This window comes from Mongoliibacter sp., from assembly GCF_007692705.1.
Taxonomy (GTDB): domain Bacteria; phylum Bacteroidota; class Bacteroidia; order Cytophagales; family Cyclobacteriaceae; genus Mongoliibacter.
In genome coordinates this window covers 1-47175 of record NZ_REBN01000118.1, presented here as the reverse complement: position 1 = coordinate 47175, position 47175 = coordinate 1, and the positions used below count along the sequence as shown (strand labels likewise).

The window sequence follows — 47175 nt, the reverse complement described above, 5'->3', positions numbered from 1 at the left end:
TTAAATAATATTATTGAAATTCATAATTTTTATGTAAAAAAACATCGATTAACAAAATATTATTCTGTTTAAACCTGTATATAATTAATATTTAACAATATTTATTAAAATAAAAAGTAGGATTCTACTGATATTATTCAAAAAATTAAAATTTACTATGTTAAGTGACTTTTTCTACCTAAGCCTTAGTTAGTTGCAGATTGTAATTGAATATTTTTATTATATGTATACCCGCAACTACACCACTATCCAATTAAAAATGGATCCAAGAACAACCCGATATTAATAGATATTGGCTTGAAATTATAAGTTAATTCTATTATAAAAATTATACTGGTAAGAAGGCGGATAATCATAATTAATTATTACAAGTTCTTTGCTACAAAACCTACTTACTTTATTTAATACTAATAGGCAGATATAAAAAAAGGCCACCCGATTTAGGCAGCCTTTTGTATTATATTGAATTATCTTATGGTTATGCTTCAGCAGAAACAACATTTACATAAGATTTTCCATCAAATTTCTTTCTGAATTTAACCTTGCCATCAGTGAGAGCAAATAGTGTATGGTCTTTGCCTACACCTACATTCTCTCCTGGATGATGCTTGGTACCTCTTTGTCTAACGATGATGTTACCGGCAATTACTGCCTCACCACCAAATTTTTTGATCCCAAGTCTTTTACTATGAGATTCTCTACCGTTTCTGGAACTACCGACACCTTTCTTGTGAGCCATAATATTATTAGTTTATGATTTCATCAGAAATCTTACAATGTGATATTTTCAATCAATACTTTAGTATAATTCTGTCTGTGACCATTCTTTTTCTTATAGCCTTTTCTTCTTTTCTTCTTGAAGACTATAATCTTGTCACCCTTTACATGATCAAGGATTTTCCCTGATACCTTGGCACCTTCTAGAATAGGTGCTCCAATTGACACAGTACCGTTATCGTCAGCTAACAATACTTGGTCAAACTCCACGGAAGCGCCAGCTTCGCCTTGCATTAATGGTGCATAGACAAACTGATCTTTTGTTACTTTGAACTGCTTTCCTGCGATGTTAACAATTGCGTACATATTATATTTTAAATATTGCTTTAGGAAATTGAGGTGCAAATATAGGGATCATCAACACAATAAAAAAACTATTATTAAAAATTAACCCTAAAATTCAGTAAATGAAACATTTGGGTAATGGTATCCTTTCATTTGCTTATTTTAAATTGGCAATAGAGAAGGCAAGGTTTTTTATATTAGAAATATAAGATGATAAACCAAAGGTAAACAGCATTTTGATGTGTGTAAGTAATTGATTGAGTTCGCAAGAAAATTTCGTTACACACTGATTTATAGTGACTTATATCCGAATATTGCCTTCATATGCAAATAATACAAAATTGAACCTCGGTCAAAATAGAGGTGTTTTTTTGGCTCAAAAATCTTTTTACAATTATTTAAAAAAAGTTTTATAGGCAGATAATCCCTTATTTAATTAATTTATAACTTTAATTGAATTAGTATATAATACTTATTTATAGTTATTTATATTGTTTTTGAACTATATTCAAAAAACTATCAAATTCGTAGGTTTTCGGGTTTTATTTTTGAAAATTGTTAATCATATTTGTTGGAAGGCTGTTTCCAAAAGACAGCCTTTTCTGTCCAGTCTGTGTAAGAAAAGTGATCAGGCTTTAGAAACTGATAATATTCTGAAACAAAAAAATTAAGAGCAATGCAACAAGTAGAACCCATACTCCAAGAAAACGGCGGTAGATTTGTATTATTCCCCATACAGCATGATGACATTTGGCAATACTATAAACAGGCTGAGGCAAGCTTTTGGACAGCTGAGGAGATTGATCTTAGTCAAGACTTAAAAGACTGGAAAAATCTCAATGATGGGGAAAGACACTTTATTTCACATGTACTGGCATTTTTTGCGGCAAGCGATGGTATAGTGAATGAAAATCTAGCAGAACACTTTGTTTCAGAAGTTCAATATACTGAAGCTAAGTTTTTTTATGGTTTTCAAATTGCCATGGAAAACATCCACTCCGAGACTTACAGTCTTTTGATTGATACCTATATCAAAGACGCAGTTGAAAGAGATAAATTATTGAATGCTATAGAACACATTGATTGCGTAAAAAAGAAAGCAGACTGGGCCTTGAGATGGATTGACAACGGCACATTTCAGGAGAGATTGATTGCTTTTGCAGCAGTAGAAGGCATATTCTTTTCTGGTTCATTTTGTTCCATTTTCTGGTTGAAAAAAAGAGGACTGATGCCTGGACTTACCTTCTCCAACGAACTCATCTCAAGAGATGAAGGACTTCATTGTGATTTCGCATGCCACCTTTACACCCAGCATGTTAACAATCCGCTTCCTAAAGAGACGGTAACCAGTATAATCCAAAACGCTGTTGAGATTGAAAAGGAATTTGTCACAGATGCATTGCCCGTTAAATTAATAGGCATGAACTCAGACCTGATGTGTCAATATATTGAGTTTGTAGCTGACAGACTCCTAATGGAACTAGGCTGTGATAAAGTATGGAACAGCACCAACCCATTTGACTTCATGGACATGATATCATTACAAGGGAAAACCAACTTCTTTGAAAAAAGAGTGGGGGATTACCAAAAAGCCGGTGTTATGAAATCTAAAGATGCTGTTGACTCTCCAAAATTCTCTATGGGAGAGGAATTCTAATATAACCCAATAACCTACCCACCACCAAAATTTTAAAAGCATGTTAGTAATAAAAAGAGACGGACGAAGAGAATCTGTAAGATTCGATAAGATTACTGCAAGGATTGAAAATCTTTGTTATAATCTTGATAGCCGATATATACAGCCTATAGAAGTTGCCAAAAAGGTGATTGATGGGCTTTATGATGGAGTGACCACCACCGAATTGGATAATTTGGCTGCTGAAGTTTGCGCTTCACTTACCATAAAGCATCCTGATTACGCTGTATTGGCTGCCAGAATCGCTATCTCCAATCTTCACAAAACCACAAGTCAGTCTTTTTCCAATACCATGAAAAGACTGTACACCTACATCAATCCCAAAACAGGTGAAAATGCAGCTTTAATTGCTCCGGATGTGTATGGTGTGGTCAAAAAACATGCTGCCCTTTTTGATGAGGCTATTGATTACAAAAGGGATTTTGATTACGACTATTTTGGATTCAAAACTTTAGAAAAAAGCTACTTAATAAAGTTGGATGGAAAGGTAGTGGAAAGGCCACAGCATATGCTGATGAGAGTTGCTGTTGGAATCCACAAAGAAGACATAGAATCTGCAATAGAGACGTACAATCTGTTGTCTGAAAAATGGTTCACACATGCTACTCCTACCCTTTTCAATGCAGGTACACCCAAGCCACAGTTGTCTTCGTGCTTTTTGCTGACAATGAAGGATGACAGCATCGATGGCATTTATGACACATTGAAGCAAACAGCAAAAATTTCTCAATCGGCTGGAGGAATAGGCTTGTCAATACACAATGTAAGGGCAAAGGGTAGCTATATCAGAGGTACAAACGGTGTTTCAAATGGTATCGTACCGATGTTGAGAAACTTCGACATGACTGCTAGGTATGTAGATCAAGGTGGTGGAAAAAGAAAAGGTAGTTTTGCTATTTATTTGGAGCCTTGGCATGCCGATGTCAAAGACTTTTTAGAGCTGAAAAGAAACCACGGAAAAGAAGAAATGCGTGCCAGGGATCTATTCTATGCGATGTGGATACCCGATCTATTTATGAAGCGGGTTGAGCAAAATGATGAATGGTCATTGTTTTGCCCAAATGAAGCTCCCGGATTAGGAGATTGCCATGGAGAGGAGTTTGAAAAATTATACGAAAAATACGAAAGAGAAGGCAGAGCTCGTGAAACTATAAAGGCCCAAGAGCTTTGGTTTGAGATCCTGGAATCCCAAATCGAGACAGGAACCCCTTACATGCTTTACAAGGATTCTGCAAATAAAAAGTCAAACCAGCAAAACTTGGGGACAATAAAGTCTTCCAACCTGTGTACCGAGATTATAGAATATACAGCACCTGATGAGGTAGCAGTATGTAACCTTGCATCTCTCGCTTTACCAAAATTTGTATTGACGGGCACTGATGGGAAAAAATATTTTGACCACAAAAAGCTCTATGAAATTACCAAAGTAGCTACCAGAAACCTCAACAAGGTAATTGATGTCAACTATTACCCTGTAGAAGAAGCTAAAAGATCTAATTTTAGACACAGACCTATAGGTCTAGGAGTACAGGGGCTGGCAGATACATTTATATCCTTAAGAATGCCTTTTGATTCAGAAGAGGCAAAGGGATTAAATAAAGATATATTCGAGACTATTTATTTTGCTGCCATGGAGACTTCCATGGAGTTGGCCAAAACTCAAGGTACCTACGAAACATATGAAGGCTCACCTACTTCCAAAGGACAATTTCAGTTTGATTTATGGGGAGTAACACCAGAGTCAGGAAGATGGGCCTGGGATGACCTTAAAGTCAAAGTTAAGAAGTATGGGGTAAGAAACTCCCTCTTAGTAGCACCTATGCCAACTGCATCTACTTCTCAGATTCTTGGTAATAATGAGTGTTTTGAGCCTTATACCTCAAACATTTATACAAGAAGGACGCTATCAGGTGAATTCATTATTGTCAATAAGCATTTGATGAAAGACCTCATCCGTCTAGGAATATGGAATGACAACATGAAGAATAGACTCATTGCTGCTAATGGATCAGTCCAGGCAATCCCAAATATTCCTCAAAATATCAAAGATATTTACAAGACAGTTTGGGAGATTTCTCAAAAAGTCATCATAGATATGTCTGCCGATAGAGGTGCATATATTTGTCAATCTCAAAGTATGAACGTTTTCATGCAAGACCCTAATTTCGGTAAACTAACTTCTATGCATTTCTATGCTTGGAAAAAGGGACTGAAAACAGGTATGTATTACTTGAGGTCCAAAGCAGCAGCAAGTGCCATTCAGTTTACAGTAGATAAGGCTGCACTGGAAGCAGACAAAATTGCTGATGCGGCTCTACTTGATAAAGCAAAATCCCAGAATCAAGATGCAATCGCTTGCTCACTCGATGATCCCGATGGTTGCGAAATGTGTGGCAGTTAATATTAAATTTTAGAGTTCGTTTGTTAGTAAAAAGCGTCTGATTTTTCAGGCGCTTTTTCTTTTTAAACCTTAATCAAAAATAGAATTGTGTAAAGAAAAGAAAGAAAGCAATTCTCCAATCTGATACCATGAAAAAACGAAGGCCGCACTAGGCCTTCGTTTTTTCATAGTGAATATCAATAGCAAATTTTAAACCCTCAATAAACTTAAGCTTTCTCTGATACAGATCTGATTTTATCCCAAACCCGAAAGAAATTCTTATGACATATTTTTTCAATATCATCTCTGGAATACCCCAACTTCATTAACTCCGCTATTAAGTTTGGGTACATGGAAGCATCCTTGAGTCCTTCAGGAAGTGTATCACCTACCCCATCAAAGTCAGAGCCTAATCCTACATAGTCGATGCCCACCAATTTGACGACATGATCAATATGTTCAGCGACTTTGGAAACATGTACTGTAGGCTTTTTATCTGCAGAATATTTCTTGATATAATCCTGTGCTTCTTCATCTCTATAAGTCAGGTTATTATACTCCAACCATTCCACGATGTGTGCCCTGATTTGGGAGTTGGCATCTGCATAGGCTTGATCGAGAAAACTGCCTCCAAAAGTTATCATCACCAGACCATCCTTTTCGGCAATTTTTTTAATGATCTCATCAGACACATTCCTTTCGAAACCAGGAGTAAAGTTCCTGACAGAACTATGAGTAGCCACTATTGGAGCTTCACTTATTTCAGCAACATCAAAGAATGTCTTATCGGTTATATGTGATACGTCTATAATCATCCCTAGACGATTCATTTCTTTGACCACTTCCTTTCCAAATTCACTCAATCCTCCATGGGTTTCCGAATCGTCATAAGAGGAATCTCCAACAAGGTTGTCCTTGCCATGTGTCAATGTCATGTACCTTATTCCTTTATTGAAAAAATATTCAATGTTAGATAGATCATCTTCAATAGCTGCTGCATTTTCTATTCCCATCGGCAGAGAAAGAAGACCCTTTTCAAAATTCGTCTTAATATCTTCTGGGGAATTGGCCATGGCTATTTTATCAGGCCAAGTACTTGCCAGTTTTTCAACCATCATGATCAAAGTATCAGCTAGACCTTTGGCTCCTCCCGTCTCTTGATAGGACGCAGGTATATAAATTGCCATAAAAGGAGCATCCATACCTCCTTCTCTTGCTCTCACATAATCAATATTCCCTTCTTCCTGCCGATTGATGAAGTCATAAGCCTTTTCCAGATCTCCATCGGTTTGGTTGTAAATTCTTAGAGGCAAATCCATGTGTCCATCTACAATAATAGTGCTTTGAGCAATCTCATGTGCAATTTCCAACCTTTCCTCATCGGACATTTGGGTATAATCGGCTTCATTTTGTTCAGTACTAGAGCTGCAGGCCCAGAAGCAGACGGCTGCAAAAGCCAAAATCATAATTTTCTTCATAATGTTAGTTTTGGTACAAAAATTAAATTAGGGTTTTCAGTCAATATTCTGAATTTAAGATTTACAAACGGTCAATTATAAATTTCAAATCATGAAATTTCCGCTCGTATAATAAGTCCATCCCAACAAATGCACTTTAAGAATTATAAGTAAATTGATGTATAACCAACCAAAAAGAAAATGAACAAATTGACTCTTGTTATTCTCTTATTTTTACTGTTTTCCTGTAAGGAAAGTAAATCTCCAAAAATCACAATATCCATTGCAGAAGAATTATCTGAAAATCTACAAGATGGCAGACTTCTTCTCCTATTTCACCACGATGAGGGAACGGAGCCAAGGTTTGCAGTAAGTGACGATGTACATTCCGCACAAGTTATTGGGATGGATTTCGATAATCATCAGATTGGAGAATCATTTGAATTTGATATTTCCGGATTCGGTTATCCCATCGAAAATTACAAAGACATCCCATCTGGCGAATATTGGGTACAAGCCTATGTAGTGAAATATGAGACTTTCAACAGGTCTGATGGCCATACGATCAAAATGCCCATGGACCAATGGGAAGGGAGACAATGGAACCGCACACCTGGCAATGTGTATAGCAAGCCCCTTAAAGTAAACTGGGATGGGAAATCAGACTTATCAATCGAAATAGATCAAATCAATCCACCTGTTGAGGAGCCTGAAGACACAGAATTCATCAAACACATTAAATTCCGATCCGACTTGCTTTCAGAATTTTGGGGTCGAGATATTTACCTAGGGGCACATATTCTGATCCCTAGAGATTTTGAACAAAATACAGATGAACACTATCCACTGATGATATTTCACGGACACTTTACTCCAAATTTTGGTGGATTTAGAACCTCTCCTCCTGACGAAGATTTAGAAGAAGAGTACAGTCCAAGGTTTGGAATATATGGTTACAATAAAATACAACAGCAAGAAGCTTATGACTTCTACCAAAAGTGGATTTCACCGGATTTCCCGAAATTCATTGCCATTGAGATACAGCACGCAAATCCTTTTTACGATGACAGTTACGCTGTCAACTCAGAAAACATTGGACCTTATGGAGATGCCATCACTTATGAATTGATACCTCATATAGAGAAAGAATTTAGAGGTATAGGAGAAGGATGGTCAAGGTTTACTTATGGAGGTTCGACAGGTGGCTGGGAAGCATTGGCTGTACAGGTCAAATATCCAGATGAATACAATGGATGCTTTGCTGCCTGTCCTGACCCTATAGACTTTCGAGCCTATACCACCGTCAATATTTATGAAGATGAAAATGCTTATTTTATCAGAGGACCCTTTAGGACCACAGAAAGGGTGGGGAAAAGAAATTACCTCGGCCATGTTTCGGCCATGCTTAAAGACATGAATTATAAAGAACTTGCCTTGGGTGGTAAAAAGAGCAGGTCTGGAGATCAGTGGGATATTTGGCAAGCGGTATACTCTCCAGTAGGTACAGATGGTTACCCAAAACCAATTTGGGATAAATATAGTGGTGAGATTGACAAGGAGGTCGCGGAATATTGGAAGGAGAATTTTGATCTTAGGTATATTATGGAAAGAGATTGGGAGCAATTAGGTGAAAAATTGGAAGGCAAAATTCATATCTATTGTGGGGATATGGATAACTATTATCTCAACAATGCTGTCTATTTGACAGAGGATTTTCTGGAAAGCACTGAAAACCCTTATTATGACGGAGAAGTATTGTACGGAGACAGAGCAGAGCATTGCTGGAACGGAGATCCAGACTTGCCGAATTATATTACAAGATTGAGGTACCATACCATGTATTTGGACAGGATTGCCAATCGCTTGAAAAAAACAGCTCCTCCCAATTTCAACCAACAAACTTGGGTCTTGAAAAAATAGGATTCAGTCGGAAACCTAATTCATAAATATAGTTTCCCTGAACTATAATCGATAATTTGTCCTTACCTTTATACCAGAGCCCACTGTAATTGAGCTTATAAATTCAAGAAGCCCATTATCAGGAAAATTTAAATATCATGAGTAAATCAGAAAATATCAATTACGAATTAGAAAAAAACATGGAAGTCATCAGCCAATTAGATGGCTATGTTAACCATGCGGTAGAGAATATTTTGGTAGATCCGGATGAATGCTGGCAGCCTTCAGATTTCTTGCCGGATATGGCAAAAGCGGATGCTTTTGATGAAGTAAGAAAACTTCAGGAAAGAGCTTCCGGAATTCCTGATACGATAATTACTTCTTTGGTAGGCAACATGATTACAGAAGAGGCTTTACCAAGCTATCAGACTTACTTCAATATGCTGGAAGGCATCAATGTGGAAGGAAACCTTCTAAGTAATTCAGGCTGGGTAAAGTGGTCTAAAGCCTGGACTGCTGAAGAAAACAGGCATGGTGACTTACTTAATAAATACCTCTATCTCTCTGGTAGATGTGATATGAAAAAAGTAGAACAGACAATTCACCGACTTATTTATAATGGTTTTGATCCTAGGTCGGAAAAAGACCCCTATCAAGCTATGATTTATACCTCTTTCCAAGAAAGAGCTACAAAAATCTCCCATGTAAATACAGGTAAATTGGCTGATAAAGCAGGTGATGACGTGCTTTCCAGAATTTGTAAAACTATTGCTGGAGACGAGGCCCGACATGAAAAAGCCTACAAAAGTTTCATGAGTCAGATTTTTGAAATTGACCCTAATGGGGCAATGCTGGCTTTTGAAAAAATGATGCGAAAGCAGATTGTGATGCCTGCGGTATTAATGGGACATGGAAGCAGTAACCCAACATTATTTGATCAGTTTTCTGCAATCACCCAAAAAATCGGTGTATATACTGGTTGGGATTATGCCAGAATTATTGACCACCTTGTCAAGCTTTGGGATATCGAATCCGTTACAGGGTTAGATGCTTTAGCCTCAAAAGCTCAGGATTACTTGTCGAACCTATCAGATAGATACATGAGACTTGCGGACAGAATGAAAGCTCCTGATGAGATTTCCCTCGCTTGGTTGAAATAAATAAATAAAGCCTGAAATGATTTCAGGCTTTTGTCTTATATACTTAAAATACATAAAGAAATGTTCCCTGTGGGGAACATTTCTTTATTAGAATCGATTACATGTATATACATTTAATGTGTCCAAAACAATATCTAAATGAAGACTATAAAAGAAATACATAGTGCAAGTTACCAACCAATTGCCGATTTGATCACATACAACCCTCTCCCCTCGTCAAAACTTAGGCAGATTGATCCATTTATTTTTCTCAACCATCACGGCCATCAAACTTATCCTAAAAACAATAACGGGCTTCCATTCGGTCCCCATCCTCATAGAGGTATGGAAACCGTAACCTTCATTGTGGAAGGAGACATCATGCATAAAGATTCAGGCGGCCATGAATCTGTTATCAATACTGGTGGTATACAATGGATGACTGCAGGAAGTGGTCTAATCCATGCCGAAGTTTCCTCCGACAAATTCAAGAAAGAAGGAGGCGACTTAGAAATCTTACAGCTTTGGTTAAATCTACCGGCTAGGTTAAAGATGACTAAACCAAGATACATAGGGCTACAAAAGGAAGAAATAAAGGAGTTTGAACTGGATGGAGGAAAAGGAACTGTACAGCTAATTGCTGGAGAATGGAATGATCACAAAGGCTCTTTTGAAACGCTTTGGCCTATTTTTCTCAGTACACTTCATCTAAAAGCAGGTGCAAAAGTCATTAAAGATATTCCACAAGAAGAGAATATATTTTTTTATATAGTAAGAGGAGAAGTGAAAATTCAAGGTGAACATATACCTTATAGAAAGTTGGTGGAATTTAACAATGATGGAACATCATTGGCATTTGAAGCAACGGAAAATGCCATAGTAATTCTTGGCCATGCGAAACCATTTAATGAACCGATGGTGGCTCAGGGTCCTTTTGTCATGAACACAAATCAGGAAATTATGCAGGCGTATCAGGATTATCAGGACGGTAAATTTGGAACATGGGAATAAAGTCCCCAATTCTGTATAAGGAAAGGCTTCATGTCATGAGGACTTTTCTTATACAGAATCAATGATATCCTGAGAAATCAACCGATAAATTTCAGCTATTTGCTCATTGTAATTTAAAAATTGATGATGAGCCTCCAACGTATTCAAATCCTCTCTTATGGCTGGACCTGTTTGGGCTCTTTTAGCCCCTAATTCCAGACTTTTGCTAATTGTTTCGATGATCAATGGTTTTAGCATTTCAAAATCCAAGCCTTGACGACGCATTATTTCTTCAGCAAGGCGGATCATATGGTTTGAGAAATTACTTGCAAAAACGGCTGCTACATGTAAAGCTTTTCTGTCCTTGCTTTTGACTACATATTGGAGATGAGAAAGTGACTTTGCCAACTTTTTCAGTTTCTGGAGTGTTTCTTGATCTTCACTTTCCAACAAGAAAGGTACTTCCTCAAAAGATAAATTTCTGTCTTTAGAAAAAGATTGCAAAGGATAAAAAATACCTGTAAAGGATGCCGAACTATATCCTAAAGCTTCAACTGACACTGATCCTGAAGTATGTACCAAAATACTATTCTCAGGAAGTATGATTTGATCTGAAATTTCAAAAATAGCATCATCATTCACTGCTAGAATAAAAATTTCTGCATCAGAGTCTGAAAAGTCTAAGTCCAATTTCTCTTCTGCTGTATAAAGCTTTTGGGTAATGTCACTTATTTTCTTAGTGCTTCGCCCATAAACCTCTGTAATGGTATGCCCCGCCTCTTCCAATGCTGGAGCCAGATGCCAGGCTACATTTCCAGTACCGATAATCGCAATCTTATATTTCATTTTTATATAAATTGTTTTCAATGGACATGACCCATATCATCAAGTATTTCTGTATAAAGTGCGACACCTGGTACCCTCTAGAGGCATATCAGATATTACTTGATGTATCACCATTTGTTACCTCATTTCTTGACAACAACAATATATATCATTTGTCATCAATAGGAAAAACAAAACCCCAAGCATTTATTACTTGGGGTTTTATTAAAACATATCTAAAAGCTATTCGAGACCCTTATCCCGCATCTTACTGAACTCATCATACCTTCTGTATATAGCTACACAGAAACCGATAAGCATAATGATGGTTCCAATCCATAGCACATTGATCTGAGGCTTCATGATGGCTTTGAGTACGACATAATCTTTCTGGTAACGATTTACCTTAAATGAAAACTTATTCGACTCCGGTACTATATTTTCTACTTCAACCTTAATACCAAGCTCATTGTCGATGGCGGGTATTTTCCCCAGCTGATTGTCACGGATAATGAATATAGGTGAAAGTCTTTTTTCAACTCCAAAATCCTGAATCACCAAATTGGCTTTGACGGCGACATCACCTTCCTTAAGATTTACACCTGGAAGATCAGTGATTACTTCACCTCCCTCAAAGGTGGTCACAAAATCTGCAATGTAAAAAGTCTCGCCAGGAGAAACTTCATAAAACTCATCTTCCCTCCACTCTGGATCATCAAAATCATTCAAGGCTGATACAAATGTGTATAAATCCCTATTCAAAAACCTTCTGGAGTCCGGTGAAGAAATCAGACCCATATTTTCATTGAATTGAGACATCGGGTTTAAGGTGAATTGATACTCATCATCTTTGAAATAATCAATTCTAAAATAATCATTCTCCTCAAGTACTATGGATACAAGATCTCCTTTTTTATGGTAAGTTCTCCCTCTTACTACAATATCATCCAAAGCAACTGCTTCATTGACACTGCCTGTGGCCTCTAGTAAATTCGCATTCACATGTCCCGGTACTCCCACAAGCTTCTTTTGCCTTCCTTTATAAACAGCAGTGTATTCTTTAATCTGTGTTGGCTTGTTGATCCAAAGTAATACATGTTCTTTATTCAATTCATCTTCCCAACTATTCGAATATGTCAAGCCTGACATATTATAAGAAATGATTTCAGAGTATCCTGATGAGAACATAACTCCTATCAGGATTAATCCCAGGCCAATGTGAGCCAATGATCCTCCCGTTAACTTAAAGCTTGACTTCCTTAGTAATTTGACAAGAATGGTAGAATTGGCTACAATGGTAAATGTCGCTGCAATGACCAAAACGATGTAGGTCAAGTCGAAAACTTTTCCCCAGATTATAATTACTGCCGAAAGTAGCAATGATATAATATATGGTGTTACCAATGTTTCCCTCAACTTTTTGGCATCCATTTTATTCCACCAAAAGTACTGCCCAACGGCTGTCAATAAAGCTAAAGCAACCGCAAACCAAAGTTGAAATTTGGTATAAAAGCCAACCTGATCAGCCGGAGGCGCCATGTTAGAAATCCCTCCAAAGCTCTCTACAATAGCATTCCAAACGGGAATAGATGTAGGCAGTATTACTTGAAAGGCCATAAGCCCCAAGGTCGTTGCCCCAATAAAAATCCAGAATTCCCTAGAATAGACCGAAGCCTCCTTTTCGGAAGTAGGAATGTGCTTCCAGTTTTTGGCTGCTAAAAACACCGCTACAAAAAGGAAGAATAACATATAAATCAACAACTGACCGGATAGTCCTAAGTCTGTAAAAGAGTGCACCGAGGAATCTCCCAAAACACCGCTTCTTACAAGAAATGTGGCATACAATACTAAAATAAATGACGCGATCACCAATACTATTGAAGATTTCAAAGCTGTACTGCTTTTCTTAAATGTAATCATGGTATGAATCGCAGCAACCATGATTAGCCAAGGCACATAAACTGCATTTTCTACTGGATCCCAATTCCAATATCCACCAAAGTTTAGCGTCACATAAGCCCAGTAAGCTCCCATTATAATCCCCATTCCAAGAATCATCGCTGAAAACTGTGCCCAAGGCAATGCAGGCCTCACCCATTCTGAATACCTCTTAGTCCATAGCCCACCCATTAAAAATGCAAATGGGACCAAGGTCGAGGCGTAACCTAAAAACAAGGTTGGCGGATGAATCACCATCCAGATATTTTGAAGTAGTGGATTAAGGCCAGTGCCATCTTCAGGTACAAAATCAGGATTTATAGAAAATATAGGAGCAGATACAGCATCTCTCAGAAGTATAAATGGTGAACTCCCTATTTTTAAATCGCCAATCACTACACCTAAAATCATTGAAACCAGAAATGCCTGTACCAGTGCAAAAACCAACATTACAGGGCCCTCCCAGAACTTGTTGGTATGAATCAAAACAAGCCCCAATACTACATTCCATACAATCCAAAGGATAAACGCACCTTCTTGACCCTCCCAAAAACTGGAAACCATATAATGAACAGGCAAGGCCATGCTTGAATGTGAATAGGCATAAAAATATTCAAAGCGGTGGTTATAAATAATCTCAAAAAGCGTAATGGCTATTGAAATACTTGCTGCGGCATGCACATAAAATGCGCCCCTGCTGAATCTTCTCCAATTGGGTTTTTCCAACTCGGAAACAACCGTGTAATTGTAATATGCATATGCGGCTACCAGAGCACTGACAAAGGCAAGAATTGTCGAGAAGTGCCCGAAATTACCGATAAAGGTATTGATCATGGATATATTGTATCAGTGGATTGAATTACATACCAGCATTGCTGACTTCCGTTTCTTGGTACTTAGATGGACATTTCATGAGGATTTTATCCGCTATAAATAAATCCTCTGTTTTATATGAACCAATAACAACTACCTGCTCTGCTCTCGCAAAATCAGCAGGTACAGGTTCATTATAAAAAACCCTTTGCGCAGTACCATCTGCATCTACCATTAAGAAATAAAAGGAAGTTTTATCGGGATTGACTTCAATGCCTTCCACTATTCCAGATACACTTTTTTTCAATTCACCTACAACGTGAATAGGTTTATCTTCTCCCCTCATTTTCATTGCTTTGGCAGTTTCAAAGCTTTCGTATGTACTGGCATCACCTATTGATGTGATAATAATCACTATCGCAATTGCGATGATGCCTAACCCTATAAGATGCCCTTTTTTCATATTTTTATAATTGATCTTCAATAATCATAACTTGTCTCTAATCGGCATGGAATCTTGCTTTATGTCAGTATAACTATCGAAAAAGCTTTTTCCTGTATGACACTTTTGTCATGCTGGATTCCAAAGTATTTTTATCTAATATCCCTTACGGGAAAAATTGAGTATCGTTAGCTAATATTTATCAAGATTCTTCCTTGATCAACTTCTCCAATTTGGCTACTTTACGGTCAGTATTGATGACGTAAGCAGTGATGCCTCCGAATATCAACACAATTACACCAACTAAAACATATATCTTACCTTCCGAACGCATGATATCAGCCATTTCTATCCGGGAATTGCTATAATCATCCTCTGTGATTACTATTTTTTCCTGTGCCGATACCTGAAGACTACATGTCATCAGGAATATAATTATCCATTTTTTCATCTATAAACTATATAGGTTAAGAAACCTGATTTATCAATTTGTCTTCTACCATTCTTTCCACTCTTTTCAATCTCACCCGTACTATTGCCAGCCAAGTACCTAAAAGGGTCCAACCAATTATCGCTGGGTAAAACACCAACCTTAGTTTGCTGTCAAGGTCATATGCATTGAATCCAGGGTTACCTCCATTACCAGGATGAAGGCTATCAGTCAGTCTTGGCAATACAAAAATCAATGGGATAAAGGCCGCAAATGCAAATATGTTGTAGACTGCTCCAATTCTTGCACGTTGATGCACATCAGTGAGTGAATTTCTCAAAATGAGATAAGCGAAATACATTAAAAGACCTATGGCAGATGCATTTTGCTTAGGGTCTCCACTCCAATAATCTCCCCATGTAAACTTGGCCCATAACATGCCGGTAACTATTCCCAATACCCCAAAAAGGATGGCTGCATTGGTGAACTCGATTGCCATATCATCATTTCGAATATTATTGCTGCGCAGGTATTTTATACTATAAATAACAGCCACTACCAGCATGATAATCATGCCAAACCACATGGTCACATGGAAATGTAAGGCACGGATAGTTTCATTGAGAATAGGTAATCTCGGTACGTCTAAGAGGAGTCCAGCAATGAGCGTATACAGCAAAAGCCCAATTGTCAGAATTTTCCACCAGCTTGCTCTCATCTTCAGTAATTTGCTAATTCAAGCGCAAAAATACGGCATAAGTTCCTGATTCCTGTGCTTTTTACAACATATGTTGACCAACTATATCAAGAATGATGGAAACAATGTTGAAAGCGACATTAACTGAATAGGTGAATTTTAACTATCTCACTTATAGACACAGATTTTCCTATTTCAAACCTCATCTTTTAAAAAATTTACTTTTGAATTATACAATTCTAAAAATAAGCGCTTAACCCGATATTTATTTTCCCAATACTGACATATTCAACCACTTTTATGCATGCACTACCTACTATATCACTTGGAATCCATGGACATAGGGGTCATCATCATCCATGATAATTGTATTGTATCCGTAGATTTTCGCCCAGCCTTCTATGCTTGGGATGATGGCGGGTTTACCTGATATCAAAGTAGTCTCCTCAATTCTTCCGGTAAATTTAGAGCCAATAAAGCTTTCATGTATAAATTCATCTCCGGGATTCAGTAATCCTTTTGCAAACCATTGCGCCATTCTTGCTGATGTCCCGGTACCACATGGAGAGCGATCTATGGCTTTTTCACCATAAAACACTGCATTTCGCGCAGTACTTGTTCGATCTAAAGTTTTTCCTGTCCAAAGCACATGTGACAACCCTTTGATTTGAGGGTGTTCGGGATGGATGAATTCATATTTCTCATTCATTTTCTGTCTGAGATTCCTCGCCATGGATATCAATTGCTCTGCTTTGAAATGCTCTAGTCCAGGAAAGTTTTCCTGTGGATCTACAATACAGTAAAAATTCCCCCCGTATGCGACATCTACTTTCAGTTTTCCAAGCTCTTCTATTTCTATTTCCAATTCTTCTTCCGCAAGAAAGCTTTTCACATTTGTTAATTTGACCGAAGTCACTTTGTTGCCTACCTGTTTGTATTCTACTGAAACCAAGCCTGCAGGTGCTTCCATTCTTAGGAATCCGGGGGTCTTTGGCTGAATTAGTCCTTCTTCTATTGCAATCGTGATGGTTCCAATTGTACCATGCCCACACATGGGTAGACATCCGGAAGTTTCTATAAAAAGTACTGCAAAATCATTTGCAGGATCATGGGGAGGAAAAAGCATAGAGCCTGACATCATATCATGCCCCCGTGGTTCAAACATCAATCCGGTACGGATCCAATCCAGATTCTCCAGAAAATACTGACGCTTTTCCAACATGTTATCGCCCTGTAAAAAGGGGACCCCACCAGTCACCAACCTGACTGGGTTGCCACAGGTGTGGGCATCAATGCATTGGAAGGTTTTTTTCATATTTAATTGATATAGGGTTGAAATATGTTAGAAATACGGTAGAAATACAATTGAAATAAGGTAGAAATATGATTGAAATACAATAGAAACCGGAGCAAAGCGAAGGTCCCGAGAGCGAAGCGACTCGGGATAAGTTGAAATAAAGTGGAAACCAGAGCAAAAGGAAGGGTCCTATAGCGAAGTGACTCGGGATATAATTGAAATAGGGTAAAAATATTTCTACCATATATCGCGAAGCGTATTTCTATCTATTTCATTTTGGCCATATTTCACGAAGTATATTTAAATTATTTAACCAATTCCCCATCCACTGTTCTCCAGATACCTAAAGGATTCCCTTCTTTCAGCGCATCAGGAAGTAAGTCCTGAGGCATATCCTGATAGGCAATTGGCCTCACGAACCGCTTAATAGCATGAACGCCAACAGATGTAAAGCGGCTATCGGTCGTCGAAGGGTAAGGACCTCCGTGCTGCATGGCATGACCGACCTCCACTCCCGTTGGAGCACCTTTGAAAAGAAGCCTTCCACATTTTTCTGACAATAGGTTGATCAAATCTTCCTTTTTTGCCAACTCTCCATTTTCTCCCCACAATGTAATGGTCAATTGTCCATGGAGTCTTTGGGCGATGGCAAAAAGCTCATTAAAGTTTTCATACACTACCATCAAGGCAAAGGAACCGAAAACTTCTTGTTGAAAATGATCATCTTCCAGCCAATCATTTGCCTTTATTTTGGCCAAAGCCGGGTAAGCTTTGATAAGGTCTTTTGCTGCAGCTACCTGCACCCATTTCAATTCCTTTCTTGATTCCAAAATGGATAGGGATTTATAATACGCTTCAGCTATGCCTTCATGCAGCATAGGTGCCGCGGCGATTTCCTGAAGCTCCTTCTTGACTGCTGATGCAAAGGCTTCTGCATGAATGGAAGGCACCATAATCAGCCCTGGATTGGTACAAAACTGACCTGCTCCCAGTGTCAGTGATCCCACGAAAGCTTTGGCTAGAGACTCTATATTAGCGCCTAGTTTTTCCTTAAAAGCGATAATTGGATTAACCGATCCCATTTCCGCAAAAACCGGTATAGGCTCGGATCTTTGATTGGCTAAATCAAAAAGGGATTTCCCTCCTGTAAATGAACCAGTGAAAGCTACAGCTTTGGCTAGTGGATGTTGAATCAGTTTTTGACCTGTTTCTATTCCGCCTTCCACATGCGTAAAGACCCCTAAAGGTAAATTGGAATCAATAACAGCCTTGGATATAACTTGTCCGACCAGTTTTGAAGTTTCAGGATGAGCAGGATGTGCTTTATAAATCACAGGACAACCTGATGCCAAAGCTGAAGCTGTATCTCCTCCCGCAGTTGAAAAAGCCAGTGGGAAGTTACTTGCACCAAATACTACCACGGGACCTAAAGGAGTAAGAAACCTTCGGAGATCTGGCTTGGGTGCCGGAGTTCTTTCAGGGTCCGCATGGTCGATCACTGCTTCTACCCAAGAACCTTCCTCCAATAATTTCGCAAAAAGTCTGATCTGCCCAGCTGTTCTTCCCAGTTCCCCTGTAATTCTACCTTCAGGAAGATTCGACTCTTCTGAGGCTAAAGGAATTAAAGTATGTTTTTCTGCCTCAAGCCCGTCCGCTATTCTTCTCAAAAATGTCGCCTTATCTTTTCCAGAAACATTTTTAAAATGTAAAAAAGCTTCTTGAGCTGATTGGAATATCTGGTCGTAGTTCATGGTTATTGTAGTTTATTTAGGTTTAATTGATTGAAATATTGTAGAAATATAGTCGAAATAAAATGGAAATAAGGTGGAAATACAATGGAAACCGGAGCAAGGCGAAGGTCCCGAGAGCGAAGCGACTCGGGATAAGTAGAAATAAAATTGATATAGGGTAGAAATATTTCTACTTTACATGGCGAATTTTCATCCATTTCATTTTAGCCATATTTCACAAAGTATATTTCTATCTATTTCGCGAAGCGTATTTCAACTCTATTTCACGAACTTGTCTACCGTAAGGTAGAGTATAACTTATCCGTGGCGGATTTCTAATTTATTTCAATGACTGCATTCATACGTTAACCGTACCTGAAGCACTTAAATTTTTGGTCTGTGCTCCAAACCCCTCTTGATGATATTTTCCACTTTCACTCGTTCTTCACCAACCAGGGTTAATCTCGGGGCCCTTACCCATTCAGTTCCTATACCTGCCATTTGTTCTGCAAGCTTGATGTACTGCACTAATTTGGGATGTATATCCAATTCAAGTAGCGGCAAAAACCAGCGGTAAATTTTCAGGGCCTCTTCATATCTCCCGGTTTTCACCAAATTAAATACAGCGACAGTTTCTTTCGGGAAAGCGCAAACCAATCCAGCGACCCAGCCATCGGCTCCCATCACCAATTCTTCCATAGCCAATGTATCCACACCACAAAGGAGTTTGAACCGGTCACCAAAACGGTTTCGCATTCGGGTTACATTGGAAATATCTCTTGTGGATTCTTTGATTGCCTGAATATTGTCGCAATCTGCAAGTTCCTCAAACATTGAGATGGTCACCAAGGTCTTGTAATCCACCGGATTATTATAAATCATAATGGGTAAATCTGTGCTGTTGGCTACAGCCTTGAAGTAAGTGACTACTTCTCTATGGTCGGCAGAGTATCTCATAGGAGGCAACAGCATTAGTCCCGACGCACCCATATCTTTGGCCTTTTTGGCCCAGAATATAGCATCCCGAGTGGCACCTTCTGCTATGTTAAGGATTACTGGCACTTTCCCATCGATATACTTGACGGTTTCTGATGTCAGTTTGATTTTTTCATCCAATGAAAGTACGGAAGACTCCCCTAAAGTACCACCGAGAATTATTCCATGTACACCTGCCTCAAGTTGTGCATCAATATTTTTGAAAAACATGTCCATATCCAAACTTCCATCTTGGTGAAATTTGGTGGTTACTGCGGGAAATACGCCTTGCCAATTCATATTATTTTCTTTTTAGTAAACTGTGTTTATGTGACGTTATTAGCCTTGAGCGGATCATCTCATCTGGCTGATTTTGGGTGAAAAATTCAATTTCCACCAGTACCATATATTTTTCAAAGCTACACACTATTAGGCCTCTATCTCTACACACAATTAGTCTATACTGATACGATATTGATACATAACAAATATTGTTGGGCTAATTTGATTAATATTATACCAAAATTTAATTGCCTATTTATTTGTCATATGCAGACCAAAAAAGTAATTTCCTTTCAAATTCCGAAATCCAGTAAGGAATTTGTCCGCTTCCAGGTTGATGCCGAAAAGCATTTTTATGATAAACTCCATCAACATCCCCAATGGCAGCTGACATGGATCAAAGAAGGCAAAGGACAATTGATGGTTGGGGATTACCTAGGGAGGTTTGAACCTGGAAACTTATTTCTATTTTCAGCTAATATGCCACACGTTTTCCGGTCAGACGCTGAATACTTTGACCCTGAAACTGAGAAGGAATCATTGGGATATACTTTGTTTTTTGATTTTGACGCTTTGGGTAAGGACTTACTGGAAGTAGAAGAATTTACAGGTCTGAATTATTGGCTTCAACAAACAAGAGGGAGTTTTAAAGTTGAAGGCCATGTAAAGCAATATATATTGAATTACCTCGATGGATTTCAGGAATGTCAGGGCTTGGAAAAGATTCTTGCAGCCCTGAAAATTCTACAAAGCCTTCAGGAAACATCTGTGTTGCAAGCTTTAAATAAGCTGGTTCCTCAAAAAGACTACAGTGAAACTGAAGGGAAGCGCATGGGAAAGGTGATGTCTTATATTCTTTCAAAAAGTCAAAATCCTATCAGCCTGAAGGAAGTAGCTGATGTAGCTAACCTAAGTAAGGAAGCATTTTGCCGTTTTTTCAAGGAAAGAACAGGAAAGACATTCACTGAGTTTTTAATCCAGGTTAGGATGCATCAAGCCTGCCAACTCCTTCAAGAGAGCGAGTGGTCTATTTCACAGATTGCTTATCACTGTGGTTTTCAAAATTTATCTTATTTCAACAGGGCTTTTAAGAAAACCCAGGGTGAGACCCCTAAAGAATTTAGACTGCGAAGGTTTAATTGAATCGTGCTTTGCCTGATTCTAATGAATTGATCACTTTGGAGTAAGTAGGCATTAAAGTCTTTTAAACTAAAATCTTATCCCTGCAATTTTAAAATTTATTTTTAGAATTGCAGGGATGGTTGCATTGTTCTTTAATAAAGATTACGAATTTAAACACCTGAAATAAAGATGTTTAAACGCATTGATTTTAATTACCAAGAAGAAAATTACCAAAAGGATTTTCTTCTTGTTCATTTAATTTCTTAAATCAAAAATGGTTACAGGACATTTCAAGAATTTTTTTTTGAACTCAAAAATAATCGGTAAAAATCACTGGATTTTTAACCATCCATCAATAGAGGCCAACCTTTTATCAACCCGCTATTAGTCTTTTCTGAAATTTTCAAGGATATTAAATTTCTAAAAACTACTAAAATGAAACAATTTCTACTTCTTTTCATCTTAAGCATTGCCATTCCCTGCTCCATATTGGCCTCCGAGCTTTATCCTGCTATCAGCAGCTACCAAGCAGACAGGAGCGCACTCGCGAGAAAGTACAACAATCCCCTGTCTGATGAATACTTCCAACGTTTCGAGAAACTATACAAAGACTGGCTGGTTGCTTTGGAAAAAATGCCCTATGACAGCTACACTTTGGACGGGAAAATGGACTATCAGCTTTTTAAAAATCACTTGGAAAAAGAGCTTTTTTTTCATGGTTTGGCCTTTGAAGAATTTAAGGGAGTTAGACAGGTTGTGGACTTCAAAGCAGCTTTGGAAACTTTTTATCAAACCCGAAGGATGGCAGTCAAACCCAATGCACAGGAATTGGCGGCTACATTTACCGAAACTGAAAAAGCCATCAAAGCCAAATGGCAGGCTATGAAAAACACAAAGCCCTTCGACTCCTGGCAAAAAGCCGAATTGGCTTCCAAAACCGTGGAGGCTTTGAGGAAGAGTACGGAGGAGGCCTACAATTTTTATTACGATTATGACCCGGACTTTACCTGGTGGATGACAAAGCCAATGGAAAGCATGAATAAAACGCTAGGGGACTACGCAGAATTTTTGAAAGACCATTTTGAAAATACCGTGGTAAAAGATGATGGATCAGGAATCATCGGCAAGCCTGTTGGGAAATTGGCCATTGAAAAGGAGCTGGCTTACAATATGATTCCCTACACAGCAGAAGAGCTGCTCAAAGAAGGTGAAAAGCAATATGCCTGGTGCGAAGCAGAATTGATCAAGGCTTCTGAAGAATTGGGTTTTGGAAAAGACTGGAAAGCCGCACTCGAGCATGTGAAAAATACCTATGTGCCTGCAGGAGAATGGCCACAAATGGTGGCAGAAATGTCAGAAGAAGCGATAGAGTTTTTGGAGTCCAGAGACCTGTTGACAATCCCGGATATGGCCAAGGAAACCTGGAGAACCACCATGATGTCCGCAGAAAGACAAAAAGTAAGTCCTTTTTTCCTGGGTGGAGAAACAATCATCATTTCATATCCTACCTCAACAATGACTCATGAAGAAAAAATGATGAGCATGAGGGGAAATAACCCGCATTTTTCCAGGGCCACAGTACAGCATGAACTGATTCCAGGCCATCACCTGCAGCAATTTATGAATCAAAGGCACTTCCCTCACAGAAGAGTATTCAACACACCCTTTTGGGTTGAAGGATGGACTTTGTATTGGGAATTCAACCTGTGGGATAAGGATTTCCCGAGAAATGCAGAAGATAAGATGGGTATGTTGTTTTGGAGAACACACCGGGCAGCCAGAATTGTATTCTCTTTAAATTACCATTTAGGAAAATGGACACCCCAACAATGTATTGACTTTTTGGTAGATGCGGTAGGCCACGAAAGAGCCAATGCAGAAGCAGAGGTTAGAAGATCTTTTGAAGGCAGTTATGGGCCGCTTTATCAACTTGCGTACATGATTGGAGGGTTACAGGTGTACAGCTTGAGAAATGAAATGGTAGAAGGAGGTAAAATGACTGAAAAGGAGTTTCATGATTTCTTCATCACTCAAAACTACACTCCAATAGAGCTGCTTAGGGCAAGAATGAAAGGCGATATTCCAAAAGACTTTAAGAGCACTTGGAGGTTTCTTGTTGATTAAATCCGATGTCGCAAACGCTGAACTTTAACAGCAAGGAAACAAAAACCTGATTCTGGGTTAATTCCGATATTTATAGATGTTTAAGATACCTGCCCTCCGGCAGGCGGGCTAAATAGATATTCTGTCCAGCTTCATCGGGATTGACTCAGAATAATATAAGATTTAGCAAGAGACTTTTATTGATAAAAAATGACAGGAGGAGTAGGTTTTTCCAAACAGGGAAAAGATTCATTTAAAGAAAACCGCAATCTCAGGATAGCCAGACCTAGTATGAAGGATAATCCTTATGCTGCTAAAAATGCTTCTTCCCATCAGGAGCTGGCAGAAAATTATGAGGAACTGAAAACTTGGAAGATTCAGAAAGAAAGCAATGATCAAAAAAGACGATTAATAATTTACATTTCATTGTTTGTCGTATTTTTAATAGGATTGCTTTTGGCGATCATATAAGCGCATTTATTTTTTCCCTAATAATTGACTGAATTAAATATCAAAAGGCTCCCTTCAGTGGAGCCTTTTGATTTATTATTGTTTTTTCAAATTGAAAACTTATGATCAATTATCTTAATATCTAGAACCGGAAGGTTGCACCTAGTAAGAGAATTTCATTCAAAAATCAGGATGATGAATATCCTAATATCAATTTAGTATCTATTAGATATCTACTTATTTAAACCAATGCTCACAATATTAATAATTTGCAAAAGGTATTGTTATACCTCCAACTGCCTTCTATACATCTGAATAGTATTTTCCAAACCATAATAAAGGGCGTCACAGACCAAGGCATGCCCTATGGAAACCTCTTCAAGAAATGGAATACTTTCTTTTAAAAACTTAAGGTTATGAAGATCCAGGTCGTGCCCTGCGTTCAATCCAAGTCCAAGTTCTTTTGCCAAAAGTGAAACTTCCACATATGGGGCTACAGCTGCGACTTTATCTTTGTGAAAATTGCTTGCATAAGGTTCCGTGTAAAGCTCTACCCGGTCAGTTCCCGTATCTTTAGCAGGTTCAAAATACTTGGTCTCAGGATTGATAAAAATGGATACTCTAGTACCATATTCATGCAATTCTGCTACAATATCTTTGAGCATTTCCCTGTGTTTGATGGTATCCCATCCTGTATTGGAAGTAATGGCATCCGGTGGATCAGGGACCAATGTAGCCTGTGCTGGTTTAACGGTTTTAATGATTTCCATGAATCTTTTATCCGGGTATCCTTCGATATTAAATTCTGTGCTGACTACACCTGCTAGATCCAATACATCCTGGAATCGAATATGTCTTTCATCAGGTCTGGGATGCACGGTGATTCCCTCAGCACCAAATCTCTCTGCATCCAAGGCTACCTTTACAACGTTTGGGTTATTGGCTCCCCTCGCATTCCTTAAGGTGGCGATTTTGTTAATATTTACACTTAGTTTGGTCATGTTCCTAAAATAAAAGATAATTTTGTGACAAATTTACACCTATAACACAAAGAATAAGAAAATGAGTTTAAAGGCAAGTGTAGAAAGTGAAATCAAAAAGGCGATGTTGGCCAAAGACAAAGACAGGCTCCGCGCATTAAGGGCCATTAAGTCTCTGATTTTGTTGGAAGAAACTAAAGGAGGAGCTACCGAGCAACTTTCTGAAGAAGATGAGTTGAAGCTTTTGACTAAAGCTGCCAAGCAGCGTAAAGATTCGGCAGATATTTACCAGCAACAAAATAGAGAAGATCTCTACGCAGTAGAGATGGCTGAATTGACCATTATCAATGAGTTTTTACCTAAGCAATTGACCGAAGAAGAACTTGAAGCAGAGTTAAAAACAATCATTGCATCAGTGGGAGCTTCAGGACCCAAAGACATGGGTAAGGTAATGGGAGCAGCGAGCAAAACTTTGGCGGGTAGGGCTGACGGGAAAGCAATTTCCACAAAAGTAAAAGCATTATTATCCTAACAAATACCTAATGGCGGCATTGGATTGGGTCATATTATTAATTTTGGTAGTTGGGGCTTACAGTGGCTACAAACAAGGGCTTTTCATAAGCATTTTGTCAATAGTTGCCTTTGTTATGGCCCTGATCCTAGCATTTCACCTCATGGACTGGGGAGCACAGTTGCTTGCAGCCAGAGTTGAGAATATGACCTTTGCACTTCCATTTGTAGCCTTTTTGATGATTTTTCTTGGTGTCATCCTAATCATTAGAGGTTTGGCATTTGTCGTCAAAAAAACATTAGACTTTACCATCCTTGGGTCTATGGACAGTATTGCTGGAGGAATATTGGGAGTAGTCAAAACAGCTTTTATTTTGAGCCTTTTTTTCTGGATTGCTGAGGCTTTCGAATTCGGATTTTCAGAATCTTGGACAGCCGAATCCCAATCCTACAGCTATGTACAGCCAATTGCACCTGCGATCATTATGGCAGTAGATGGCTACACTCCCATCATCCAAAACACCGTTGCACAGATACAGGAAATGGTCAAATCCTCCACAGATGGTTTTATTGATTGATAATTTTGATTCTTTTTCCCACATACTTGCAGATTATTTCAGACAATTGGGCCTTGAATTGAAAATTGAGAGGAATGATGTGCCTTTAAAAAACCTTTCCATTCAGGAATTTGAGGCTCTGATAATTTCGCCAGGACCAGGAACCCCAGCTCAATCCGGCAATTTGTTGGAGATAATAGATTACTTTGCTTCACGCATTCCTATTTTGGGGATTTGCCTTGGACATCAGGCTATAGGGGAATACTTTGGAGGAAAACTGGAAAAAGGCAAAAAACCTGAACATGGAAAGGTTCATACTGTTTATAAGATAGGTAATCATCCAATACTACATGGACTGGATTCCTTTTTCCCTGTGACCAGGTATCACTCCTTAGAGATTACAAACATTCCTGAGTCTTTGGAAGTAATTTTGGAAACAGACCATAAAGTAGTAATGGCTTTTGTGCACAAGTCACTTCCTATCATGGGGATTCAATACCACCCAGAAGCACACTTAACCAAGTTTGGGTTGGAGATCATCAGAAATTGGCTGCTCTTTTCAAAAATAAGCGTCAAAGAATCAGGAGTTCAGGAATATATTGGTTTTTGAATTTCTGAAAAACAAACCCTATATAGCTCTTTGGAGTTTTATATTTCAGAATCAATTTAATATATTTAGAACATGCAGGCCTACGAATTTATAAACAACCTTATTCCTCCTTTGAAAATAAACGACAAAGCTAAAATGGCTTTGTCATGGATGGAGGAAATAAGGACTAATATTTTGCCTGTAGTCAAAGATGGAATGTTTTTGGGGTTTTTATCAGATGACCTGATTTACACCATGAACAATCCAAATCTGAAAATAGGTGAATTTGAATTTGACTCACCTGCCTGTTTTGTCTACCTCGATAAACATATTTATGACGTCATAAAAGTTGCATCTGAAAATGGTGTAAATATGGTTGCAGTGGTCGATAGGGACAATCAATACTTGGGCGTGGTGACTATGGAAGACGCCATAGGTGCTTTTGCAGACACCCTTTCCATACAGTCACATGGTGCAGTAGTCGTATTGTCCATGTTCATGACCGATTACAGCTTGTTTGAGATTTCCAGGATTATCGAAACTGAAAATGCTAAAATCTTAAGCAGTTTCATTTCAAATGACCCCTTGGACGACAGTAAAATCAAATTGACACTTAAATTGGACCAGTCAGAATTGCGACATATAAAAGCTACACTGGAAAGGTTTGGCTATAAAATAATTGACCATTATCAAGAAGAGGCCGGTGTAAGTGAGGATAAAGATAGGATTGGTAACCTTCTTAGATTTTTGGATATCTAAACCACTTCACATAAAGTCGGGCATAAAGCTGTAGGTATGTAGGGTTAAACAAAGAAATGCCTATGAGTAGGTGTTTGCTAGGTTATAGATCCCAACATGTCAGATGCCACATGGCCTTTGAAAAGTAATTAAAATCATATGAAAATCTGTCTTCATGGAATCAACCTGCAAAAGGAGTTCATTCCATTTATAGAATTATTGTTAAAAACGCTTACTGACCGGAACGTCCGGATTTTTTATACAGAGAAGTTTGGTAAATCTATACAGAAACTAGGTTTGAAAAAAACCGATAATATTTCAGAAATCGGGAAAAACCAAATTCAGGAAATGGATTTTTTATTTTCTGTTGGGGGAGACGGAACCCTCTTGGATACCGTTACTTTGATTGGTAAATCGGAGGTACCCATTCTGGGAATCAATACTGGTAGATTAGGGTTTTTGGCTACTGTAGCCAAAGAGAATATAGAGACCTCACTGGATGATCTTTTTAGTAATGACTATACCATTGAATCCAGGGCTCTTTTGGAAATGATTGCTTCCAAACCTGTATTTAACGGTGCCAATTTTGCGCTCAATGAATTTACTATTCATAAGAGAGACACTTCATCCATGATTACTGTACATACCTATATTGACGGGCAATACCTCAACAGTTATTGGGCAGATGGGCTGATTGTCTCTACTCCTACAGGATCTACCGGATACTCGTTGAGTTGTGGTGGTCCTCTGATTACTCCTGGAGCAAGAAATTTTGCCATCACTCCTGTAAGTCCCCACAACCTGAATGTCCGTCCTATCATCGTATCAGATGAAAGTGAAATCAGCTTTCGTATTGAAGGCCGATCAGAGAAATTTCTGATCTCTTTAGATTCCCGTTCCACCGCTATAGATGCCAGCGTAGAGCTTGTCGTGAAGAAAGCGGCATTTGCAGCAAAACTTGTAAAGTTTTCCAAATACAACTATTTCGATACCCTGAGACAAAAATTAAATTGGGGTTTTGATATGAGGAATTGATAGAATTTTCTCTGATAATTAACTATGTTTGATGCGGTTTAATAGGTTTGGATTGAGAAAGCATCAAAGCTTGTTAAACTTAACAAAAATTAACCCTGAGAATACTAAGGACGGTTTTGATATCGTTTACTACTTCATAAATTGCAACGTCTTGAAAAAAGTCAATTTCCTGTTTGGTGTATTAGCTGCTCTCTTGATTCTATCCGGATCAATGGCAGGCAATGAAGCAAAAGCGCAACAGTATGATTTCGGAGGAGGGATAGGTGTCGCAGCCTATTCCGGCGAAATTGTAAGGAGGCTGGATCAGGGAAAAGTCGGACTTCAAGGAACGTTATTTGGCAGACGAAATTTTGACAATGTATGGTCATTAAGAGCTGGATTTTCATTTGGAAGGCTTACCGCCGCTGACAGTGTCACCCGCCTGGATCCTGCGGCCATCTACCGAGATGCCGGTTTCAAGGGAAACGTGTGGGAGGCTTCGGCTGTGATGGAATATCACTTTCTGGATTTCACCCATCCTCAGGCACAATACAGGTTTTCTCCTTATGGGTTTTTCGGACTTGGAGTGAGCTATTACAGTGCCGAAGGGCAGTCCTTTAGAGGTGATCCAGAAGCAGGGAGTTACTCTTTGACTACCCCCGTCATTCCTTTTGGGGCAGGCATAAAATATAGACTGACAGACAGGTGGACGCTTGCTGGAGAATTGGGATTCAGGGCTACATTTACTGATCTTTTGGATAAAATAGACGGCACACAGCCAAGTATTCCAAGATTCCAGGATGCCAATAACCCAAGCCAGCCATTTGGTAACAACACCGGAAATTACAGTGATAACGATTGGTATTATTTTTTGGGCGTTACGATCAGTTATTCCCTAAGTTCAGTGAAATGCTATGCCTATTAATTAATTGAGCAATAGGTTAGATTATTGAAAAAGAAATAGCATTTTTGTACCTCCAAAAAAGGAAATAAATCCTTAAATGAAGGAATGAAGGAATTATTAGACAGTAAAAACATCCCTCAACATATAGCGATTATCATGGATGGAAATGGGCGTTGGGCCCAGAAGAAGGGAGCGATGAGGATATTTGGGCATAGAAATGCACTCGCCGCTGTCCGCGAATCCATAGAAATGGCTACAGAGCTGGGAGTAAAACACCTCACACTTTACGCTTTTTCCACAGAAAATTGGGCCAGACCCAAGGAGGAGATCAATGCCTTGATGGAAATATTGGTGAACTCCATAATCAAGGAAGTTCCTACCATGATGGAAAACAACATTACACTTTCCTCAATAGGTGATATTTCAAGCCTTCCTTCCGGAGCACAGGAAAAACTCAATGAAGCTTACGAAAAAACAAAAAACAATACCGGCTTAACGGTGTACCTTGCCCTGAGTTATTCAGGCAGATGGGAAATTCAGCAAGCCGTGAAAAACATTGCCAAAAAAGTAGTCCATGGCCAATTGGACATTGAAGATATTACGCAAGCGCAGATAGCTGCGCATTTGAATACAAAAAATATTCCTGACCCGGAACTTCTGATCAGGACAAGTGGAGAGTTGAGAATCAGTAATTTTCTACTCTGGCAATTGGCCTATTCAGAGCTGTATTTTACAGAAGTACTGTGGCCGGACTTTAGAAAAGAACACCTGGTGGAAGCTATTTTGGATTACCAAAAAAGGGAAAGACGATTTGGCAAAACAGGTGCTCAAATTAAATCAAAAGGTTGATGAAAAGAAGTACGATTATCCTTTTTCTGTTGATGATGGCTGGAATTGCCGAAGCTCAAATCCGTTTGGGTCAAAGCAGATTCCAAAGCTCCAGACCAGTTGATATCTTGGAACTAAACTATTCCAAACCTCAGAAATTCAGGATTGCAGAAATCAAAGCAGTTGGACTATCAACTTTAGATGAAATTGCTGTTGTATCCCTTTCAGGACTAAGGGTTGATGATGAAATTTCAGTACCGGGGGACGCTATATCAGGCGCTCTTAAAAGACTTTGGGGACAAGGTATTATCGGAGATGTGAAGATTTTGGTCACCAAGATTGATGGTGATGATATATACCTGCTACTGGAATTGACTGAAAGACCAAGATTCAGCAGAGTTGAATTTACCGGTGTGAATAAGACTCAGGAGGGTGAACTGAAAGACAAAATCAAAATTCGTGGACGTGTTGTTCGCGATGATGTATTGGCTACTTCCCAAAGGAATATCAGGCAATATTTCGTCGATAAAGGATTTTTGAATACCGAAGTTAAAGTAGTACAGGAAAGAGATACCACATTACCGAATAGCGTCAAAATCAAGTTTGATGTGGATCGCAAATCCAAAGTGAAAATCAATGAGGTACTTGTCTATGGAAACGAAGAAATCCCGGATAAAAGAATAAAAGGAAAGCTCAAAAGCACAAAGGAGCATCCAAGACTTCACTTTTTCAGGGAAATGGCTTCTAGAATCACCAATACAACCCCTCAATCAGCCAAAGAGGCAATTGTATACAGAAATCCTGTGACAGAAGAAGAAATTAAGAACTATATCAATAAAAATTTCAAACTTAACTTCTTCAATGCATCCAAGTTTGTTGCCAAGGATTTTAGAGAAGACAAGGATAACCTGATCAGCTTTTATAATTCCAGGGGATTTAGAGATGCTGAAATTTTAGCTGATTCCACCTACAGACACTCAGACAATACCATAAATGTAGCTATCAGCCTGGAAGAAGGTAGGAAGTACTATTATAGGAATATCACTTTTGTAGGAAACTACCTACATGAGGATGCCATACTCCAGAATAGACTCCGCATTGAAAAAGGGGATGTCTACGATAAAGAAAAACTTCAAACAAGACTCAATTACGATCCCCAAAAAGGAGATGATGTCAGTTCCCTTTATCAAGATGATGGGTACCTCTTCTTCAATATAGAACCTGTAGAGATTATGGTACAGGGAGATTCCATTGATTTGGAAATGAGAATCTTTGAAGGTCCACAGGTAACTGTAAACTCTGTGAGTATCCAAGGTAATGAAAGGACTTCAGACCACGTAGTTATGCGTGAAATCAGGATTTTGCCTGGACAAAAATTCAATAGAAGTTTGTTGGTAAGGACTATCCGTGAACTTTCTCAATTGGGTTATTTTGATCCGGAGAATATTGAACCGGATATGAGGCCAAATTTTGAGGATGCTACAGTGGATATCACATTTATACTTGAAGAAAGGCCAAATGACCAGATAGAATTATCCGGTGGTTGGGGTGGATTCTTCGGGTTCGTCGGTACTGTCGGCCTAGTGTTCAATAACTTCTCAATCAAAAATATAGGAGACTTTTCCAAATGGAGACCTTTACCAGTAGGTGATGGACAAAAACTCTCTTTGCGAGTCCAGGCTAACGGTAGGACTTTCCAAAATTACAGTATCTCTCTAACTGAGCCATGGTTTGGGGGTAAGAAACCAAATGCCTTAAGCTTTAGCTTCAACCACTCTGTTCAGAGGTCTATAGATTTTAGAAATCCAGGTCAGGATTTAGGGGCATTTAGGATCACAGGGGCAACTTTAGGATTGTCTAAAAGGGTAACTTGGCCAGATGATTACTTTATGGTCAGCCATTCCCTGCAATACCAAGTTTATGACTTTGATAGATTCGGTACCACATTTGGATTGAGTTTCCCTACCGGTAGAGCCAATAGCTTTACTTTCAACAATACCATTTCCAGGAATAACATTGACAACCCTATATATCCAAGATTAGGATCAAATATATCCTTAGCTACTTCTTTCACTCCCCCTTATGCCACATTAAACCAGAATGTAGACAGGGAATCACCTGACGAGGAGAGATTCAAGTGGTTAGAATACCACAAATGGATGTTTGATGCAACCTTTTACACACCTGTATTTGGTTCTTCCAAATGGGTAATCAGTGCAAGAACGCACATGGGTTTCTTGGGTAGTTATGGAGATAGAATTGGAATGATACCATTGGAGCGATTTGTATTAGGTGGAGATGGTATGAACTTCAACAACTTCGCACTAGGTCAGGAAATTGTTGGTTTAAGAGGATATGAAAATCAAGTCATTACTCCAGGTGGAGGTCCTTTCAGAGGACAAGGACAGCCTTTCGGTGGCGTAGTCTACAACAAGCACGTAATGGAGTTGCGTTTCTTGGTATCACCTAACCCATCGGCTACTATATTCCTTTTAGGCTTTGCTGAGGCTGGTAATAACTGGGGAAGTTATGCGGATTACAACCCTTATAACCTTAAAAAATCAGCAGGTGTGGGTGCAAGAATCTTTATGCCAGCATTTGGTTTATTAGGTCTTGACTGGGGTTATGGATTTGATTCCATATCAGAATTTGATCCTCGTCAGACAGGCCCATCGGGTGCGCAATTCCACTTTACCATTGGTCAGCAATTCAGATAATGATGCAAAAATCATTTAAATTGTTAATTTTGTGCGTCTTATTCCAAAGTATGATGCTTACGCAGCATACTGAGGCTCAGACTTTCGGTTATGTCGACTCGGAATTTCTTCTGAACAAACATCCTGACTATAAACTCGTTCAGGATGAACTGGAGGCATTAAAAGACCAATGGAAAAAAGAGGCACAAAATTTGGATCAAGAAATCAAAGAGATGAAATCCAGTCTGAAAGCTGAAGAAGTACTGTTGACAGAAGAGATGTATCAAGAAAGGTTGGAAGCCATAAAAGAAAAAGAAAAAGAAGCAGTGGCATTTAACAACAGGGTATTTGGTCTTAATGGCCAATATTACCAGAAACAGATGGAACTGATGCAGCCACTACAGTCCATTATCTTTGATGCCATAGACAAGGTGTGTAAGAGATTTAGATTGGCAGTGCTCTTTGACAAAGCGGCAGGACCCACGATGATCTACACAGACCCAAGGCATGATTACTCGGAATTTGTCCTCCAAGAATTAGGAATTGAAAACTAAATATTAAAAATAGAACTAAAAATGATGAAAGTAAAAGTTGTCCTCTCCGCAATTGCTTTGTTTTGCATAGGATTTGTAGCTCAGGCACAAGATTTGAAAATTGGTTATACCAATGTTGAATTGATTATGGACCTTATGCCAGAAATGGAGCAGATAGGTGCCGATATTCAAGACTACCAATCTCAGCTTCAAACCAACATCCAAACAAAAGCTCAGGATTTTCAAAGAAAAGTACAGGCTTATGAGCAGTCTGCTCAGACCATGACTGAAGAAGCCAGAAACCAAAAAGTGAATGAGCTTCAGAAGCAACAACAAGAAGTTCAGAAGTATGAGCAAGATGCCCAGACATCTTATCAGAGAAAACTTCAGGAGTTGTTGGAGCCAGTACAGGAAAAAGTGTTCAATGCCATCAATGCAGTAGCAGCAGAAAACAATTACACCCATGTTTTCTCTGAAACAGCAGGTAATGCTCCAGTGTTGCTATACACAAGAGACGATGATAAATTCACTGAGTTGGTGTTGGCTAAATTGGGGATTGAAGTTCCTGCAAGACAGCAGTAATTCAGTATTATAAATCGAATCAAAACCTGCCTTCTTAAATGGATGCAGGTTTTTTCTTTTTATATTCAATATTGGGAAGGGGTATTTGAGGAATTGCTGCCCATTGATGTTTTAGTCAATCAGAACCTTATGGCAAAAAAGAAATTTAAAGAAATCATTGCGCAACCTGGTACAGCGGTATTGGTTGATTTTTATGCCGATTGGTGTGCACCCTGCCAAACTATGACGCCTGTTTTAGAGGAAGTGGTAGATCATTTAGGTGGTAAAATAAAGCTTTTCAAACTCAATGTAGACAAAAACCCACAGGCGAGTTTACAGTTTGGGGTAAGGTCCATCCCCCATTATATCCTTTTCAAAAATGGGAAAATTCTTTGGAGAAAGGGAGGTTATATGACCAAAAGAGATTTGCTACAATCACTTAAGGGATTTATTTAGTATAAAAAAACCGTCGACATTGCCGACGGTTTTAAGTGTTTTACCTTATATTACTTTTTCCAAGTAGCCTTTCCTCCTTTTTCAGAGTCTACATTGATGGTGTAATTTCCACCACCTGATACAATCCATCTTACTTTGACAGCATCCATTCCTGGAATATTGTCAACATGGATTTTTTCAGGGTCTACCTTTTGTTCCTTGTATTTCTTGAAGTCCGCATCTTCCACTACAAATCCAGCCACTACTTTTGCTCCGGAAATACTCACATAATCCGGTCTGGCTATTTTGTATTTCAAATCTTGACTAGAATGAGTAGGAATTAACCTTTCATTATAGATAGTTGCCACAATTTCCTTTAATCCTCCACCAAGGTCATTTTCTTTGACCTCAGACACGGAAAGCTTTGGCGTATGGTAACCATGCAGAATGGTAAAAGCGGAATTTCTATGCGCATCCTGCTCCATCAAGAACCCTGGATGCAACCTTCCGAAGTTCTTTTTAAAACCACCGATTTCAATTCTACCGTACTGCGGATGGTCATATTCTTCCCAGTTTACAAAGGCATCACCAAATGTCAGGTACCTGTCCACCTTCATTTGCTCATCCTGATTATTCCTACCTGCATTTTCATGGAAGTACAAGTAAGAAGTCATCAACTCATTTGAATAGGTAAAGATCCCTCTTCCACCATAAAACCAATCCAGTTGACCACCAAATACAGAATATAGGTCTTTATATACCACTAAGTATTTGTAACCTGGCATAAACTCCTCACCTTTTTTGGCGATAGCATCATAGATTCTTATGTCTGTTGCATTATAAGTCCCTAGGTCCTCTTCTGCACCAGGCCCTCTTAATATCATCCCTCCATAGTTGTGGTAACTTTGTGCACCGGCAATATTCGGGTGCTTCATCACAAATTCCATCACAGCCCTATTTTCCGGTACTGCGAAAGGGTATTTCCAAGCACCTCTCTGAACATAATCAGGCTGCCAATTCCAACCCCAATCTCTGTTAGGATCATAGTAACCTATTCCATCTTCATTGACCATACCATCGCCATCTCTGTCAATACCTTCATAACCGAGCATTTCGTATTCTCCCTGCTCGTCAGCTGCAACCATGATCAATTTCCTGGGGTCTCTTTGATCTTTGATGAATCTTCCTGTAGGTGATTTTCTGATCATGTAAGTGATATGTCCATCACCATTGAGGTCATCAAATGGATCTTCGCCTGCTAAGCCATCTCCATCATTATCTAACACGATCATTCCCGAACGCGGTGAGTTTTGTGTATTGGCTTCTTTGATAAAATAATCATGCGCATCTGGATTGATCGTAGGCGCTATATAGAAGGTCTTGTCTTTAAGCAATTCTGTGATAAACTCCAGGTCACCATACATTTCTGCTAGGTACCAAGCAGTATAAAGCGTGAATTCTGTGCCCTGTATTTCGTTAGAGTGAATGTTTCCATCTATCCACATCGCTGGTTTCTCATCAGCCTTACCATGATTGAAATCAGTAACGGTAAGCACCCAAATGTCATTCCCCTGATAAGACTTGCCAATACTTTCCAACTTTACTAAGTTAGGATGCTTTTTGGCCATGTCCCTCATGATTTCCTCTAAGGCAAGGTTAGTATGGTACCTGTTCCAAGAAACCTGTACCTTAGGATTATGAGGAGTCCCTAATGCCCTGAAATACCTGTCTTGTGCTACCTGAGCCTCAGACGTCTGTATAGCGGTAAGGCTTACTGCCGCACCAATAAATGCTGTATATATCCAATTTTTAATTTTCATTGTCTTGTTGGTTTTAAAGTTTCACATTCAAAGTTGCGATACCGGTATGTGCAGCACCTGCCTTGATTTCTACATTTCCTGAACCTTTGACGATCCAGCTCAAGGTAGTTTTTTCAAATGCGCCCAACTTGTCAATCAGTTTGATTTTATCTCCCGACATGATGTCTTTACTTTCCTTATTGATATCCACCCTTACTTTCCTTAACCATCTTGACTTCTCACCCATTTCGGAATGGGTAGGTAAAGGAGAATTATTGAAGAGGTCCGCAGTGATTCTGGTAAGCCCATTCCCCAATTTTTCAGTCTCTAGGTTGTGGAATTCCAGTTTTGGGCTTGCTTCCGCAAGTTTCAGGATAAAATCTGTATGTTCTTTTGCTATCTCAGAAACCTCTTCAAATGGAGGATTGTACATCACAAAAGGTTTGATCCCTCCTACTTCCACTTTTTGATTAGGAAGGTCAGGATGATTTACTTCAACCCAAGGTACAAATGCATCGATATTCTTTTCAGCAGCCCAGGCAAGAAAGTTCACTTCAGGAATTGAGGAAGACTTTCCTTCTTCTCCTTTGACCTCAGGCACCCACCATCCTGGTGTACTAAAGCTCAACCTACCAAAATGAAAGTACGCCCATTGGAAAAAATCCCCATCCGTACCTTGGTTGTTTTGGTTGAATGCTTTTTGGGAAACAGTATTATTATACATGTCAGAAACCATACTGTTGATGGCCACGTCATTTTCTAACATAGAAGTAATGATTCTTTTCTTTGCATCAGCAGCATTATACTTCAAAGGCGCAGATAGGTTATTTGCAGGACTGAAAGTCACAAAAGCAAATATATTCCACTGCTCAAAGAGATAATCCAAGAGAGCCCTACTTTCAGCCTGAGAAACAGCAAAGTCACCAGCCAATGGCGTGAAGATTGGGAATTTGTAAGTTTGGTTTCTATTGAAAGCAATCCCTTCTTCAAGGTCTTCTCCGAATTTCCCATCTTTATCCTTGTCCCTGCTCTCAGGATACACAGCATAGCTGCCTTTTTGTCCTTTTGAAACATTGGCTTTGACCATTACCCTTTCATCATCTTCTGAAGGCATGTAGTCTCCCATTGGACTTTCAACCCGCATCATGGTGATCAGGCCATCATTGTTTAAGTCCACATACCCGTCTTCTGATACCCTTCCGTCTCTGTCATGGTCTACTTTGGTAGCATTGCCTCTTCTTTCATATTTCAACGATGCATGGTATTGCTCGTACGCATCAGGTGACATATTTGGAAAAATGTAAAAAGTATTTTTCTCTAAAGCGGCATCATTCTCTTTGACAAGATTTTCGGCAAATTGTAGGGCAAGCTCTACACTCAAGACATGAAAGCCCTCAGCACCACCCACAACTGCTATTCCAGGCTTGTTATCCAAGTCCCCTTTTCCGATTTTCAATACCCAAACATCTTTGCCTCCTTCAGTTTTGGTAAGAGAATTAAGGGTAGCTGTGCTACTTCCAGCTACGCCCTGAAGTCTCTGTGTGATCTGGTTGAGTGTGGGATAATCCCCCTGTGCCAGCACGGTCGGTTGGGAGGAAAACAGCATCCCTACTCCCACCACCAGTGATAAATACATTTTCTTCATACAGTATATTTGATTTAGTTCTGATTGGATTTTACCTTTTATTCAGGTTCAATCTTAAGCATAATGTTACAAAAAATCGTTGGTTAATTAAAAGTGCTTGGTAGATAGTGAAGCAGTCGGTTTTAAATGGTGTCAACTACGGATAAATGGAGAAAAACCAAAGCTTTTGAAAAGCATTTGTCAAGTGGTTATAAATAAAGCATAATATTCCCTATTTTGCCTCAATCAAAATCTATTGATATGTTTTCTAAAATAGCCTTAGCCATAGCCTTTTCTCCAAGAATGGAGGCACTCCTTGCAGAAGCAAAAAGAATAAAGTCAATTTTTGGTGCTGAACTTTTGCTCATTCATGTAGGAGAGAAAACCTCAGAATCTGAAAGCAAGCTTCAGAATTTGATTGAACAGCAAGGTCTTATCGGTACGGATATAAAGACACTTTGGGAAGAAGGAAATCCTGCAAAAAAAATATTAAAGGTTTGTGATCAAAACGATGTAGACCTATTAATTGCCGGCGCATTAAAAACTGAAGGTTTTTTCAAATATTATTTGGGGTCCATTGCCAGGAAGATCATCAGAAAATCAAAATGTTCTGTTTTGGTATTAATAGAACCAATGATCAAGCCAGAGCCCTTTGAAAGAGTGGTAATCAACGGCACTCAACAAGAACAAACTCCATTTGTCATTGAGCAGGGACTCAATTGGTGTAAAAAAGACAAAGCGAAACAGGTTTATATCGCTAATGAAATAAAAATGTATGGACTTCAAATGGCCACTGCAAGTGAAGGAGGGGAAGATGAAATTGCGGCTACAAGACGGAAACTTATATCCGAGGAAATCACCTACGTTGAAAATATACTCAAGCATCTGGATAAAGGAAATCTCAAAATCAGTATAAAAATCACTTGTGGAAAATGGGCAATTGAATTGGCCAGGTTTGCCACTGATGTGAAAGCAGACTTATTGATTGTGGGAGATGAAGGTAACCTTGGTTTTTTCCATAGACTATTCCCCCATGATTTAGAAGAAATCCTAAGTGATCTTCCATGCAACCTTTTAATTGTAAAGAAATAAGAGGAAATTATGGAAAACTTATCACACCAGGATGTAGTAAACCTGTTTCTTCAGCTTGCAGCAATGTTACTGCTGGCAAGGGTTTTTGCTGAAATAGCTCAACGTTTCAAGCAACCTGCAGTAGTCGGGGAACTTTTGGCTGGAATATTATTGGGGCCCACCATCTTAGGCACCCTGATGCCGGATTTTCACGAATATCTCTTTATGAGTAATCCAAGTGCAAATCTTGCTTTGGATGGATTTGTGCAAATCGCCGTTGTATTGCTTTTGTTTATAGCAGGACTTGAAGTCGAATTACACTTGGTATGGTCACAAGGAAAATCAGCCTTAAGTATTAGTCTCTTAGGTCTGGTAGTTCCTTTTGCCCTAGGCTTTGTATTCCCCTATTATTTTTCTGAATTCTTTGGTTTGGCAGATGGAGACAAATTACTCTTCTCCTTATTTATGGGTACGGCAATGTCTATCACAGCCCTTCCAGTAGTGGTCCGGATACTTATGGATTTGGATTTATTCAAGACAAAAATGGGTATGCTTATCGTTGCATCAGCCATGGTAAATGATATTATCGGTTGGTTGATATTCTCTGTCATATTGTCTTTTATGGGAAAAGGAAGTAACCTTTCGCTTTTCCAGACCATTGGGATTACCTTGGCTTTTACTTTTTTCATGTTGACTTTGGGAAAGATTATTATCAATAAGGTCTTACCATGGATCAATAAGAAATTAGCTTGGCCTGGTGGGGTATTGTCTCTATCAATGGCATTTTGTTTTTTGGCTGCAGCGTTCACCGAGTGGTTAGGCATTCATGCCATCTTTGGCGCTTTCCTCCTGGGAGTAGCTTTGGGAGATTCTGAACATATGTCAGAAAGGGCAAAAGAAATCGTACACCAGTTTATCAATAATATTTTTGCACCTCTATTCTTTGTGTCAATAGGCTTGAAAATAAATTTCTTCACCAATTTTGAACTGATGCTCACATTGGCCGTACTGGCAATTTCATTCGCAGGAAAGATCATAGGAAGTGGATACGGAGCATCAAGAGGTGGTTTTAATGTAAGAGAATCATTGGCAGTAGGTTTTGGAATGAACGCAAGAGGTGCTATGGAAATAATCCTCGGTTTAATTGCTCTTGAAAATAACCTGATTGATGAAAAACTATTCGTTGCACTTGTCATTATGGCAATAATAACAAGTATGAGTAGCGGTCCTTTGATGAAGTGGGCGCTAAAAACAGACATCAAAGAAACCTAGATTAATAATATTGAGACTTATAAATTCACAAAAGTAATCAACTGAATATAGAATACTACAATCAAAACTGTGAATACCAAACAATACTGTAGAACTTTATCTGTTTTAAATCATGTGAAAACCTGTTAAAAATTTGATAAATTATCCCTTTTGGAGAGATTTTTGTATTTTTACCATTGAATCAAAACCAAAATAAATGAAATCTCTAAGTTCAATGACAAAATTATTTGCCCCAGTTTTTGCTTTCGCTTTATTTTTTGGAGTAAATGCTACTGCCCAAGAAGTAATGCCACAGCAAATGGAAGTTCAGGAAGACTTTCCTGAAGAGGATATGAAGAAATTCGTAGAAGTAAACCTTGAAGTGATGCCAATTCAAGAGAAGTATCAGGCCAAAATGATGGAATCCATAGAAGAAAGTGGTTTAACTGTTCAAAGATTTGAAGAACTCAGTATGGCACAGCAGTCAGGTGATATTCGAGAAAAATCTGAAGATCCAGAAGAATTGGCTTCTTATAATAAAGCTGGTCAGGAAATCATGCAGATACAATCTGAAATGCAAAACGAAGTAGTAGGACACATTTCTCAAAGTGAATTAGGACCTGAAAAATTTCAGCAAATTTACATGGCTTACACACAAAGTGAAAAAGTAAAAGCCAAAATAGATAAAATGATGGCAGATGTCATCGAAGACTAATCAACTTCAAAAAAAATATTTAAAAAAGCATCCCGAGTTGGGATGCTTTTTTTATGCACTCATTAAAATTACCAATTGCAGATAGGAACAATCCATTAGATATTTTTAACCAAAGCACTTACTTTTGGGTTCTCTTTTAGTTTACATTACTCAAAACATACTCATGAGCAAAAATAAAGCGAAAGTAGGGGTTTTACTTGTCAATCTTGGAACTCCAGACAGTACCGCTACAGCTGACGTAAGAAAATATCTTAGGGAATTTTTAATGGATGGGAGAGTTATTGACTTCCCCTTTATTCCCAGGTGGATGCTGGTCAATCTAATTATTGCTCCTTTTAGGGCTCCGAAGTCTGCAGCTGAATATAAAAAAGTCTGGACAGACAGGGGTTCCCCCTTACTTTTCCATACTGAAGACTTAAGGGATAAACTTATTGATAAGTTGGATCCGAATACGTATGTGGTCGAAATGGCCATGAGATACCAAACTCCAAGTATTGAAGAAGGTCTTGAGAAGCTGAATAAAGCCAATGTTAAGAAAATCATAGTACTTCCCCTCTTTCCCCAATACGCCTCGGCTACCAACGGATCCGTAGTAGACAGGGTAATGGAAATTGCCAGGGGATGGCAGATTATTCCAAACATCACTTTCATTTCAAATTTTGTTGATCACCCTCTTTTCCTTGAGGCCTGGGCTGAAATCGGAAATGAAATGGTGCAAGCCCAAGAATATGACAGGTATTTATTCTCTTACCATGGCCTTCCTGAAAGACAAATTCGAAAAGGATCGGTTGATGGCTACTGTCAGTTGTCAGACAAATGCTGTGGAAACTACACCAAAAAGAATCAGTTTTGTTACCGAGGTCAATGTTTCCATACCACAAGACTTCTGACAGAAAAGCTTGGACTTCCTGAAGAGAAAGTCATCACCTGCTTTCAATCAAGATTGGGTAAAGATCCATGGATAAAACCCTATACGGAGGATATCATCAAAGAATTGGCTGCTCAGGGAATAAAAAAAGTACTTGTTTTCTCACCTGCTTTTGTGGCAGACTGTCTTGAAACCACTGTAGAAGTTGGTGGTGAATACAAGGAAGAGTTTGAAGAACTAGGCGGGGAACAATGGGATCTCGTACCTAGCCTGAACTCAAGCAATACATGGGTGGAGTGCGTCAAAGAGTTGGTGCTTACCAACACTTAATACATATTCATTCCAAATCAGCACTACCCCCTACCCTACTAAGCTATTCATGCCTGCAGAAAAACCCTTGTACCAGACAAGTTGGTTCCTTTTTTTAGGAATTCTGTTTGTCTCTTTCAACCTAAGGCCTTCCATTACCGCTATTGGTCCATTGATACCCTTTATAAGGGAAGACCTGCAGCTTAGCAACGGATGGGCAGGTTTCCTGACCACGTTTCCTCTGTTGACCTTTGCAACTTTTTCGCTTTTCTCCGCCAGAATCGGAAAAGCTATGGGCAACTCCCAAGCTATCATGCTGGGGATGGTATTAATTCTTATAGGTACAGTTGTAAGGGTTTTAGGGGGATCATTTGTTCTATTTTTAGGAACAGGACTGACAGGCATAGGAATCGTTATTTGCAACGTATTGTTGATTCCTTTAATCAAAAATCGAATGCCTTCTAAAATTGGCATAGTAACAGCGTCCTACACTACGGGAATGACATTTCTTGCAGCTGTAGCTTCAGGCATCTCCGCTCCCTTGGCAATTGATCTGAATATGGGTTGGCGGGGATCCTTACTTTCATGGGCAGGTCTTTTAATAATCGGGATTCTTGTCTGGTTGCCACAAATGCGCTTCAAATCTGCTTCTGGCAATACAAATTTGAATGAAGTGAAAGTAAATGTCTGGAGCTCTAGGTTGGCGTGGAATGTCAGCATGTTTATGGGTGTACAATCCTTGTTATTTTTCACCTTGATTGCTTGGCTTCCTGATATGCTGATTTCGAGAGGATTCTCTGCCGTAGAAGCAGGAGTGGTGGTTTCTTTGATGCAAATCATAGGTTTAATCGGATCTTTTCTTGCACCTATTATTGCAGTCAAATTCAAAGATCAGGTAGGTCTGATAAAGATTTTAGGAATAATGTACCTTTTAGGTTTTTCAAGTCTATTTATCCATGTGATTTGGGTCAACTATATAGGATTGGCAGTGGTAGGCCTAGGCTTGGGATCAAGTGTATCCCTCGCGTATACCTTGATAGGATTACGGACAAAACTTGAAAAAACAACCGCATCACTCTCAGGTATGGTGCAATCCACCGGCTATTATCTGGCAGCATTGGGACCTTTGTTATTTGGTGTTGCCTTCGACATTTTTCAAAATTGGGATTTTCTTATTTACCTGACTTTACTTTGTTCAGGGATGTTCATCTTTTTTGGTGTCAAAGCTGGGAAATCGGTTCAGATATGAAAAAAACAGGCCCTTATCGGGGCCTGCTTTAACACGTAATAAAAGACTAAACTTTAATGCTTTTAAAAATTGACCTGAGCCTGCAATCTCAGTAAACTTCCTTGTTGCCTGTTGTTTGGGTTCAGGGAATTTTCAAATGTCCTATCAGAAATGGTATACATGGCTACCAGTTCGAAATTTCTGTTGGGTTGCCATTCCACTCCTATTTCAAGCTCATTCACCCTATGACGAGTAGCATCCAATTCGAATTTTTTACCTCCTTTGTAATAATGATATCTGGAGAATGGAATGAAAATATCTTTACCGGTTCTCAAAAAGTAATTGGCCATAACATATCCCCCTCTCAGGGGTGCATCTTTGACTTCGTTGGTCTCAGGATCATATTCGGGACCCCGGCCCCAATTGAATTCAGCCTGTATGCCAAATGGCTGTGGGTAAACTATTATACTTGGCCCATATCTAAACTCTTCAAATTCAGTCTGGTCAAAATCTGTTTGGGGATTCCTATTGATGACAAACTTACCTGTATATGCCTGAAAAGAGGTCTCAATAAATTGCCCGGAAGGCAGTTCCCAAGGATAAGAAGCCCTGCTGACAACGTGGAAATTTTTATTTTGCTCTGGGAGATTGGCAGTTTGTCCATTATAAAGACCCAAACCAAATACTCCATAATCTCCAGAACCTTTCAGACCTGAAGTGACAAGATAATTGAACCTTTGCCTGATTTCAGAAGGTGCATAATAGAGGAAAATGCCTAAATCACGTTCGTTGAGCACGGCAGAGTTTAACCCATCATTCCTATCCAAAGGAAGCCTATTTTGACTTGACTGTAGATTTTCGAAACCAAAAGGCACTTTGGATTGACCAATTCTCAGTCTAAACTCTTGTTTGGCATCTAGCCCAAGATCAAAATAAGCGTCACGGATCTGAGCAAAATTCCCTCCCCCGGAAGCCAAATCAGGCTGAATATACATGAATATACGTTCATGAATTTGCCCAGAAAAAATCATCCTTATCCTTCTGAAAAAGAATCCTCCTCCATCTCCACCCCATGACCTATCACATTGGGAACATTGTAGATTGGGATTGGTTTCAAGAAGGCCATTATAACGCATCTGTGCGTAACCACGTAATTGTATGGTCTCATACCAAGGCTTCTTGATCTGATTGCTTATTTGAGCAGTGTTTTCTAGGGAATCTTTATTGACGTCCCTTGCAAAAACGTCAGTAAAGAAAATGATCATCAAGATCATTGTCCCTGCGAAAGATTTTCGCATCGTTGATAAATGAGTTAAGTAATTGAATACTTATTGTACAGCGATACAAAGGTGCGACGACAATGTGTCTTTATAATGATGCGGATATTATGAATTTGTTAACAGAAAAACATCAATAAATCATCGGATTCGAAGAACTCATTTAAAAAACTTGAATAACGCTTAAAATAAGCCTTTGCCAGCATTTTGTCATATATTAAGGAAATGTTAACAAACAAATAATGTTAAAAAATATCTGATTGTCACAGTAATCAGACCTCCTTTTAATAAATGTAAATAAACCTATACTCGGACTATTTACATCAATAACCCCAAGACCTTCTCTACATCCAATTCCCTATAATCCTCTATGTAAAGGTCACATACAGGTAATTCCTCTTTGGTATGGGAAGAAAGTACGCCGACTACTTTCATCCCAGCGCGAAGCCCGGCTGTAACACCGGAGTATGAATCCTCGAATACCACACAGTGTTCAGGTTCCAGGTTTAGGTTTTTTGCTGATTGTAAATATACCTCTGGCTCCGGTTTATGATTTTGTACATCCTCACTGGCCATCACTGATTCCATGTGCTCCATAAGCCTCAGTTTTCCGATAATCAGATCCAGATTAGCCCTCGGTGCGGAAGTGGCTACAGCTGTCTTCAACCCCTCTTTCTTAAGGGAATTAAAAAAATCCAAAAATCCCTTAATTGGACTGATTTGATCTTTATAAATCTCTCTAAACAGGCTTTCCTTTTCATCTTCCAGGTCCAACAACTCTTGCCCCTCTATCTTTCTGCCTAAAAAATGACTCAATATATATGAGTTGTTTTTACCATACATATGCAAGGCAAACTCTTCTTCAGTAGGCTTTAGATTTCTTTTAGCAAAAAACTCTTTAAAGGCAATGGAATGAAATGGATTGGTATGGCAGATTACCCCGTCCATATCGAAAATGATGGCTTTTTTCATAGGTTAATTAGGTTCTTTTGTATGGCAAAGCTAATGAAAAAAGAAAATATGACTCGTGAAGTAGAATACTACAGTTCAGTCACTATCCTTTATTTTTAAATGTTGTTCACGTGTTAAAAAAAACCCTCAATGTTTTGAGGGCTTTTCTAAGAAATATTTACGTTCCTTTTAGTAAAAATATCCATGAATATCCAACCTGCCTAGCCAGTAGGCAGGTATCTATAAATATCTGATAATATTATTTCACTGTATTTCTACAATGTTTCTACCTTATTTCAATTTTTTACTTCTCAAACTCCTTCACTACTTTCTCTATGATGTCACAGCATTCATGAAGTTGGTCTTCAGTCATTACCAATGGTGGTGCAAAGCGGATAATATTGCCATGAGTAGGTTTTGCGAGTAAACCATTGTCCTTCAGAGCAACACACATATCCCAAGCGGTACTGCTGTCTTGACTATCATTTACCACTACAGCATTGAGCAAGCCTTTTCCCCTGACCAATTTCAATATCTCGTACTTATCTACCAAAAGCTGCATACGCTCACGGAAGATTTTACCCAATTTACGGGCATTGAGAGCAAGTCTTTCATCCCTTACTACTTCCAGTGCCGTTAGCGCTACTTTCACTCCCAAGGGATTCCCTCCAAAGGTAGATCCGTGCTGTCCGGGCTTGATCACATCCATAATATGATTATCGGCCAAAACTACTGATACCGGATAAAATCCGCCGGAGATCGCTTTTCCTAGGATCAGCATATCAGGTCTGACATAAGTGCTTTGTCGTTCACAATGCCCCTCACAACTACAATGCCCACATACTGCCAACAAAGAGCCTGTTCTTGCGATACCTGTCTGAATTTCATCTGAAATAAACAATACGTTGTGCTTTTTACAGGTTTCAGCTACCTTGCGCATATAATCATCAGCAGGGGTATAAACACCTGCCTCACCTTGAATAGGCTCGACGAGGAAAGCAACTACATGCTCATTCTCCAATGCCTTTTCCAAAGCAGCTACATCGTCATAAGATATCTTCTCAAAACCGGGGGTATAAGGACCGAAATTTTTTCTGGCATTCTTATCACTTGAAAAAGATATAATAGTGGTGGTTCTACCATGAAAATTATTCTCGGCTACCACTATGACACCCTCATTTTCGGGAATACCTTTTTTCTCATAGCCCCATTTTCTGGCTATTTTCAAAGCAGTTTCCACGCCTTCTGCTCCAGTGTTCATAGGGAGCACTTTATCAAAGCCAAAGTATTCTGTAATATACTTTTCAAAAGGACCAAGAATATTATTATAAAAAGCCCTGGAAGTAAGTGTCAGAGTGCCGGCCTGCTCAATCAATGTATCTAAAATCCTAGGATGACAGTGCCCTTGATTGACTGCAGAATAAGCAGATAAAAAATCAAAATACTTTTTACCTTCTACATCCCAAAGGAATACTCCTTCACCTTTGGCCAATACCACAGGCAATGGGTGATAATTATGTGCTCCATACTTATCTTCCAATTCTATCGCCTGCTTACTCGAGTTTATTGTTTCCATCATAAAATTTATATTTTTGTCCTGTCTACTTTGTGACAAAACATTTGCTCCCATATACGGCAAATATAACAATTGGCCACAGGATAAAAGAATGAATTCAAAAAAGAAGCCTGCATCTCCCATGAAGTTGATACCAGGAGATTATTATATCAATGAGAATGGACTAATGGTCTTTACAGCGCAATACCACCTGAGAAGAGGTTATTGTTGTGAAAGCGGCTGTAAGCATTGCCCGTATCCCACTAAGTAGAGATGGGATTTACCGTCTAATTGTGGGCATGCCATTAATAATGGATGAAGGTCACAATGTTAAAGGTTAAAAATGTTAATAGTTAAATTTCGATTTTCGTAAGTTGGGGCGTAACCAATTCTGAAATCTAAGATCTTTGCGGGTGATGTTTTATCCTTTCTTAGATCTCTCCTGCGGACCAATG

The 47175-nt window shown here is 38.9% G+C and carries 41 protein-coding genes and 1 pseudogene; 25 read left to right on the top strand and 17 right to left on the bottom strand.

Annotated elements, in window-relative coordinates:
* Positions 1-478: 478 nt before the first annotated feature.
* A complete protein-coding gene (gene rpmA / locus EA341_RS05620) occupies positions 479-739 on the bottom strand; it encodes a 50S ribosomal protein L27 (protein WP_293012144.1) in 261 nt (86 codons plus the stop codon).
* A gap of 32 nt (positions 740-771) precedes the next feature.
* Positions 772-1083, bottom strand: a complete 312-nt coding sequence (rplU, locus tag EA341_RS05615; RefSeq protein WP_293012141.1) for a 50S ribosomal protein L21 — start codon at positions 1081-1083, stop codon at positions 772-774.
* Positions 1084-1738: 655 nt separating this feature from the next.
* On the opposite strand from rplU, the gene EA341_RS05610 reads away from it, so the two are divergent.
* Both EA341_RS05610 and EA341_RS05605 read left to right on the top strand, forming a co-directional pair.
* Positions 1739-2719 (top strand): ribonucleoside-diphosphate reductase small subunit, encoded by a 981-nt coding sequence (locus EA341_RS05610; RefSeq protein WP_293012138.1) that lies wholly within the window; start codon positions 1739-1741, stop codon positions 2717-2719.
* A gap of 40 nt (positions 2720-2759) precedes the next feature.
* Positions 2760-5159, top strand: coding sequence for a ribonucleoside-diphosphate reductase subunit alpha (locus EA341_RS05605; RefSeq protein WP_293012135.1), 2400 nt, complete (start codon positions 2760-2762; stop codon positions 5157-5159).
* A 206-nt stretch (positions 5160-5365) separates the two neighbouring features.
* On the opposite strand, the gene EA341_RS05600 is transcribed toward EA341_RS05605, so the two are convergent.
* A complete protein-coding gene (locus tag EA341_RS05600; RefSeq protein WP_293012133.1) occupies positions 5366-6616 on the bottom strand; it encodes a dipeptidase in 1251 nt (416 codons plus the stop codon).
* Between the two features lie 180 nt (positions 6617-6796).
* Between EA341_RS05600 and EA341_RS05595 the strand changes: the two genes are divergently transcribed.
* From EA341_RS05595 to EA341_RS05585, 3 genes are all read left to right on the top strand, one after another.
* The gene (locus EA341_RS05595) at positions 6797-8515 is read left to right on the top strand and encodes a hypothetical protein (protein ID WP_293012131.1); all 1719 of its coding nucleotides are present in this window, start codon (positions 6797-6799) and stop codon (positions 8513-8515) included.
* 137 nt (positions 8516-8652) lie between these two features.
* Positions 8653-9654, top strand: a complete 1002-nt coding sequence (locus EA341_RS05590; RefSeq protein WP_293012129.1) for an acyl-ACP desaturase — start codon at positions 8653-8655, stop codon at positions 9652-9654.
* Between the two features lie 138 nt (positions 9655-9792).
* Entirely contained in the window at positions 9793-10644 is an 852-nt protein-coding gene (locus EA341_RS05585) for a pirin family protein (protein ID WP_293012125.1), read from the top strand.
* 48 nt (positions 10645-10692) lie between these two features.
* On the opposite strand, the gene EA341_RS05580 is transcribed toward EA341_RS05585, so the two are convergent.
* From EA341_RS05580 to EA341_RS05545, 8 genes are all read right to left on the bottom strand, one after another.
* Positions 10693-11469: a Rossmann-like and DUF2520 domain-containing protein gene (locus EA341_RS05580; protein WP_293012122.1), complete on the bottom strand. Its 777-nt coding sequence runs from the start codon at positions 11467-11469 to the stop codon at positions 10693-10695.
* A 222-nt stretch (positions 11470-11691) separates the two neighbouring features.
* Positions 11692-14220, bottom strand: coding sequence for a cytochrome c biogenesis protein CcsA (ccsA, locus tag EA341_RS05575; protein WP_293012120.1), 2529 nt, complete (start codon positions 14218-14220; stop codon positions 11692-11694).
* A gap of 25 nt (positions 14221-14245) precedes the next feature.
* Positions 14246-14662: a cytochrome c maturation protein CcmE gene (locus EA341_RS05570; RefSeq protein ID WP_293012118.1), complete on the bottom strand. Its 417-nt coding sequence runs from the start codon at positions 14660-14662 to the stop codon at positions 14246-14248.
* Between the two features lie 181 nt (positions 14663-14843).
* Complete coding sequence (locus EA341_RS05565) at positions 14844-15092, bottom strand: CcmD family protein (protein ID WP_293012115.1); 249 nt, start codon at positions 15090-15092, stop codon at positions 14844-14846.
* Positions 15093-15108: 16 nt separating this feature from the next.
* Positions 15109-15789: a cytochrome c biogenesis protein CcsA gene (gene ccsA, locus EA341_RS05560; protein ID WP_293012112.1), complete on the bottom strand. Its 681-nt coding sequence runs from the start codon at positions 15787-15789 to the stop codon at positions 15109-15111.
* 295 nt (positions 15790-16084) lie between these two features.
* Positions 16085-17083: a 4-hydroxyproline epimerase gene (locus tag EA341_RS05555; protein ID WP_293012110.1), complete on the bottom strand. Its 999-nt coding sequence runs from the start codon at positions 17081-17083 to the stop codon at positions 16085-16087.
* A 287-nt stretch (positions 17084-17370) separates the two neighbouring features.
* Positions 17371-18816 (bottom strand): aldehyde dehydrogenase (NADP(+)), encoded by a 1446-nt coding sequence (locus tag EA341_RS05550; RefSeq protein ID WP_293012109.1) that lies wholly within the window; start codon positions 18814-18816, stop codon positions 17371-17373.
* Positions 18817-19179: 363 nt separating this feature from the next.
* Positions 19180-20070 (bottom strand): dihydrodipicolinate synthase family protein, encoded by an 891-nt coding sequence (locus tag EA341_RS05545; protein WP_293012108.1) that lies wholly within the window; start codon positions 20068-20070, stop codon positions 19180-19182.
* A gap of 249 nt (positions 20071-20319) precedes the next feature.
* On the opposite strand from EA341_RS05545, the gene EA341_RS05540 reads away from it, so the two are divergent.
* The 3 genes from EA341_RS05540 (at position 20320) to EA341_RS05530 (ending at position 23748) form a co-directional block, all read left to right on the top strand.
* Complete coding sequence (locus tag EA341_RS05540; protein ID WP_293012106.1) at positions 20320-21195, top strand: AraC family transcriptional regulator; 876 nt, start codon at positions 20320-20322, stop codon at positions 21193-21195.
* Positions 21196-21609: 414 nt separating this feature from the next.
* Positions 21610-23298 (top strand): DUF885 family protein, encoded by a 1689-nt coding sequence (locus EA341_RS05535; RefSeq protein ID WP_293012104.1) that lies wholly within the window; start codon positions 21610-21612, stop codon positions 23296-23298.
* A 189-nt stretch (positions 23299-23487) separates the two neighbouring features.
* A complete protein-coding gene (locus EA341_RS05530) occupies positions 23488-23748 on the top strand; it encodes a hypothetical protein (RefSeq protein ID WP_293012103.1) in 261 nt (86 codons plus the stop codon).
* 263 nt (positions 23749-24011) lie between these two features.
* Here EA341_RS05530 and EA341_RS05525 read toward each other — a convergent pair whose 3' ends face one another.
* Positions 24012-24728 (bottom strand): pyridoxine 5'-phosphate synthase, encoded by a 717-nt coding sequence (locus EA341_RS05525; protein ID WP_293012101.1) that lies wholly within the window; start codon positions 24726-24728, stop codon positions 24012-24014.
* Positions 24729-24789: 61 nt separating this feature from the next.
* On the opposite strand from EA341_RS05525, the gene EA341_RS05520 reads away from it, so the two are divergent.
* The 11 genes and pseudogenes from EA341_RS05520 to trxA all read left to right on the top strand — a co-directional run bounded on the left by EA341_RS05520 (position 24790) and on the right by trxA (position 34093).
* Positions 24790-25239 (top strand): GatB/YqeY domain-containing protein, encoded by a 450-nt coding sequence (locus tag EA341_RS05520; protein WP_293012098.1) that lies wholly within the window; start codon positions 24790-24792, stop codon positions 25237-25239.
* Between the two features lie 10 nt (positions 25240-25249).
* Positions 25250-25795, top strand: a complete 546-nt coding sequence (locus tag EA341_RS05515; RefSeq protein WP_293012097.1) for a CvpA family protein — start codon at positions 25250-25252, stop codon at positions 25793-25795.
* Positions 25779-26384, top strand: coding sequence for an aminodeoxychorismate/anthranilate synthase component II (locus EA341_RS05510; RefSeq protein WP_293012094.1), 606 nt, complete (start codon positions 25779-25781; stop codon positions 26382-26384). Before EA341_RS05515 ends, EA341_RS05510 begins: the two co-directional genes overlap by 17 nt.
* Before the next feature lie 72 nt (positions 26385-26456).
* Complete coding sequence (locus EA341_RS05505; protein ID WP_293012091.1) at positions 26457-27122, top strand: CBS domain-containing protein; 666 nt, start codon at positions 26457-26459, stop codon at positions 27120-27122.
* 138 nt (positions 27123-27260) lie between these two features.
* Positions 27261-28136 (top strand): NAD kinase, encoded by an 876-nt coding sequence (locus tag EA341_RS05500; protein ID WP_293012088.1) that lies wholly within the window; start codon positions 27261-27263, stop codon positions 28134-28136.
* Between the two features lie 151 nt (positions 28137-28287).
* Entirely contained in the window at positions 28288-29040 is a 753-nt protein-coding gene (locus EA341_RS05495) for a DUF6089 family protein (RefSeq protein WP_293012085.1), read from the top strand.
* Positions 29041-29121: 81 nt separating this feature from the next.
* Positions 29122-29868, top strand: a pseudogene (locus tag EA341_RS05490) (isoprenyl transferase); the annotation flags it as partial.
* Positions 29868-32564 (top strand): POTRA domain-containing protein, encoded by a 2697-nt coding sequence (locus EA341_RS05485; RefSeq protein ID WP_293012084.1) that lies wholly within the window; start codon positions 29868-29870, stop codon positions 32562-32564. The pseudogene EA341_RS05490 and the gene EA341_RS05485, both read left to right, overlap by 1 nt.
* A gap of 50 nt (positions 32565-32614) precedes the next feature.
* Positions 32615-33097: an OmpH family outer membrane protein gene (locus EA341_RS05480; RefSeq protein WP_293012083.1), complete on the top strand. Its 483-nt coding sequence runs from the start codon at positions 32615-32617 to the stop codon at positions 33095-33097.
* A 21-nt stretch (positions 33098-33118) separates the two neighbouring features.
* Complete coding sequence (locus EA341_RS05475; RefSeq protein ID WP_293012082.1) at positions 33119-33658, top strand: OmpH family outer membrane protein; 540 nt, start codon at positions 33119-33121, stop codon at positions 33656-33658.
* A 129-nt stretch (positions 33659-33787) separates the two neighbouring features.
* Positions 33788-34093 carry a thioredoxin gene (trxA, locus tag EA341_RS05470; RefSeq protein ID WP_293012080.1) on the top strand — a complete coding sequence of 102 codons (306 nt, stop codon included), beginning with the start codon at positions 33788-33790 and terminating at the stop codon, positions 34091-34093.
* Positions 34094-34143: 50 nt separating this feature from the next.
* On the opposite strand, the gene EA341_RS05465 is transcribed toward trxA, so the two are convergent.
* Complete coding sequence (locus tag EA341_RS05465) at positions 34144-35892, bottom strand: M14 family metallopeptidase (RefSeq protein ID WP_293012079.1); 1749 nt, start codon at positions 35890-35892, stop codon at positions 34144-34146.
* Between the two features lie 13 nt (positions 35893-35905).
* On the bottom strand, positions 35906-37516 hold the full coding sequence (locus EA341_RS05460) for a M14 family metallopeptidase (protein WP_293012077.1): 1611 nt from the start codon (positions 37514-37516) through the stop codon (positions 35906-35908).
* A 240-nt stretch (positions 37517-37756) separates the two neighbouring features.
* Between EA341_RS05460 and EA341_RS05455 the strand changes: the two genes are divergently transcribed.
* From EA341_RS05455 to EA341_RS05435, 5 genes are all read left to right on the top strand, one after another.
* Positions 37757-38587 carry a universal stress protein gene (locus tag EA341_RS05455; protein ID WP_293012075.1) on the top strand — a complete coding sequence of 277 codons (831 nt, stop codon included), beginning with the start codon at positions 37757-37759 and terminating at the stop codon, positions 38585-38587.
* A gap of 9 nt (positions 38588-38596) precedes the next feature.
* Positions 38597-39838, top strand: coding sequence for a cation:proton antiporter (locus EA341_RS05450; RefSeq protein ID WP_293012072.1), 1242 nt, complete (start codon positions 38597-38599; stop codon positions 39836-39838).
* Between the two features lie 214 nt (positions 39839-40052).
* Positions 40053-40532, top strand: a complete 480-nt coding sequence (locus EA341_RS05445; protein WP_293012069.1) for a DUF4168 domain-containing protein — start codon at positions 40053-40055, stop codon at positions 40530-40532.
* A 163-nt stretch (positions 40533-40695) separates the two neighbouring features.
* Positions 40696-41730, top strand: coding sequence for a ferrochelatase (hemH, locus tag EA341_RS05440; RefSeq protein WP_293012067.1), 1035 nt, complete (start codon positions 40696-40698; stop codon positions 41728-41730).
* A gap of 49 nt (positions 41731-41779) precedes the next feature.
* Complete coding sequence (locus tag EA341_RS05435; protein ID WP_293012065.1) at positions 41780-42958, top strand: MFS transporter; 1179 nt, start codon at positions 41780-41782, stop codon at positions 42956-42958.
* 62 nt (positions 42959-43020) lie between these two features.
* Here the strand turns inward: EA341_RS05435 and EA341_RS05430 are convergent, their stop codons facing one another.
* The 3 genes from EA341_RS05430 to rocD form a co-directional block, all read right to left on the bottom strand.
* Positions 43021-44235: a porin gene (locus tag EA341_RS05430; RefSeq protein ID WP_293012062.1), complete on the bottom strand. Its 1215-nt coding sequence runs from the start codon at positions 44233-44235 to the stop codon at positions 43021-43023.
* A gap of 297 nt (positions 44236-44532) precedes the next feature.
* Positions 44533-45186: an HAD family phosphatase gene (locus EA341_RS05425; RefSeq protein WP_293012059.1), complete on the bottom strand. Its 654-nt coding sequence runs from the start codon at positions 45184-45186 to the stop codon at positions 44533-44535.
* Between the two features lie 283 nt (positions 45187-45469).
* Positions 45470-46744, bottom strand: coding sequence for an ornithine--oxo-acid transaminase (gene rocD / locus EA341_RS05420; RefSeq protein ID WP_293012056.1), 1275 nt, complete (start codon positions 46742-46744; stop codon positions 45470-45472).
* Positions 46745-46832: 88 nt separating this feature from the next.
* On the opposite strand from rocD, the gene EA341_RS05415 reads away from it, so the two are divergent.
* Positions 46833-46991 (top strand): DUF5522 domain-containing protein, encoded by a 159-nt coding sequence (locus EA341_RS05415; RefSeq protein ID WP_293012053.1) that lies wholly within the window; start codon positions 46833-46835, stop codon positions 46989-46991.
* Positions 46992-47175 lie beyond the last annotated feature (184 nt).

Excerpts from the sequence above, each read along its gene's own strand:
- EA341_RS05605 (WP_293012135.1), top strand. The coding sequence starts at position 2,760 with ATGTTAGTAATAAAAAGAGACGGACGAAGAGAATCTGTAAGATTCGAT.
- EA341_RS05485 (WP_293012084.1), top strand. The coding sequence starts at position 29,868 with ATGAAAAGAAGTACGATTATCCTTTTTCTGTTGATGATGGCTGGAATT.
- rplU (WP_293012141.1), bottom strand. The coding sequence starts at position 1,083 with ATGTACGCAATTGTTAACATCGCAGGAAAGCAGTTCAAAGTAACAAAA.
- EA341_RS05480 (WP_293012083.1), top strand. The coding sequence starts at position 32,615 with ATGATGCTTACGCAGCATACTGAGGCTCAGACTTTCGGTTATGTCGAC.
- ccsA (WP_293012120.1), bottom strand. The coding sequence starts at position 14,220 with ATGATCAATACCTTTATCGGTAATTTCGGGCACTTCTCGACAATTCTT.
- EA341_RS05415 (WP_293012053.1), top strand. The coding sequence starts at position 46,833 with ATGAATTCAAAAAAGAAGCCTGCATCTCCCATGAAGTTGATACCAGGA.
- EA341_RS05540 (WP_293012106.1), top strand. The coding sequence starts at position 20,320 with ATGCAGACCAAAAAAGTAATTTCCTTTCAAATTCCGAAATCCAGTAAG.
- EA341_RS05565 (WP_293012115.1), bottom strand. The coding sequence starts at position 15,092 with ATGAAAAAATGGATAATTATATTCCTGATGACATGTAGTCTTCAGGTA.
- EA341_RS05505 (WP_293012091.1), top strand. The coding sequence starts at position 26,457 with ATGCAGGCCTACGAATTTATAAACAACCTTATTCCTCCTTTGAAAATA.
- EA341_RS05580 (WP_293012122.1), bottom strand. The coding sequence starts at position 11,469 with ATGAAATATAAGATTGCGATTATCGGTACTGGAAATGTAGCCTGGCAT.
- EA341_RS05570 (WP_293012118.1), bottom strand. The coding sequence starts at position 14,662 with ATGAAAAAAGGGCATCTTATAGGGTTAGGCATCATCGCAATTGCGATA.
- rocD (WP_293012056.1), bottom strand. The coding sequence starts at position 46,744 with ATGATGGAAACAATAAACTCGAGTAAGCAGGCGATAGAATTGGAAGAT.
- EA341_RS05450 (WP_293012072.1), top strand. The coding sequence starts at position 38,597 with ATGGAAAACTTATCACACCAGGATGTAGTAAACCTGTTTCTTCAGCTT.
- EA341_RS05500 (WP_293012088.1), top strand. The coding sequence starts at position 27,261 with ATGAAAATCTGTCTTCATGGAATCAACCTGCAAAAGGAGTTCATTCCA.
- EA341_RS05475 (WP_293012082.1), top strand. The coding sequence starts at position 33,119 with ATGATGAAAGTAAAAGTTGTCCTCTCCGCAATTGCTTTGTTTTGCATA.
- EA341_RS05460 (WP_293012077.1), bottom strand. The coding sequence starts at position 37,516 with ATGAAGAAAATGTATTTATCACTGGTGGTGGGAGTAGGGATGCTGTTT.
- EA341_RS05525 (WP_293012101.1), bottom strand. The coding sequence starts at position 24,728 with ATGACCAAACTAAGTGTAAATATTAACAAAATCGCCACCTTAAGGAAT.
- EA341_RS05600 (WP_293012133.1), bottom strand. The coding sequence starts at position 6,616 with ATGAAGAAAATTATGATTTTGGCTTTTGCAGCCGTCTGCTTCTGGGCC.
- EA341_RS05585 (WP_293012125.1), top strand. The coding sequence starts at position 9,793 with ATGAAGACTATAAAAGAAATACATAGTGCAAGTTACCAACCAATTGCC.
- EA341_RS05465 (WP_293012079.1), bottom strand. The coding sequence starts at position 35,892 with ATGAAAATTAAAAATTGGATATATACAGCATTTATTGGTGCGGCAGTA.
- EA341_RS05545 (WP_293012108.1), bottom strand. The coding sequence starts at position 20,070 with ATGAATTGGCAAGGCGTATTTCCCGCAGTAACCACCAAATTTCACCAA.
- EA341_RS05445 (WP_293012069.1), top strand. The coding sequence starts at position 40,053 with ATGACAAAATTATTTGCCCCAGTTTTTGCTTTCGCTTTATTTTTTGGA.
- EA341_RS05435 (WP_293012065.1), top strand. The coding sequence starts at position 41,780 with ATGCCTGCAGAAAAACCCTTGTACCAGACAAGTTGGTTCCTTTTTTTA.
- ccsA (WP_293012112.1), bottom strand. The coding sequence starts at position 15,789 with ATGAGAGCAAGCTGGTGGAAAATTCTGACAATTGGGCTTTTGCTGTAT.
- EA341_RS05550 (WP_293012109.1), bottom strand. The coding sequence starts at position 18,816 with ATGAACTACGACCAGATATTCCAATCAGCTCAAGAAGCTTTTTTACAT.
- EA341_RS05535 (WP_293012104.1), top strand. The coding sequence starts at position 21,610 with ATGAAACAATTTCTACTTCTTTTCATCTTAAGCATTGCCATTCCCTGC.
- EA341_RS05455 (WP_293012075.1), top strand. The coding sequence starts at position 37,757 with ATGTTTTCTAAAATAGCCTTAGCCATAGCCTTTTCTCCAAGAATGGAG.
- EA341_RS05510 (WP_293012094.1), top strand. The coding sequence starts at position 25,779 with ATGGTTTTATTGATTGATAATTTTGATTCTTTTTCCCACATACTTGCA.
- EA341_RS05590 (WP_293012129.1), top strand. The coding sequence starts at position 8,653 with ATGAGTAAATCAGAAAATATCAATTACGAATTAGAAAAAAACATGGAA.
- EA341_RS05515 (WP_293012097.1), top strand. The coding sequence starts at position 25,250 with ATGGCGGCATTGGATTGGGTCATATTATTAATTTTGGTAGTTGGGGCT.
- rpmA (WP_293012144.1), bottom strand. The coding sequence starts at position 739 with ATGGCTCACAAGAAAGGTGTCGGTAGTTCCAGAAACGGTAGAGAATCT.
- EA341_RS05520 (WP_293012098.1), top strand. The coding sequence starts at position 24,790 with ATGAGTTTAAAGGCAAGTGTAGAAAGTGAAATCAAAAAGGCGATGTTG.
- trxA (WP_293012080.1), top strand. The coding sequence starts at position 33,788 with ATGGCAAAAAAGAAATTTAAAGAAATCATTGCGCAACCTGGTACAGCG.
- EA341_RS05555 (WP_293012110.1), bottom strand. The coding sequence starts at position 17,083 with ATGAAAAAAACCTTCCAATGCATTGATGCCCACACCTGTGGCAACCCA.
- EA341_RS05530 (WP_293012103.1), top strand. The coding sequence starts at position 23,488 with ATGACAGGAGGAGTAGGTTTTTCCAAACAGGGAAAAGATTCATTTAAA.
- EA341_RS05430 (WP_293012062.1), bottom strand. The coding sequence starts at position 44,235 with ATGCGAAAATCTTTCGCAGGGACAATGATCTTGATGATCATTTTCTTT.
- EA341_RS05610 (WP_293012138.1), top strand. The coding sequence starts at position 1,739 with ATGCAACAAGTAGAACCCATACTCCAAGAAAACGGCGGTAGATTTGTA.
- EA341_RS05425 (WP_293012059.1), bottom strand. The coding sequence starts at position 45,186 with ATGAAAAAAGCCATCATTTTCGATATGGACGGGGTAATCTGCCATACC.
- EA341_RS05595 (WP_293012131.1), top strand. The coding sequence starts at position 6,797 with ATGAACAAATTGACTCTTGTTATTCTCTTATTTTTACTGTTTTCCTGT.
- hemH (WP_293012067.1), top strand. The coding sequence starts at position 40,696 with ATGAGCAAAAATAAAGCGAAAGTAGGGGTTTTACTTGTCAATCTTGGA.